This is a genomic window from Streptomyces sp. NPDC034103, from assembly GCF_055575395.1.
On sequence record NZ_JBVISS010000015.1, the window covers coordinates 1 to 57,671 of the forward strand.

Here is a 57,671-nt window from a genome sequence, read left to right on the forward strand (position 1 = left end):
TTCGGTCTTGCGTTTCCGACTCTATCAGACCGTTTCCGGTTCCGATTTCCTCGGTGCTTTCCAGGTTCCCGCTCTCGCGTTTCCCTTTCCGGCGGCTCCGACTTTATCAGAAGTTCTGAGTCGGAATTCCCGCCCCCTTCGGGGACTGGTTCCGGCGCACGAGGCGGCCGGGTTCCCGTTCAGGCGGAGCCGTAAACGTACTGGAGCGGGCCGCCCCGATGCAAATCGAGGCGGCCCGCTCCAGGTTCACGCGTACGGAGTCCGACAGGTCGTCAGACCTCCACCACCACCGGGAGGATCATCGGCCTGCGGCGATAGTTGTCGGAGACCCACTTGCCGAGGACGCGTCGCACCAGCTGCTGGAGCTGGTGGGGCTCGACCACGCCGTCCTGAGCCGAGCGCTCCAAGACCTCCGTGATCTTCGGGACCACGTCGCTGAACGCGGAGTCCTCGATGCCCGAGCCGCGCGCCTGGACGTGCGGGCCACCCGTGATCTTGCCGGTCGACGCGTCGATGACCACGAAGACCGAGATGATGCCCTCGTCGCCGAGGATCCGCCGGTCCTTGAGGGCCGGCTCGCCCACATCGCCGACGGAGAGGCCGTCGACGTACACGTAACCCGCCTTGACCTTGCCGGAGATCTTGGCCTTGCCTTCGACCAGGTCGACGACGACGCCGTCCTCGGCGATGACGATCCGGTCGTGCGGGACGCCCGTCATCGCGCCGAGTTCGGCGTTGGCGCGCAGGTGGCGCCATTCGCCGTGGACCGGCATCAGGTTCTTCGGGCGGCAGATGTTGTAGAAGTACAGCAGCTCGCCGGCCGAGGCGTGTCCCGAGACGTGGACCTTGGCGTTGCCCTTGTGGACGACGTGGGCGCCCCAGCGGGTCAGGCCGTTGATGACGCGGTAGACCGCGTTCTCGTTGCCGGGGATCAGGGACGACGCCAGGATCACCGTGTCGCCGTTGACGATGCGGATCTGGTGGTCGCGGTTGGCCATCCGGGACAGGGCGGCCATCGGTTCGCCCTGGGAGCCCGTGCAGACCAGGACCACCTCGCGGTCGGGGAGGTCGTCGAGCGTCTTGACGTCGACCACCAGCCCCGGCGGGACCTTCAGGTAGCCCAGGTCCCGCGCGATGCCCATGTTGCGGACCATCGAGCGGCCGACGAAGGCGACCCTGCGGCCGTACTCGTTGGCCGCGTCCAGGATCTGCTGGATGCGGTGGATGTGGCTGGCGAAGCTCGCCACGATGATCCGCTTGCGGGCGTTGCCGAAGACCTGGTGCAGGACGTTGGAGATGTCCCGCTCGGGCGGGACGAACCCGGGTACCTCGGCGTTCGTGGAGTCGGAGAGAAGGAGGTCGATGCCCTCCTCGCTCAGACGGGCGAACGCGTGCAGGTCCGTGAGGCGGTTGTCCAGCGGGAGCTGGTCCATCTTGAAGTCGCCGGTGTGGACGACCATGCCCGCGGGGGTGCGGATGGCGACCGCCAGGGCGTCCGGGATGGAGTGGTTGACCGCGATGAACTCGCAGTCGAAGGGGCCGATGCGCTCGCGGTTCCCTTCCACCACCTCGAGGGTGTACGGGCGGATGCGGTGCTCCTGGAGCTTCGCCTCGATGAGGGCGAGGGTCAGCTTGGAGCCGATCAGCGGGATGTCCGGCTTCTCGCGGAGCAGGAACGGGACGGCACCGATGTGGTCCTCGTGGCCGTGCGTGAGCACGATGCCCTCGATGTCGTCGAGCCGATCCCTGATGGACGAGAAGTCCGGCAGGATCAGGTCGATCCCGGGCTGCTCCTCCTCGGGGAAGAGCACGCCGCAGTCGACGATCAGCAGGCGGCCGCCGTACTCGAAGACCGTCATGTTCCGGCCGATCTCGCCGAGACCGCCGAGTGGGGTGACCCGCAGGCCGCCTTCGGGGAGCGGCGGCGGCGGACCGAGTTCAGGATGCGGATGACTCAAAAGACTCTCCTCACCACACGCGCCACGTACCGGTGGGGCACGTGGCGCGCATGACGTTCGTGCGTGTAGCAGTTGTCGTTGTGGGTGCGGGCCCGGTGGCCTGCTTATTCAGTTGTGAAGTCTGGCGCGCGCCGGGGCGCGCGAAGTCTGTTGTCAGAGCTGTACCCCGCCGGCGGCAAGATCGATCTTGAGCTGCTGGACCTCTTCGGGCGCGAGTTCCACCATGGGGGCGCGCAGCGGTCCGGCCGGCAGGCCCTGGAGGGCGAGCGCGGCCTTGGTCGTCATGACGCCCTGGGTGCGGAACATGCCCGTGTAGACCGGGAGCAGCTTCTGGTGGATCTCGGTCGCCTTCTGGACGTCACCGGAGGTGTAGGCGTCGACCAGGGCGCGCAGCTCGGGCGTGACCACATGGCCGACGACCGAGACGAATCCGACCGCGCCCACGGAGAGCAGCGGCAGGTTCAGCATGTCGTCGCCGGAGTACCAGGCGAGGCCGGAGCGGGCGATGGCCCAGCTGGCGCGGCCGAGGTCGCCCTTGGCGTCCTTGTTGGCGACGATGCGCGGGTGCTCGGCGAGTCGGACCAGCGTCTCGGTGTTGATCGGGACGCCGCTGCGGCCGGGGATGTCGTAGAGCATGACCGGCAGTCCGGTGGCGTCGGCGAGGGCTGTGAAGTGCCGGTACAGGCCCTCCTGCGGGGGCTTGTTGTAGTACGGCGTGACGACCAGGAGGCCGTGGGCGCCGACCTGCTCGGCCCGGCGGGCGAGTTCCAGGCTGTGGTGGGTGTCGTTGGTGCCGACGCCCGCGATCACGTGGGCGCGGTCGCCGACCGCCTCCAGCACGGCTCGTACGAGGTCCGATTTCTCCGCGTCGCTGGTGGTGGGGGACTCACCGGTGGTGCCGTTGATGATCAGGCCGTCGTTGCCTGCGTCCACCAGGTGGGTAGCGAGCCGCTGCGCGCCGTCGAGGTCGAGTGCGCCGTCCGCCGTGAAGGGCGTGACCATGGCGGTGAGGACCCGCCCGAAGGGGGTCTGCGGAGTCGAGGTCGGAGCCATGGGGAATACGCTACTCGCTGCTCAGGGCCGGGTCTGCCCTCGGGGGGCGGGAAAAGTCATGACAAAGACGGAGCCCGGCACTGCCTGCTCGGGGGTTCAAGCAGTGCCGGGTCCGTTTGATCAGGCTAGATGAACTTCTCCAAATGCCGCAATACGGACACTTCGCGAGGCTGACCCGCACATCTGTGCCCGGTCGGAGAACTCGGGTGCGCTACGGCGCCACACGGCCGTTCGCATTGAAGGCGGCGTAGGTGAGGGGCATCAGCCTGGCCCACTCGGCCTCCATCTTCTCGCCGACCATCTCGATCTCCCGCTGCGGGAAGGACGGGACCTTCGCGAGTTCGTGCTGGGTGCGCAGGCCGAGGAAGTGCATCAGCGAGCGGGCGTTGCACGTGGCGTACATCGAGGAGAACAGGCCGACGGGCAGGACGGCTCGGGCCACCTCGCGGGCGACGCCGGCGGCGAGCATCTCCTGGTAGCGCTCGTATGCCTGGATGTACGACTCCTGCATCGAGCGTTCCATGATCTCTTGCTGGGCTTCGGTTCCCGGCACGAACTCGTACTTGCCGGGGCGACCCTGCTGGACCAGCTTGCGATCCTCGCCAGGTACGTAGAAGACCGGCTGCAGTTCCCGGTATCGGCCGGACTCCTCGTTGTACGAGTTGTGTACGACGATTCCGTTCGCCAGGAAGTTGTGCCAGGGGCCCTCCACCGAGAGGTCGTACGTCATCTCCTCGCCATCCGCCTCGATGGCCACGACGGGGTCCGGAACCGCTTTGGCGATCTTGCCGTCGCGCTGAGCCAGTGCTTGTTCCCCGCCACTCTTGGCGGTGTGGCAGGGCTCGCACGCCGGAGCGAGGTTCTTCTCGTCGAGGGCGCGGGTGAGGTCACCGGCCACCGGGACAACGTGGTCCAGGGCCAGCTGTTCGCGCGTGAAGTCCTGCCCGCACAGGTGGCAGGTGTCCGTGTCCTTGATCAACCGCTGGCGCTGCATGGAGGTCCACACGCCGATCCCTCGGCTCAGGCTGGGCGGGACCGGCGCCTGGGAGGGCGTGGGGACGGTTCCTGCGGCCATGACGGCGTCACCCACGGCGAGTTCGCCCGCTTTGACCCAGCCGTCAGGTGTGAAAACCGCATGGTCGACCGTGCAGCGCAGAGTCTTCCCGGAGGCAGTCGTGATCTTGATCAGCGGCTTGATGCCCGACTCGATCACGTCGACGATCCTGGCCCGCTGGGCGAGCAGGGTCTCTTCGTCGTAGCAACGGACGTGGTTACGCCGTACCGATTCGAGCTTCCGCAGGCGCGTGCTCGGGTGCTGTTCACGGAACTCGGCGACGGCCGACTCGGCCGCCTCCCTGTTGTCGTACAGCCCGAGGTAGTTGTCGGTCTCGCCGCGGCGTACCTGAGCCATCCACTTGCCTGCCCGGCTGTGCCAGGTGACGCCGCCCGCGGAGTGAGGGAGGCGGTCCTCCACACCCAGCTGCCAGAGCTGGTGGAGTTCGGCGATGGTGCGTCGACGGAGGTTGCCCGCCTCGCTCTCCAGCGTGATCTCGGTGTCACCCGCGATGCACCAGCCCACGCGGTGCCGCATGAACTCGCGGAAGACGAAGATGGGGGCGCTGATGAAGAAGGTCATCGAGTTGTGCTCGAAGGGGCTGCCGTGCCGGTCCCGCATCAGGTAGTTGATGAGGCCCTTGGAACGCTCGGGGTCCTTCTGGAGCTCCTCGAGGGACTGCTCGCCGGCGGTGGAGACGCGCGCGGCCCACAGCACGTCGGAGTCGGCCGCGGTGTGCTTGACCAGCTCGACGGTCACATCGCTGCGGAAGCTGGGCTTGAGGTCGTCGGCGGGGGTGTCGGTCACGGCTCGGAGGGTCCTTCCATCACGTCTCTCGGGCGGCGCCCACTCTACGGCCCGGCACTGACATCAGGGCGTTCGGTGCCGGGACGCGACATCTTCGGTGAAGTTCCATGAATTCGGGGCATCAGGGCACCTTTTGTGGCACTCGTGCGTCTGTACCAACAACAGTGATGCATTCGAGCCCCGAAAGGAGCGTCACCTCGATGTTCCACCGGCGTGAGCCCGTCCCATTCGCCTTCGTCGCCGAGGCCGACAGGTTCCGCAGCAATATCGCTCCCCCTCCCCCGGAGAAGGCCTCGGTCGGGCAGATAGCCGGGCGTTGGCTCCTCGGGGTCACCATCATCGCCGCGCTGATCGGGTCCCTGGTGATCGGGACGCCGGCGCTGACGCTGGACCACTCGGCCACGGGCACCCAGGAGTCACAGGCCTCCCAGGGGCGCTGACTCTCCCCCACTGCCCCAAATGGCGTGGGAGGGACCCCCATGGGCCCCCAAGGGTGGCTCCTGAAGACACCGGCGGATAGCCTCACCGGGCACAGCCCACGTATGGATCGAGTGAGGACCAGCCGTGCCCCTGCCCTTCCTGACGGCCGACCGCGCATTCGAGACAGCCGACGACGTCGCGCTGCCCTTCGACGACCGTGAGCACTGGCGGCGCCCCTACCGGCCCGGGCCCTATCGGGTGGGCGCGGCCGCGCTGGTGCTGCTCCTCGCGTCGTACGTGCTCTTCGCGGCGGTCATCATCGCCCTCACCGGTTCCGTGACCGAGGGCGGTGCGGTCATCGGGATCGCGGTCGCCATGATCGCGGTGGCGCTGCGGCTGCTGCGCGTGGGGGTCTGGGTGAGCGCTCGCGGCATCCGGCATGTCGCGTTCCTCCGCACGCGTACCGTGCGCTGGGACAAGGTCGCCGCCGTGCGGACGGTGCAGCAGCCGGTGCGTTGGCTGGGGCTGCCCCGCACCGTGCAGGGCCAGGCGCTGACCGTCGTACGCAGCGATCGGCGGGCCGAGGGGCCGGTGCCGTTGCTGACCACGCACAACGCGGACTTCCTGGCGCGGCCCGAGGCGTTCGACCGGGCGGCGGACTCGGTGGAGGCGTGGGGCGCGGAGTACCAGCGGGGGTGACTCGCCGGTGAAGACGTCGAAGGGGCCGGTCCGCGGGAGGTGCGGGCCGGCCCCTTTCGTGTGCGGTGCCTCAGGCCTGGACGGGTTTGCCGTCGTGCAGGGCGATCGCGCGCTGCATGGCCTTGCGGGCGCGCGGGGTGTCACGGGCGTCCTGGTAGGCGACGGCGAGGCGGAACCAGGTGCGCCAGTCGTGGGGCGCGTCCTCGGTCTCGGCCTTGCGCCTGGCGAAGACCTCGTCGGCCGAGTCGCGGTCGATCCGGCCGCTGGGGGTGCGCTTGAGCTCGTCGACGGGCAGGCCGCCCTCGGCGTCGAGTTCGGCGGCGAGGGCGTTGGCCCGGCGGACGAACTGGGTGTTCTTCCACAGGAACCACAGGCCGATGACCGGCAGGATCAGCACCGCCACGCCGAAGGTGACGGTGAGGAGCGTGCCGGACTGGATGAGCATCACACCGCGGCTGCCGACCAGGACGAAGTAGAAGACCAGGACGGCGGCCGTCACGGCGTAGGAGAGCTTGGCGCGCATGGTGTCGTCAGCCCAGGTCCAGGAAGTTTTCCAGGCCGAAGGTGACGCCCGGGGTGGTGACCACGCGGCGGGCGCCCAGCAGGATGCCCGGCATGAAGCTGCTGTGGTGGAGCGAGTCGTGGCGGATGGACAGCGTCTCGCCCTCACCGCCGAGCAGGACCTCCTGGTGGGCCAGCAGACCGCGCAGCCGCACGGAGTGGACCGGGACACCGTCGACGTCCGCGCCGCGCGCGCCGTCCAGGCCCGTCTCCGTGGCGTCCGGCGCCGGTGCCGTGCCCGCCTCGGCGCGGGCCGCGGCGATGAGCTGGGCGGTGCGCGTGGCGGTGCCCGAGGGGGCGTCGACCTTCTTCGGGTGGTGGAGTTCGACGACCTCGACCGACTCGAACCAGGGCGCGGCGATCTGCGCGAACTTCATGGTGAGGACGGCCCCGATGGAGAAGTTGGGCGCGATGAGGACACCCGTCCCCGGGGAGGCGGCCAGCCAGCCGTCCAGCTGCGCGAGGCGTTCGTCGGTCCAGCCCGTCGTACCGACGACGGCGTGGATGCCGTGGCCGACGCAGTACTCGAGGTTGGCCATCACCGAGTCCGGTGTGGTCAGTTCGACGGCGACCTGGGCGCCCGTCTCCGCCAGGGTCTCCAGCTTGTCGCCCCGGCCGAGGGCGGCGACCAGCTCCATGTCCTCGGCGGCCTCCACGGCCCTGACCGCCTCGGAGCCGATCCGGCCCTTGGCACCGAGGACCGCCACGCGCAGCTTGCTCATCACTTGCTTCCTTAAAGACGCTTCCGAAAGACAGACGGAGGGTTAGGCCACGGCGTCGTGCAGTCGGGCCGCCTGCTTGTCCTTGAGCGGGCCGATGACCGACAGCGAGGGCCGCTGTCCCAGGATGTCGCGGGCGACCGCGCGGACCTCGTCCGGGGTGACCGAGGCGATCCGGGTCAGCATGTCGTCGACGGACATCTGCTCGCCCCAGCACAGCTCGCTCTTGCCGATGCGGTTCATGAGCGCGCCGGTGTCCTCGAGGCCGAGGACGGTGGAGCCGCGGAGCTGGCCGATGGCACGGGAGATCTCGTCGTCGGTCAGGCCGTGCTGGGCGACGTGGTCGAGCTCGTCGCGGCAGATCTTCAGCACGTCGTGGACCTGCGAGGGCCGGCAGCCGGCGTAGACGCCGAAGAGGCCGCAGTCGGCGAAGCCGGAGGTGTACGAGTACACGCTGTAGGCCAGGCCGCGCTTCTCGCGGACCTCCTGGAACAGGCGGGAGGACATCCCGCCGCCCAGGGCCGTGTTCAGCACGCCGAGGGCCCAGCGGCGCTCGTCCGTGCGGGCCAGGCCGGGCATGCCGAGGACGACGTGGGCCTGCTCGGTCTTGCGGCCGATCAGCTCCACGCGGCCCGCGGTGCGCAGGGCCCGCCTGCCGTCGCGCGGGGCGATGGGCGTGGCGGTGGTGTTCTTGAGGGCGCCCGCCTTCTCGAAGGCCGCGCGGACCTGTCGTACGACCTTGGTGTGGTCGATGTTGCCGGCAGCCGCCACGACCAGGTGGGTCGGGTCGTAGTGCTTCTTGTAGAAGCGGCGGATGCGGTCGGCGGTGAGGGCGTTGACGGTGTCGACCGTGCCGAGGACCGGGCGGCCGAGGGGGTTGTCGCCGAACATGGTCTGCGCGAACAGGTCGTGCACGCCGTCGCCCGGGTCGTCCTCGGTCATGGCGATCTCTTCGAGGATCGCGCCCCGCTCGACGTTGACGTCCTCCTCGAGGATCAGGGAGCCCGTGAGCATGTCACAGACGACGTCGATGGCGAGCGGCAGGTCGGTGTCGAGCACGCGCGCGTAGTAGCACGTGTACTCCTTGGCGGTGAAGGCGTTCATCTCGCCGCCGACCGCGTCGATGGCGGAGGAGATGTCCAGCGCCGACCTGCGGGTGGTGCCCTTGAAGAGCAGGTGCTCCAGGTAGTGCGTGGCGCCGTTCAGGGACGGCGTCTCGTCCCGGGAGCCGACGTGGGCCCAGATGCCGAAGGTCGCTGAGCGGACCGAGGGCAGGGTCTCGGTGACGATGCGCAGGCCGCCCGGGAGGGTGGTCTTGCGGACCGTGCCGATGCCGTTCTCGCCCTTGATCAGGGTTTGGGTACGGGCGACGGCCCGCGCCTCCGAGGAGGTGCGGGCCGTCGTCGTAGAGCTGTTCGACGTCACTTGTCGGTGTCGTCCTTCTGCTCGTCAGAGGCGTTGTCCTCGCCCTCGATCACGGGGATCAGGGAGAGCTTGCCGCGGGAGTCGATCTCGGCGATCTCGACCTGGACCTTCGCGCCCACGCCGAGGACGTCCTCGACGTTCTCCACGCGCTTGCCGCCGGCGAGCTTGCGGATCTGCGAGATGTGCAGCAGACCGTCCTTGCCCGGGAGCAGCGAGACGAACGCGCCGAAGGTGGTCGTCTTCACGACCGTGCCCAGGTAGCGCTCGCCGACCTCCGGCATGGTCGGGTTGGCGATCTGGTTGATCGTGGCGCGGGCGGCCTCGGCGGACGGTCCGTCGACCGCGCCGATGTAGATCGTGCCGTCGTCCTCGATCGTGATGTCGGCGCCGGTGTCCTCCTGGATCTGGTTGATCATCTTGCCCTTGGGGCCGATGACCTCACCGATCTTGTCCACGGGGATCTTGACGGTGATGATCCGCGGGGCGTTCGGGGACATCTCGTCCGGCGTGTCGATCGCTTCCATCATCACGTCGAGGATGTGGAGGCGGGCGTCACGGGCCTGCTTGAGGGCCGCGGCCAGGACGGAGGCCGGGATGCCGTCCAGCTTGGTGTCGAGCTGGAGGGCGGTCACGAACTCCTTGGTGCCGGCGACCTTGAAGTCCATGTCGCCGAAGGCGTCCTCCGCACCGAGGATGTCGGTGAGGGTGACGTAGTGCGTCTCGCCGTCGATCTCCTGGGAGATCAGACCCATGGCGATACCGGCGACCGGGGCCTTCAGCGGCACACCGGCGTTCAGCAGCGACATGGTGGAGGCGCAGACCGAGCCCATGGACGTCGAGCCGTTGGAGCTCAGCGCCTCGGAGACCTGGCGGATCGCGTAGGGGAACTCCTCGCGCGTCGGCAGGACCGGGACCAGGGCGCGCTCGGCGAGCGCGCCGTGGCCGATCTCGCGGCGCTTGGGGGAGCCGACGCGGCCGGTCTCGCCGGTGGAGTACGGCGGGAAGTTGTAGTTGTGCATGTAGCGCTTGCGGGTCACCGGGGAGAGGGTGTCCAGCTGCTGCTCCATACGGAGCATGTTGAGGGTGGTGACGCCCAGGATCTGGGTCTCGCCACGCTCGAACACCGCCGAGCCGTGCACGCGCGGGATGGCCTCGACCTCGGCGGCGAGCGTACGGATGTCCGTGACGCCACGGCCGTCGATGCGCTTCTTCTCCTTGATCACGCGCTCGCGGACGAGCTGCTTGGTCAGGGAGCGGTACGCGGCGGAGATCTCCTTCTCGCGGCCCTCGAACTCCGGCAGGAGCTTCTCGGCGGCGAGCGCCTTGACGCGGTCCAGCTCGGCCTCGCGCTCCTGCTTGCCGGCGATGGTCAGCGCGGAGGCGAGCTCCGGGCGGACGGCGGCGGAGAGCGCCTCCAGGATGTCGTCCTGGTAGTCGAGGAAGATCGGGAACTCGCCGGTCGGCTTGGCGGCCTTGGAGGCGAGGTCGGCCTGGGCGCGGCAGAGCACCTTGATGAAGGGCTTGGCGGCTTCCAGACCGGCGGCGACGACCTCCTCGGTCGGGGCCTCGGCGCCGCCCTTGACCAGCTGGATGGTCTTCTCGGTGGCCTCGGCCTCGACCATCATGATCGCGACGTCGCCGTCCTCGAGGGTGCGGCCCGCGACGACCATGTCGAAGACGGCGTCCTCGAGCTCGGTGTGCGTCGGGAAGGCCACCCACTGGCCGTTGATCAGCGCGACGCGGACGCCGCCGATCGGGCCGGAGAAGGGCAGACCGGCCAGCTGCGTGGACGCGGACGCGGCGTTGATCGCGACGACGTCGTACAGGTGGTCGGGGTTGAGCGCCATGATCGTGGCGACGACCTGGATCTCGTTGCGCAGGCCCTTCTTGAAGGACGGGCGCAGCGGGCGGTCGATGAGGCGGCAGGTGAGGATCGCGTCCTCGCTCGGCCGGCCCTCACGGCGGAAGAAGCTGCCGGGGATCTTGCCGGCGGCGTACATCCGCTCCTCGACGTCCACCGTCAGGGGGAAGAAGTCGAGCTGGTCCTTGGGGTTCTTGGAGGCGGTGGTGGCCGACAGCACCATGGTGTCGTCGTCCAGGTACGCCACGGCGGAGCCGGCGGCCTGCTTGGCCAGACGGCCCGTCTCGAAGCGGATCGTGCGGGTACCGAAGGAGCCGTTGTCGATGACGGCCTCGGCGTAGTGGGTCTCGTTCTCCACTAGTGTTTTCTCCTCGTCCTCGTCCCTCACGCCCGTGTGGCGAGGGGACGGTTGCGGAGAAGCGCTCCGTTCAGTGCGGGCCGGTCTTCGATCGAAGCACCCGGGACTCACTTCCCCCGGGGGCCACTACCGAGGACCGGCGGCGGCGAGGTGCGCTTCTCCTCGTTCGTCTTGTTCTCGTGATGTCGCCTACCCCTGTGGGTAGGGCATATCACTCTGTGTCGTACGTATTGCGTTGTGCTACCACACTACAAAGAGGCGGTGACACTCCGCACGTACAGCAAAGGGAGCGGCTCCCGAACAAGTGGGAACCGCTCCCTCCACGGCGTCTTACTTGGCGCCCGCCGCACCGCGGCGGATGCCGAGGCGGTCGACCAGCGCACGGAAGCGCTGGATGTCCTTCTTCGCCAGGTACTGGAGAAGGCGGCGACGCTGACCCACCAGGATCAGCAGACCACGACGGGAGTGGTGGTCGTGCTTGTGCGTCTTGAGGTGCTCGGTCAGGTCCGAGATCCGGCGCGAGAGCATGGCGACCTGGACCTCGGGGGAGCCGGTGTCGCCCTCCTTCTGACCGAACTCGCTGATGATCTGCTTCTTCGTAGCGGCGTCGAGCGGCACGCGTACTCCTCGTAGTCTTGGTATGGCCACCGAGTGCCCCCGGTCTGTGTCTCGGGGGAGCTTCCGTTACTCGGGAGGCGGGGATCCGCTGGGCGCGACCATCAGAGCGGTGAGCTCCGGGGGTGCGTACACAAACGGCCGTCACTCAGGGTACCAGGCAAAGGTGGGGGCCTTGACCCCGGTCCCGGAACCCGCCGAACGGCACGGACCGGGCCACTAGGGTGACCGCACAGATCGTACGCACGTCGGAAGGGGTCGCCGGTCATGGCGGAGACGGCAGAGGAGATCAAGGCGCGCAAGGAGCGGGAGCGGGACGAGCTCTACGCGCTCGACATCTCCGGCGTCGAGTGGCAGTGCGCGCCGGGCACCGAGGAGCACGAGGAGCGGGTCGAGATCGCGTACCTGCCCGAGGGCGCCGTGGCCATGCGGTCCTCGTTGGATCCGGACACCGTGCTGCGGTACACGGAGGCGGAATGGCGGGCCTTCGTGCTGGGTGCGCGGGACGGCGAGTTCGACATCGAGCCGGCGGAGCAAGACGCGGGGTGACGGCGGCGCGCGGAGCGGAGTGACGGTGACGCGCGAGGCGGAGTGACGGTGAAGGGCGGCACGCGCGCGTGCCGCCCCTCAGCGCTCCGTCAGTGCTTCAGCCCGGCGTTCCCCACGGCCAGGGCCATCAGCACCCCGTCGGTCGGGTACTTGTCGTCGGCGACCAGTTCCCGCCTGCCGAAGAAGATCCGGCCCTGCTGGAAGAGGATGTCCGACTGCTCCGGGTCGCTGAGCTTGCCGTCCTCGTCGTCCGGGAGCGTGAAGAGCAGGAGCGGGGTCTCCTTGTCGGTCCTCGGGTTCCAGCGCACCACGGCCGCGGGCGCGACGGTGCCCGCACCGCGCCGGTAGATCAGGAGGTCGTCGCCGCTCATCCGCAGCGGATGGACCCGCTGCAGCTCGCGTCCGTCGAACTTGCCGGTCGTCTTTCCCGTCGCCAGGTCGAACGCCACGATCCAGTTCGAGGGCTGACCGGCGGCGATGTTCTCCTGGCTGTTGACGAAGGCCTGGGTGGGTCCGACGACGAGACCGTCGCAGTTCTCGTACTCGCCGAAGAGCGACAGCCCGAAGTAGCGCTCACCGCACTTCGCCTCGTAACCGTTGAGCGCGATGGTCGCCCGGTGCTTGCCCTGGCTGTTGAGCGAGATCAGGTCGGTCACCGCGCTGTCGCCCGCCGCGACCGCGAGCACCGGAGGGTCGGACGAGGGCAGGTAGACGGTCTGGACGCCGTCGGAGACCTTGTACGTCCACTGCGGCTCGCCCGTGCGCGGGTCCAGCCGCTGCACCCGGAAGGTGACATCGGGCGGCGATCCGCAGCTGAGCAGGGACAGCAGCGCGCGGCCGCCGGCGAAGGCCTTGTCCTCGCACTCCGAGCCGAGGGTGCTGTTCCACAGCTGCTTGCCGGACCTCATGTCGTACGCCACGGAGCCCGAGCCCCACGCGACGGCGACGACGCCCTTGGTCAGGGTGAGGTTGGTGTTGGTGACGAAGGCGGTGCCGGCCGCGGGCATCTTCTTCTGCCACAGCTTCTTGCCGGTGTCCAGGTCGAAGAACACCACCTGGTCGCAGACGCCGTCCTTCTCGGATCCCTTGGGCTGCGGGGGCTGGATGACGACGGCGGTACGGCCGTCCGCGGTGACGTGCCGGCTCGTGGCGCATATGTGGCCGTCGAGCTTGAGGGACCAGGCCTTCTCGGTGGCGTCGAGGGCGATGTTGTAGCCCTCGAGACGGTTCGCGACGCCCTTGACCATGACCCTGTCGGTGGCCCAGGTGCCGGGCGCGTAACGGGGGCTGGCGTCGTTGGCCTTGGGGAGGTTCTCCTCGTCGTGCTCGACCATCAGCCGGCCCTCGGGCGAGGCGGGGACCCGCTCGGTCGTCTCCCTGATGTCGTCCGGGCTCTGCGCGACGGTCCGCCGGGCGCCGGTGGGTTCGCTGTCGTTGCCGGACGCGAGGAGCCAGCCGCCTCCGCCGAGCGCGACGGCCACGGCTACCGCCAGCGCGGCCAGCAGTTTCGTACGGCGGCGCTTGCGGGCGGTGTCAGCCGTGCGTGCGGACTGGGTGTAGATCGAGGGAGGTGGACCGAAGCTCACGCTCGGGGGCCCTTTCGTGCTCGGTCGGCGGGGTGTGGGCGTGGATGTGGCGGGGCGGGGTGAGGGCGTGGGTGCGGTGGGGTGTGGGCGTGGGTGCGGTGGGGTGTGGGCGCGGATGCGGCGGGGTGAGGGCGCGGATGCGGCGGGGTGAGGGCGTGGGTGCGATGGGGTGAGGGCGCGGATGCGGCAGGGCGTGGCGTGGACGCGGCGGGTGTGGGCGTGGGTGTGGCGTGGACGCGGCGGGTGTGGGCGTGGGTGCGGCGGGGTGAGGGCGTGGGTGCGGCGGGTGTGGGCCGTGGGTGCGGCGGGGTCAGCTCGTCATCGAGCGGACCGTCGCGTACACGTCGAAGACGGCCAGCGCGAGTGGCACCAGCGTCAGCAGGACAAAGCCCTCGGCGAGTTCCAGGAAGCGCCCCCAGAACGGGGTGAGGCCGCTGCGCGGGACGATCAGGCCGACCGCGGTGACGAGCAGGGCCGCGCCCGCGATCGCCGCGACCAGCCAGATCGTACGGATGTCGAGGGCCGTGCGGTCGCCCTCGATGGCGTCACGGACCAACGGGTGCGGTGGGTTGAGGGCCAGGCCGAGACCGAGCAGCACAAGAGCCGCGAGACCGGCGACCAGGAGGGGGGCGACCTGGGCGGTGTAGCGGAAGAGGTGCGCACGCATCAGCAGAGCGATACCGGTCGCGAAGGCGAGCAGCTGTGCCCAGGCGTCGTCGGAGAAGCCGAGCACCGCCGAGGCCCCGACCGCGACGATCGCACAGCCGCCGACCAGACCGACCAGCAGTTCGTGGCCGCGGCGGGCCTGGGCCGCGACCCGCTCGGCGTCGACGGGTTCCTGGGGTGCGGGATCGGCGCCATAGGCGCGGCGCGGGGCCGTGCTCGGCTGGTCGAAGCCGATCGGCAGGCGGGCGAACCGCATCGACAGGCCCGGCAGAAAGGCCAGGGCCCCCACGGCCAGCGGGGTGCACAGCGCCGCGATCTCGGCGGGCGTCCAGTGCGCGAGGATCGCGGTGAACAGCACGATCACACCGATGGCGGACGCGAAGACGAACGCGACGAACGGCCCGTCCCCGCTCGGGGAGCACAGGGTGAGCACGACCGAGGCCAGCAGTACCGCGGCGCAGGCGAGCAGGAACTGCAACTTGCCGATGCCCTGGCCGTCGGCGAGGGGCAGGAGTCCGGAGCCCGCGACCCCGATGTTGGGCAGCGCGCCGAGTCCCAGGGCGACGGCCGAGGCCCTGTCGTCGTAGATCCGGGCCCGTGCGCAGGCGAACACGACCAGGAGCACGCCGACCACCCCGGTGAGGATGCCGGGCAGGCTGTACATGTCGTGGCGCGGGTCGGCCGTCCAGGCCACGAAGGCGAGCAGGGCGGGCAGGACTCCGCCGCCGACGAGGCCCGCGGCGCGTGTGAGGTCGCCGCTCCACAGGGTGTGCTCGCGCGTCACGGCGGAGGCGACCGCGTCGGACACGTCGTCGAAGACGGCCGGCGGCAGCGACTCGGAGAAGGGGCGCAGGCTGAGCAGTTCGCCGTCGAGGATGCGCTGGGCCGCGAAGGAGCGGGAGCTGTCGAGGACGGTGCCGTCCCGGCGGACGAGGTGGTAACCGACAGGGGCGCCTTCGGCGGGGCTCTGCCGGGAGAGCCTGAGGATCTCCGGGTAGAGGTCGGCGACGGGGATGTCGTCGGGCAGCGCCACGTCGATCCGGCTGTCGGGGGCGACGATGGTCACCCGGCAGAATCCGAGCCCTGCGCCCGTCCCGGCGGGGACTCCCGTGCCGGCTCCTCCCCCGGTGGCTGCCGTGGAGGCCGTCATGCTCACCTGCTGCTCCCCCTCAGTGATGGTGGTGTGTGCTGGTCGTGCGTGCGTGCTGGTCGTGTGTGCTGGTCGCGCGTGGGTGCCGGTCGTATGTGCTGGTTCTGCGTGCTGGTCGTGCGTATTGGCTCTGCTTGCCGGTCGTGCGTGCTGGCTCTGCCTGCTGGTCGTGCGTGCTGGTCGTGCGTGCTGGTCGTGCGTCAACCGCGTGAAAATCCTGGGGGTTTCCCGGCCCGGTGTGCCGAGCGGGACGGTGAGGCGGGTTCCGTCGCGCCGTCCGCGGAGCTCCGTACCGCCTCGTACCGCTCCGGATCGCGCGAAATGCGCCGCTTTCGTCCAGCTCAACTCACGTGTGCTCACGCGAACATCCGGCACCCTACCTCCCCCTCGTCACTTGTGGTGTCAGTAGGATCACGCCGCGGGCACGCGTCCGCCCGACACGGGGCGGCGGACGAACACTCGGGCCCGGCAAGGGAATTGGTGAGCAGTGAGCCACATCGTCGTGAAGCGCCCGCCGCGGGCGCTGCCGTCCGAGGTGCCCACGGGCGAGATCGTTCTGCAACCTCCGCCCGAACTGCCGCGGGGGCACCAGGAAAGCGTGCTGATGCAGTTGCTGCCGACGCTCGGCATGGGCGGCTCGGTGGTGTTCTTCTTCACGAACGGGCAACCGTTCATGAAGATCATGGGAATGGTCATGATCGCCTCGACCGTGGCCATGTCCATCGCGATGGTGGTCCGTTTCCGCCGTGGTTCCCAGGGGCAGTTGGCGGACCTGCGCCGCGACTACCTGAGCTATCTGGCACAGACCCGGCACACCGCGCTCGACGCCGCGAGGGCGCAGCGCGACGCGCAGTACTACCTCCACCCCTCCCCCGAGCAGCTGTGGGCCCTGGTCGCCGAAGGCAGCCGGGTGTGGGAACGCCGCCCGGGCGACGAGGACTTCGCCCATGTGCGCATCGGCCTGGGCCCGCAGGCGCTCGCCACTCCGCTCGTCGCCCCCGAGACCGGCCCGGTCGAGCAACTGGAACCGCTGACGGCGGGGGCGATGCAGCGCTTCCTCTCCGCCCACAGCACCCTGGACGACCTGCCGTTGGCGGTATCTCTGCGCGCCTTCTCCTACGTCACGATCAGCGGAGACCCACAGTCCGTACGGTCGTCCGCCCGGGCCATGGCCGGCTCGCTGGCCGCGCTGCACTCACCAGAGGACCTGATGCTCGTGGTGGCGGCGGGCCGGGACGCCCTGCCCGACTGGGAGTGGGCCAAGTGGCTGCCGCACGCCCAGGCGCCGGGTGCGATGGACGGGGCGGGCAGCCGCCGGCTGATCGACAGTGACACCCGCGAGCTGGAGAACCTGCTCTCCTCCCGGTTGACCGGCCGCCCGCGCTTCCACCCGAACGCGGCGCCCCTCCCGGAGGAGCCGCACATCGTCGTCGTACTGGACGGTGTCTCGCTGCCGCCGGACTCGGTCCTGGCCAACCCCGAAGGACTCCAGGGCGTCACCGTCATCGAGGTCGTCGCAGGCGAACTTATGGGTGGCGGAGGCGAGTTGTCGGTCATCGTGCGCCCCGAGGAACTGCGGCTGGAATCCGGGCACGGAGTCGTCTACGAAGGGACGCCGGACGTCCTCTCGTACGAGTCCGCCGAGGCCCTCGCCCGGCAACTGGCCCCCCTGCGGGTGGCATCCGGAGGGGACGACGACGAACCGCTGCTCGCCAACCTGGAGTTCACCGACCTGCTGAACCTGGGGGACGCGGCATCCGTCGACACCAGGCGTACCTGGCGGCCGCGTTCGCTGGCCGAGCGCCTGCGGGTGCCGATCGGCGTGGGCGAGGACGGGCGCCCGGTGATGCTGGACCTCAAGGAGGCCGCGCAGGAGGGCATGGGTCCGCACGGACTGTGCGTGGGTGCCACCGGTTCCGGCAAGTCGGAGCTGCTGCGCACGCTGGTGCTGGGCCTCGCGGTCACGCACTCCTCGGAGACCCTGAACTTCGTCCTCGCGGACTTCAAGGGCGGCGCGACGTTCGCGGGCATGGCCCAGATGCCCCATGTGGCCGCGGTGATCACGAACTTGGCGGACGATCTGACGCTGGTCGACCGCATGGGCGACTCCATCCGCGGCGAGCTCAACCGCCGTCAGGAGATGCTGCGCGACGCGGGCAACTACGCCAACATCCACGACTACGAGAAGGCACGCGCGGCCGGCGCTCCCCTGCGGCCGATTCCCTCCCTGGTGCTGGTGATCGACGAGTTCAGCGAACTGCTCACGGCGAAGCCTGACTTCATCGACATGTTCGTGCAGATCGGCCGGATCGGCCGGTCGCTCGGCGTGCATCTGCTGCTGGCGTCGCAGCGCCTGGAGGAGGGCCGGCTGCGGGGCCTGGAGACGTATCTGTCGTACCGGATCGGCCTCAGGACCTTCTCGGCCGCGGAGTCACGCGCGGCGCTGGGCGTGCCCGACGCGTACGAGCTTCCGAACGTCCCGGGATCGGGGTTCCTGAAGTTCGGCACCAACGAGATGGTGCGGTTCAAGGCGGCGTACGTCTCCGGGGTGTACCGCTCGGGTTCGGAGCGGGCGGCGCTCGGGGGCGGGCAACTGCCGGTGGACCGCCGACCGGTGCTGTTCACCGCGGCGCAGGTCCCTGTGCAGTACGCGCAGGTGCCGCAGCGGCGTTCGCCGGAGGGTGCTGCGGGCGGTCCGGAGGTCGATGACGCCCTCGCGGCCACCGTGCTGGATGTGATCGTGCGCCGGCTGGAGGCGCAGGGCCCGGCGGCACACCAGGTGTGGCTGCCCCCGCTGGACAGTCCGCCCTCGCTGGACGGGCTCCTGCCCGGACTCACGGCGGTCCCGGGACGCGGGCTCACTCAGCCCGAGTACGAGGGCGCCGGCCGCCTGATCGTGCCGGTGGGTCTGGTGGACAAGCCCTACGAGCAGCGCCGGGACCCGCTGTGGCTCGACTTCTCGGGCGCGGCAGGCCATATGCAGATCCTGGGCGGCCCGCAGTCCGGCAAGTCGACGCTGCTGCGCGCCCTGATCTCGTCGTTCGCGCTCACGCACACGCCGTACGAAGTCCAGTTCTACGGACTCGACTTCGGTGGTGGCGGCATGGCGGCGGTGGCCGGACTGCCGCATGTGGGCGGGGTGGCCTCACGCCTGGACCCTGAGCGGGTGCGACGCACGGTGGCCGAGGTCTACGGCGTGCTGACGCGCCGCGAGGAGTACTTCCGGTCGGCGGGCATCGCGTCCATCGCCGACTTCCGGGCCCGGCGGGCGCGGGGCGACATCGCGGTCACCGACCAACCGTGGGGCGATGTCTTCCTGGTCATCGACGGATGGGGCAACTTCCGCGCGGACTACGAGGCGATGGACCAGATCATCCACGAGATCGCGGCACGGGGGCTCGGCTACGGCATCCACCTGATCCTTACGGCGTCGAGGTCGATGGAGGTCCGGGCGGCCCTCAAGGACCACCTGATGAACCGTCTGGAGCTGCGGCTCGGCGACACCATGGACTCGGAGCTGGACCGCAAGGTCGCAGCGAACGTCCCTGTGGGCGTACCGGGCCGTGGCCAGTCACCGCAGAAGCAGCACTTCATGGCTGCGGTGCCGCGCATCGACGGTCTGACGTCGGACACGGATCTGGCGGAGGCCACCGCGGCCCTGGCGACGGAGGTCTCCCGGCACTGGCAGGCGCCCGGGGCGCCCGAAGTACGGTTGCTGCCGCGTGAGTTCGCCGCTGACCATCTGCCGCCCGGGGACCGCTTCCCCCGGCGGGGTGTGGCGTTCGGGCTCGACGAGGACAACCTTGAGCCGGTCTTCGTCGACTTCGATCAGGATCCGTTCTTCCTCGTGTTCGGTGAGAGCGAGTCCGGCAAGTCGAACCTGCTGCGGTTGCTGATCAAACAGGTGACGGAGCGGTATTCCGGCGACGAGTGCAAGTTGTTCGTGGTCGACAACCGGCGGTCGCTGCTGGACGTGACCCCGGCCTCCCATCTCGCCGAGTACATCCCGATGTCCAACGCCATGGACCATCACATGTCCGCCCTCGCGGAACTGATGAAACGCCGCACACCCACGGCCGAGGTGACGGCCCAGCAGCTACGGGACCGGAGTTGGTGGCGGGGACCGACGGTGTTCGTCGTCATCGACGACTACGACCTCGTAGCCACATCGAGCGGCAATCCGCTGGCTGGGCTGACGGAGTTGCTGCCCTTCGCTCGGGATGTGGGCGTGCGGTTCATCATCGCGCGGTCCACGGCCGGCGCGGGGCGCGCGTCTTACGAGGCGTTCATGCAGCGCATCAAGGAACTGGGCGCGCAGGGAGTCGTCCTTGCCGGTGACCCGGGTGAGGGTGATCTGTTGGGTGGGGTCCGGCCTCGGCCTATGCCCGCGGGGCGGGGGGTCTTCGTGTCTCGACGGCGGGGGAAGCCGTTGGTGCAGGTGGGGTTGGTGGAGGAGCGGGGGTATTGAGGTGGGGTCCGTGGCTTTTGCGGGGGTGTACTGAGGTGGGCTTCTCGGCGGTGGGGCTAGACAGGGCTGGCGCTGGAGCGGGGGCCTTGTGGCGGCGTGGTGGAGCCGTACGGCATTGAATTGTGGAAAACAGGGTGAGATTTCTGGACTCGGGTGAAGTGAGTTCACTTTTCTGGCCTGTTGATGGCTTGGCGCAATGTCCTGTCTGTTGTTGGGCGGGCTTAACGGGGAAACGAGGAAGGGTTTCACATGGCGTGGGATGAGTGGGAGCAGCTGAAGTCTGAGGCGGCCGATCAACAATCCACGCGGATGCAGCTCAATCAGTATCCGGCCGACCAGGGCGGGGATGGCACTCAAGGAGACCTCGTAGCGGGTCATCAAGATCTTGAGGCGGTGGGCAAGGCCGCCCATGACCTGTTCGAGGACTTCACGACCTTCAGCGGGCACGCACGCGTGGCCTCGGAGGCTGCCGCAGGCGGACTCAAGGGAGAAGGGTTCGCTCTCGGGGGCGCGCTGGAGCACGTGACCGAACGCTGGAGCAAGCAGACCAAGACCCTGCTGGACGCCTGCGCCCACATCTCCAACCACCTCCGGTTCACCAAGAACCAGCACGCCGCGGACGACTCGCACATCTCCGGCGCTGTCAGCAGTATCGCCCTGCTGGACGAAGGCTTCGACGACCGGAAGGGCCACTGACGCCGATGGACCTCGACGCACTGCGCTACGGCGATTTCTCCAAACTCGGTGAAGCGGTCACCGACTGGGAACAGATGACGAAGAAGCTCGCGGACCTACAGAAGGACGCCGAGGAAAAACTCAAGGCCAAGGCAGACAAGGCCAAGTGGGCGGGCGTCAACGCCACCGTCACGCGCGAGTTCATCGCCAAGACCGCCGTGGAGTTCGCTGACGCGCATACTCAGGCTGACTCCATCACCAATATCCTCAGAGACACCCGCGGTGAGCTCATCAACTACCGCACTCAATTGAACAATGCGATCTCGCGTGACGAATATCGGAACCTGACCGTGATCGACACCGGAGAGGGCACGTTCACCGTCACCGGGAACACGAGGCCCGACTGGGCTTCCGACCCCAGTGGAAAGACAGGAGCGACGGATCAGAAGGTCGTGGACGGCCTTCGCAACGAGATCCAGGAGATCCTGGCCAAGGCCACGGAGAGCGACACTATTGCGGCCAAGGTGCTCAAGCTCCTCGTTGATCAGGTGAAGTACGGCTTCGCCGACGCGTCGTACGCCAATCGGGACTCTGCGGCCAAGGCCGTTGCAGCGGCTGAGAAACTGGCGAAGATGGCCAAGAACCCGGCCGACATGTCTCTCGACGACATTGCCGCCTTTAACCGAACCATGGAGCTGTACAACGACGACCCCCTGTTCGCGGAGCAGTTCGCAACGCGGTTGGGTCCCAAGGGGACGCTTCAGTTCTGGACCGAGATGGCCTCCGCGCACGCCGGTGCCAGTGGCTCAGAAATCGACACGATGAAGGACCTTCAGAAGAACTTGAGCCTGACCCTGGCCACGGCATCCTTCTCGGACTCGGACGCCATGCAGGACTGGAAAAAGGACCTCGTCGCCGAGCGCAACACGAACTTCCGCGCCGCGAACTCCACGAGCCCGATCGGCGCCCTCGGCGCTCAGGTCATCAGCAGCCTCATACGGGAAGGCCAGTACGACACCGAGTTCCTCGACGATTATCGGGAGAAGATTTTCAAGGCAGACAAGGGGGCGGGAGACTCAAGTACCGACGACCTGTGGGTCAGGGGCTACGACGGCCTCGACCTCGTCTTCGGTGACGGCACCGGTCGGGACCCTCTGGAGGGACTGTTCGAGGGCCTCTCTCACAACCCCGAGGCGGCAACGCACGCGTTCGAGTCCAAGTCGGATCTGAACCACATGCTGGGCACGACCATGTATACGGAACGAGGAGAGTCCCTCGGGCATGCTCTGGAGGCCGCGGTCACCGGGGTCGCCGCCGGTGACTCGACGTCGCCAGCTCCTCCCCACAGCAACGCGCAGGTGGAAATCATGGCCAACATCATGAATGCGGTGGCACAGCCTGGCGGAGGCGCGGACCTGGTCAGCAGGGGCCTGGCCGACAGTTTCGGGAACATGGCAGCTTCTTATATGCCGGAAATCAGTCGCGCTTTCGCCGGCCCCAATGCAGAGGTTTTCCTCACCAACAGCGATGATCCGAATGGGCTTGAAACTGCGGACGTGACCAGATTCCTTTCAGCAGTCTCCTTGGATCCCGAGGGAAGAGCCGGAATCATCGTCGGAGAAAGTGTTTACACCAGCGGCCTCCTTGATGCCCACCTTTCGGACCCGAACCTGTTCGATGGCCCCCGAGATCAAGTCCTCGAAGATGTAGGCAGGAACGCAGGCGTAATCGAAGGAATTATCGGACATTCCATGGCGGACGAAGACGTTCAAGATGCCATGGATGCGGAAGAGGACTACAACGACGCCCTTCAAAAGAAGGGTGATTTCGTCAAGACATGGATCGCAACCGGTTTGGGGTATGGGTCCGTCTCTCTATTCCCTGGCGGCCAGGCGGCGGCCGGTGCTGCAGTTGGAGGCTTCGCCGGAGGAGTCATCGGTTTGGCCGTTGATCGCCTGCTTGAGGGGCAACAGCTGGAGGGAGCAAAGGATGCAGCCCTGTATGAGAGCGCCAAAGACCTCTACAGCATGCGGGATTCAGTTAACCAGCAGACACAATGGTCGGCCTTGGATTCCCTCAAGCAGCATCATGTGGATATCCCCGAGGGCGGGGCCAGCCGCACCGTCGGCGTGGCTGTCAATCAAGGCTGGGATGACGCAAGCGAGTTCCTGACAAATTCCAAGGATCGTCCCCATGGCTGAGAATACCCATACCAAGGAAATGGCTGCGACCAAGGCGAGCACGAAAGGGTTTGTCACCTGCCTAACGGTCCTCTGCCTTGGTGGCGCAGCCGCCTGGTTCGGGTTGACCACGGGGCTCGAACGCCTACCCTCGAAGGTTTGCGACGGGGCCGTCCAACGCGACGTGGTGGTACGGACACTCCCACGTACGCGAACGGCAGAGGAGGGCGCTAGCCAACGGCACTCAGGGGAAGATCTCATGTTCTCGTGCCACATCTACACCAGCGCGGGTTCGATTCTCTCCGGCATGGCGCGAGTCCAAGACACCTCCGTGCAGCAATGGGCCGACCACTACGGGGCCGGTACGGACAGCGATGCCATACGCATCTCCGTCGACGGGATCGAGGCTTTGGCCGATCCCGGCTCGGAGAGCGGCAGCTCGTCCGTCTATGTCCCGTGCGTCCCCCGCGGAGTCCGGGCCGAGGACGCGAGCAAGTCTTACGCAATCGTCACCGAGGCAAGCGTAATCGGGGACGGCAGGATCTCAGGAACCGCACTGCGCCAAGCAGTGACAGACTTTGCCTACCAAGTCATCAAGCACGCCTACAAACTGGCTGAGTGCCAGAACCCCCGCACGTTCCCCGAAGAACTGCCCCGTTATGAGGACAACTGATGACAGACGAGGAAATCATCAGGCACTTCGACGGACGCGGCCGCGTTCACCTGCAATTTCCCCACACGACGAGTGCTGAGCGGTGTCGCAGCATGATGGCAATCGCCCACGCACTCGGCTACAAGCCGCTGTTCACCGATACTCTCGGCCGCCGAGAGTTCCCCCGCTTCTACGAACGTGACGACGCGCCTCACGCCCGCCGTCGCGCCGAGCAGACCATTGAGCGGATGCGGGCTGGCGGCCCGGTGCTGTCACCGATCGAGGAGACACCTCCGCCGCCGCCGGCTCCACCCGCTGGGCCACGGCCCTCGCCTCGCCAGCGATTCCAGCCGCCCCAGGGGCCGCCCCCGCCGCCCTCCACTGCGGCACCGGCCCAGCCCCGGCTCCCGCCCCAACCGCTCATGCCGCCCCTTCCGCCACCGCCGCCGCCCCTCACGCAGGCCTCGTCCTCAGACGACTGAACCTGTCCTGCCTCCGAGCTATCGCACCGGAACGTAGCTGGCCTTGCTGTTCAGTTCGAAACCTCGACGTGCGGAGCCACCTGCATCAGCCCAAGGGGCGTTACACATGCGGGAATCGGCGGTGTCAGAGGAGGTGGTCCGCCTTGCCCTCCTTGATGTCGAGGATCATCGTGCGGAGCGCTTCGCGGGTGTCGGTGAGGTAGGCCTCCTCGGCGCCGGCTATGGCGATGTAGGCGTTGCCTTCATGGTCGGTGCCGAGTCGGAAGCAGGCCGAGCCCTCGGCGCAGAATGGGTCTTCCCACATGATGTCTTGCACGACTGTCTCCTCATAGCTGGGCGGCGATGCCCTGGATGAAGGTGTATGAGTCGGCAGGCGGCAGGGCGTGCTGCTCCATCCAGGCGAGCTGGGCTCGGTACTTGGACAACTGTGCGTCCTCGTTCAGGAATTCCGGCCCATGGGCGCTGTCGATCTGCACGGTGTCGAGCCGCGGCACGGGGCCCTCCATGTACACGACGGTCTGGCCAGCCCCGGGGAAAGACCCCGCGTCGAACGGAATGACGCGCAGCGACACGTTGGGCCGTTCAGTCATGGCGAGGATGTGTTCCAGTTGCGCTCGTGCAACCTTGCGTCCGCCGAACTGCATGCGCAGAGCCGACTCGTGGAGTATCCCGACGTACTCGGTGGGGTTGTCGCGCTCCAGCACGCACTGGCGCTGCAGGCGGTGAGCAAGTCGCAGGGCGATCTCGTGCTCGGGCAACGGCGGTAGCGCGGCCTTGAAGACGGCCTGGGCGCAGTCGCCGGTCTGAAGGAGTCCGGGCATGTGGATCAGGTGCACGGTACGCAGACGTACCGCGTGGTGCTCTAGCTCGGCAATGTCGAGGAGCCCGGCCGGGAGGCTTCCTCGGTATCTCTCCCACCAGCCCCGCTCCGCGGGTTGGGCCATCTCGGCCAGGGCATCGAAGTAGGCCTCGTCATCACAGTCACAGTTGCAGGCCAGCGTGCGAAGCCTCTCGGCGCTGATGGCACGCGTACCCGACTCGATGTTGGAGATCTTGCCTCGATCCACACCGAGCAACCCGGCGGCGCGTTCACCCGTCATACCGGCGGCTGTGCGCAGCTTTCGTACGCCGCGCACCAGGGAGGCGAGCCACCGACTGCTACCGCAGGACCGTCCACGCATCCGTACACCGGCATAGGAGCCGACGTGTCCGTCTCTCTCTGCCCGCTGGCCCCCACCTACCCAGCCGACCCCACCACCCCCACCCCCGAAACCCTCGCCTACAGCTTCACCCTCCCTGCCGCCTTGGCCAGCCCAGCACTGGCGAGAGCAGCGACACGCGAGGTTCTCAAGGCCCACGGCCTGTACGACATGCTGGACCCGGCGCTCCAAGCGGTGGGCGAACTCACGGCAATCGCCGCACAGTTCACGGAGGCCTCAGACTTCTACCTGTCCCTCCGCTACCGAGCCGGGACCCTCCGGGTGATCGTCTACGACTGTCACCCTCGCCATACCCAACCCCACCTCGCCGCAGCCTGCGACACCCGCCGCCGCGCGGCCCTTCGCGTCCTCGCCTGCGTCTGCCGTGCCTGCGACGGTGCCTGGGGGTTCGGCGAGTCCCGCGAACCGGGCGGCGGGACGCGTATGTGGGCGAGACTGCCGAGGGCGAATGCGGCGGCGTACGGCGCGGGAGCCCCGTAGGGGTACAGCACAGGGTGGGCACCTCCCGTGCGTGCCCACCCTGGTTCTGTGAAGTGCGGATTCCTACTGGAAGTAACTCGCGCCCTTCAGGTCGCCGCCCCGGTAGTCACCGCCGGCTGCGTGGACCTTCTGGGAGATCTGGACCAGCGCCTGGTGGATGGCTGAGGCGTGGGTGTCCCACTCCTTGGCCTTCTTGGCGAACTCGGCGTGGGCCTCGCCGGCCCAGCCGCCGGAGACGTCGAGGACGGCCTTCTTCAGGGCTTCGAGGTCCTCCTCGAGCTTCTTGGCCTGGTTGCCGAGTTCCGTGGCGAGCGCGTCCATGACGCCGTAGGTGACGGCAAGATCGCCGTAGTGGACTCCGGACATGCTTCCCTCATTTCATTGACGATTTCGACCGGACTGCTCAGCCCGGAAGCAGTGCGGCTCAATGCCGCGTACGGCTTCAGTAGCTGTTGAGTGCCGAGGTCTTGCCGCCGAGGTCCTCGACCGAGATCTTGGTGATGTCGGCGTGGATCTGGTCCTCGAGGATGTTCTTGTCCCTGGCGTTCAGCTTCACGCCTTCGAGGAAGCCGTCGAGCATCCGGCCGATCGCGGCCATGTGCGTGTTGATTTCCGTCTGCTTCGCGTTGAAGGCGTTGGCGCCTCCACCGGTCCACGCCTTTTCGATCATGTCGATCGTTCCCTGCAACTGCGCCAGCGTGTTCCTCACCGAGTCGTATCGATCGATGATCGCGGTCTGAAGGACTTGGGCGTGATCGTCACTGAACTTGCGGTCTACGGCCATTTCAACACTCCTTTTCGTGAGATCTGTGATTCGTTCTGGGCGTCATCGACTGGGGCATGCTCAGTCGGCGCCCGAACGGGTGTGCGTGACTAGTCAGTCGGTCGAGCGAGGGCTAGGCACCTCGCCGTGAGCGGATCACCGCGAAGGCGCCGCCTCCGATTACCAGGACGGCCGCTACGGCTCCGAGGGCCACCCACATCGTGGTGTTGTCGGAGAGGTCCGAAGCAGGTGCGGACGCTGAAGTGCCCCCGTTTGACGTGTTCTTGGGGGCTTGCGGTGAGGTTGATGCGGAAGGCGCGGGCGCTACGTCTGTGACACCCGCTGCATTCTCCTTGGCCAGCGGGTCGGTATTCGCCGGGCCGGGGTTGAAGTCGCTGTTCTCCAGCACCTTGCGGGGGCGGATGAGGCCGTAGCCGAGGTATGTGCTCGGGTCGTCCTTCGCCCAGTCGCGGCCGGCGGTGTCGATCAGACTGGCGAGCACCTGGTTGGCCGTCCAGTTGGGGTGGGCGGACCAGATTAGGGCAGCGGAGGCGGAGGCGATGGCTGTGGCTTGGCTGGTGCCCTGACCATTGCAATAGGAACGGAAAGTGTTGTCGCACCAGGTGGGAGCATCCAGACCGGGGGAGGCCAAGTCGACATAGTTCCCGTAGTTCGAGAACTTGCCGACCGTTCCAGATTTGTCTGCTGCGGCTACGCCCACCACGTACGGGTAGGAGGCCGGGTACCCGATGACGTTCTTTCCTTCGGCCTCGTTACCCGTGGCGGCAAGCATCAACTTACCTTTGGAGTGGGCATACTTGACCGCCGCTCTCACATCGGGAAAGTCGATGGCGCCGCCGAATGACATACTAATGATCTTCGCATCGCTGTCAGCGACGGCCCTGATCACGTTCCCCAGGGTCGGAGCATTCTTCTGCTCTGCCTTGCTCAAGCCTGTCAAAGCAATACGGTAAGGAACGATCTTCGCACCTGGAGCAAGGCCCTTCAGCCCATCGCCAGTGCCCGTGCCTGCGATGAGTTCAGCCATGCTCGTCCCGTGGCCCTTGTAGTCCTCGGTCGCCTTGTAACCAACGGCTTCAGGAACCTCGCCTGCGAGTACCTGGCCCTTGAGAGACGGGGTGTTGGGGTTGACTCCCGTATCGACAACGGCCACCTTGACGCCTTTGCCGGTGCTCACCTTCCACATCTCGTCGGCCTTCATCGCCGAGAGGTACCACTGCTGGGAGTGGACATCCGCGGCTGTAGCACTCGGAGCCAGACCTGCCGACAGGACGGCCAAGGCGCCAAGCGCTGAGCAGACGAGGGAAACCCGCCTTCCGTTCCGTCCCGCGAAAGGCGCGCTCCACCCGCCACGTCGGCTGATCCCTGACACCATGCCTCTGCCTGTCCTCACTCTTGTCCCGTCAGTCGTTGGTCGACGGCCCGTCACGCCGCTCGTCGCGGCGCGAACGAGTCTTGGCGGAACGCTGATTGTCCGCAGGGCCACGAGGCACGCCAGCAGCGCCAGGCGCGCGCCCGCCGTCTCTGGGCCCACGATCGCGCCCCTTCGGCGTTCCGATGACGCCGTCGGGACTGCCGACGGGGCGGCGAGACGTCTGGCCTGTGCCTACCGCCGCGTTCGAGGCTCCGATCACCCCACGCTGGCCGGGCTTCTCCCCCGTGGCACGTGACGTGGGTACGCCCTCGCCTCCGATGACCGCGCCACGCGGAACCCTGGAACCGTTAGCGCCAGGGGTGGCCCCGGTGACAGGCTTGCCGCCGACAACTCCATTGGTGGTGCGCCCCACGCCCGTGCGACCGGGATTCGCTGAGCCCATGCCATTGACAGGGCCCCGGGGTACACCACCGGTCTGTTTGGCCGCCGGTCCCCCGGTCCTCGGTACGCCTCCGACCACGCCTCGTCCCATGGGGCCGGCCGTACGGCTGGCCGCCTGCCCGGGCGCAACAGCTCGTCCCGTCGACCCCATAGGGCCGGATCCCGTACTCCCTGCTGGGGTACGTCCCGTCGCACCACCGGCTCGACCCTGCGCCGAAGCAGGCGCCCTGGTTCCGGGGGCACCGCCGAACCCGGAGGTACGCCCGGCCGGCCCACGCACGGCAGGAGGTCCCGCAACGGGGGCAAAGGGAGGGGGTGCTCCCACTGGGGTTGTATTGGGGCCCACCGTCGACGGCGGTGTGACGTGCGTCGGCTTCATAGTCTCCTGCGGCGGCAGCGTACCGACGCTGTCGATCTCTGTACCGACGTGCGGTTCCGGTGACGTGGCAGATGCACCCGCATTCTTGTGGGACAGCGACTGATCACCGGGATACGCCCCTCCCACCCCGGTGTCCAGCGTGCTCTTGTGCGCGCTGCCTGAATTGCTCAGGGCCGAGATAGATTCCTGTCCAGGCGTCGGCGTCCTCGGGTCGCCAAACTCCGGCGGCGGCTGAGGCACCCCCACATCCGGCATCGGAGGAAACACAGGCTCCTCAGCCCCCCGCATAACCCCCGCAGAGACCGAATAGAACGACGCCAACCGGTACATCTGGTTGATCGCCTCCTGGCGGTCCCCCTCCGCCTTCACGGCCGCCGTGTACTCGGCGTTCCCGTCGACCCGTTTGGCCTCGGGGATGTCCTCGACCTTCTTTGGGTCCGACCGGCCGTCGCGCGGTGGCATTGCCTTGCGTACGGAGGCGAGGCCGGAACTCGCGGCCATCACCTGCGTCCCCACCGTGTCGGCGTACCCGGCGAGATCGAGGGCCGTGGTGACCAGGGCCATGCCCCACTTGTGGAACGCGCCGTGTGCCTCGCCCTCCCAGTCGACGTGGCCCAGGTTGCGACTCAGTTCGTCGGCGGCTTTGGTGATGGCGTCCCGGGCGTCGATGAGGGCCGTTCCGGCGCTCTCGATGAGCTCCGGGCTCGCGGACTCGACGATGTCGATCATCTGGTTGAGGTCGTGGCCCTCGAAGCTGGTCCTGCCGAAGTGCATGCCCCCGCTGGACCCGAAGGGGTTGATCTTGGTCATATCCATGACCGCGTCAAGCGTGCCGTTCTGGTGCGCGGCGTCCTGGCGCTCCGGCCGGTAGTGACCAGGCCCCTTCTCGTCCCCGCTCATCAGTACCCCGCGTCCGTGTGGTCGGCGTCGTTGCCGCGCTTGATCCGCTCGTCCAGCATCGCCTCGCGCCCCTGGTTGACCTCGGTCCGGATCTCGTGGAACCGGTAGCGAAGCTCCTCTTCGAGGTTGTCGAAGCTGACGTCCACGCCGTGCACGGCGATCTGCATCGCCTCCAACTGGAGCCCCAGGGACTTGGAGAGCGACGTGATGCGCTCGTGGACGCGTTCGTACTCCAGGTGGAGCGCCTTGGCCTCCGGGAAGTTCCCCATGCCGAACGCGGCCTGCGACAGGCCGTTCGCCGCGACCTTCGACGCGCCACCGGCCGAGCCCTCGAAGGCGGCGAGCAGGTCGTCCACGCGCTTCTTGAACGTCGAGAGGGCCATCAGGCCACGGCGTACGTCGGCGGCACCTCCGCCCATGTCTGCAGGAAGCACGAAGCGTTCCCTCCCCGTTCCCCGTTTGTGAAGTCTGTGAGTCTGCGTGTCTGTGAATCTGCGAGTTTTTGTGAGTCTGTGAGTGATCGTCAGACGGTGACGGACTTCGTTGAGTGATGCACTCGTCCATCACTGTAGTCATTGTGTAAATCGTGGCCAACTGAGCTCTGCGTGAGGTCAGTTGCGAGATGGCCGAGACCCGTCCGGTTGTCCGCCCGCAGAGCAGCCAAATCGCCCTGAACGAGGGCGAGATGCCCGCGGCTCGATCGCTGAGCCCGTCTTCGGAGGCTCGTCCGCGCGGGTGAACTTCAGGCCAGAATCAGCCTTTGCTGTGCGAAATCCAGCGGTTGACAACCTTCACCGCCCCCACCCGGACCGCCGTCACGCATGCCATGCCCACCAGCGCGACGCCCAGCACGTTCCTCGGTTCGGTCAGCGCGTCCGCGCGTCGCCCGCCCCCAGTCTGCGTTTCCTGCGCCGCGCGTCCCGCACCGCGACCCCCGCACCGCCGAGCCCCGCGGCCAGCACCGCCGTCGCCACCGCGACGTACGTGGCGAGTCGGGCGTTGCGCTCGTCGGGGGTCTCGCCGACCTGGAACTCGGCAGCCGCGGGCGCCTCGGCCTCCACCAGGCCCTCCTGCGGGTCGGGGGACTCGATCGGGTGGTCGTCCTCGGTCAACGCGCGCACCGGGTCCACCACCCCCCAGCCGACCCGGCCGTCGTGCCCCGCGATCGTCCGCTCCGCGGTCTGCTCGATCTGGGCGACGATCTCGCGCGCGGTCCACGTCGGATGCTCGGCCTTGATCAGCGCCACTGTGCCCGCGACGTACGGCGCCGAGAAGCTCGTACCGCTGTCGGAGCAGTGGCCGCCCTCGGGGACCGTGGAGATCATGTCGACGCCGGGGGCGGCCACGTCGACGAAGTCGCCGGACTGGGAGAAGGCGGCGCGTTCGTTGTTGCGGTCGGAGGCCGCTACGGCGAGGACGCCCTCGTACGACGCCGGGTAGGTCTTCTTGGTCGCGCCGCCGAGGCCGTCGTTGCCCGCCGATGCCACGACCACGATGTTCCGGGCCAGGGCCGCGTCGACGGCCTGCTCCAGGGCGTCGGTCGGTTTCACCGCGTTGGACGTGTCCTGGGAGATGTTGATGACGCCGGCCCCGGCGGAGACGGCGTAGCGGATCGCCTCGGCCAGGCTCTCGGCCGTGCCGTGGCCTTCCGCGTCGTTCTGCTGGACCGGGATGATCGTCGCCTCGGGGGCGAGGCCCACGAAGCCGGTGCCGTCGGCGGGGCGGGCCGCGATGATGCCGGCGACCTTGGTGCCGTGGCCGACGGTGTCGGTCGTGCCGTTCTCGTTGCCCCGCTCGACGGGGTCGCCGTTGTCGTCCTTCAGGCCCCTGGGCAGGAAGTTGCGGCCGCTGCCCGTGTCCACCGCGTCGGTGAGTTGTGGGTTCTTCACGTCCACGCCGGTGTCGATCACCGCCACGCGGACGCCTTTGCCCTTCGAGCGGCTCCACAGTTCGTCCAGGAGGACGCGCTGTAGGGACCAAGGGCGCCCGGGGTAGAGGCCGTTGGGGAACTGGCACTGGTCTGAGTAGGGCGGTCGGTCCACGGCCGCTGCCGGGGGTGCGAGGACCGTGGTCGCGGTCAGCAGGGTCGCGGCTGACACCAGCGCCGATCGGAACAGCATCGAACGGAACAGCGTCGAACGGATCAGCATCGATCGGTACAGCGTCGATCGGAACATCGTGGATCGGAACAGCACCGTCGTCCTCCCGCTCACGATCCCTGCGGCTGGCGTGCCGCCGACGTCGACAGACGGGGTCCCGTGGGCAGGAACTTCGACCATGCGGCGGGGATCGGCGTCGGGTCCACGTCGGCGTAACCCAGCCGTGTCTGGGCCTGCTTGGCCTCCTGCTGGAGCTGTTCGCGCTCCTCGGCCGTCGTATCGATGACCGCGTCGTCCGTGGCGTTGTCCCCGTTCGACTGCAGTACGTAGCGCAGGCCCGTGTCGGTGACGAGGAAGACGGGGCCGTCCTTGGTCGCCCTGCCCTGGAACTGGCGGTAGAGCTGGCCGGAGCCGGGGGTGACGTAGGCACTGGAGGAGCCGGTGGGGAGCTTGACCGGGAAGTCCGTGCCCGCCCAGGTGTACAGGGTGGTGGTGCCCGAGTCGGCGTCCACGCCGCGCAGGACGTTGCAGACTGTGCTGCGGCCGCCGCTCTTGCCCGTCGCCTCGTTGACGGGCTCGGGGTCCTCGGTCGGCCATCGGTGCTCGGTGCCGAACGCCTTGCCCGGGACGATGGCGCCGGGGCTCATCTCCTTGGCGCCCGCCTGCCCCAAGGGCGCCAAGTCTTCGCTGAAGAGGAGAAGTTGGGCGACGAAAGGCGAGACGGGGGCGACCCGGCCGGGCAGTACGACGTAGTACTGGTCCGTGTTGAGGTCGGTCGCCTTGAGGACCATGCCCACCTTGTCGGTGGACGCGTCGAGCTGACCGGGGGCACCGGCCGCCGTGTTGACCTGGCCGGTGATCTCCGGGAAGTCGATGGCGTCGCCCCGGTGCAGGGTCGCCAGCCACGCGTCGGAGACCTTCTGGGGTGCGCGGCCCGATCCCACGACGGCACGCAGCAGCAGTTCGTCGCTCCTGCCGATGGGGTACGCCGTCCCGTTCGCGTCCACGACATAGCGGTCGCCGTCCCGGGCCTCGACGTAGAGCAGTTGACCGCCCGCCAGCTTCTGCCCCTTGCCCTCGGTCGCCTTCATGTCGCGGTCCGCGAGGACCAGGGCGGCCTTCTGGATCGATCCCCCGCCCGCGCTCGGGCGTTCACAGACGGCCCAGCGCTTCGTGCTCGCCGCCTCGGACGCGGAGGGCAGGCGGTCGGGGGCGTACGGGATGCCGATGGTGACGCCGTGCGGGATCCTGCCGCTGTCGAGGACCGACTCGGCGACGGTCACGACCTCGCCCTGGTTCGCCTCCAGGAGCAGCTTGGCGGAGGCCATGTTGAGGACCGGGTGCAGCTGGACCTGTCCGTCGGTCTTGAGGACGACGTACCGCGTGGTCGACTTGCTGGCGACGATCACCTTGGCATTGGGGGTGTCCCAGCCCTTGGGTGCGGCGGGTTTGAACATGCCCCAGGCCCCGAACACGGCCATCACGATCACGCCCACGATGACGCCGGGCAGCACCGCGCGCAGCGGCCGGGGTGCCCCCTCCTCGGAGCCGTCCGGCGACGACTGGAGGAAGGCCGCGAGCATTCGTCGCTTCGCGAAGGTGTAGGCGTTGAGCTGGTCCCGCCGAGATGCCATCTGTGACTGTCTCTCCCCGTGTGTCCCCTGGTCCGCGCACGTGCCCGGCGTGGTTCCCTGCCACCGTTGTCAGACCGGCCCCCTACTATGCCTGGTATCCACTGGGTCTTGTGGGACAGGTAGGGTGCCTGGGCCTTCAAAGGCCGTCTGTGGTGCCGAAGTTCCAGCGAGTTGTGAGCAGTACGGGGGGATGCAGTGGTGGCTTCCGGAACGCGTGCCCGGCCCCGCGGCCGGACGCGGTCGCAGGGCTCCTCGGCGCCCCGGCCGGGACCGGCTCAGCAGGCTCCGGAGCCGAGCACGCCGCATTTCAGGGCGCGTTCGGGTCAGGGCGGAGCGTTCCGGTTGCAACGACTGGTGCTCGTGGAGGTCGCCTTCGCCGTCCTGCTGGTCGGCTGGGCCATCGGCCCGGTGGCCCTGGTGCCCGCGGCCGTCGTCGCCGTCTGCCTGGTGCTGCTCTCGTTCGTACGTCGCCGAGGGCGCTCCCTGCCCGAATGGCTGGCCACCGCGCGGGCGTTGCGGGCACGGCAGCGACGGGCCGCGAGTACGCAGGTGCCGCCGGGCACCGAACCGGGGTTCGCACCGGCCCTGGAGTGCGATCCGAGCCTGCGGACGTACACCTACGGGAGCCGGGACCGGCGTCCCGTGGGCATGGTCGGGGACGGCACGTTCGTCACCGCCGTCCTGCAGGTGGAGGCCGGTGTCACCGCGCTGCGGGCCGAGCGGAGCCGGCACCCGTTGCCGCTCGCGCTGGTGCACGACGCCCTCGAAGTGGACGGAATCCGGCTGGAGTCGGCGCAGATCGTGCTGCACACCCAGCCTGCGCCCGCGATCCATCTGCCCCAGCAGTCCGTGGCGGTCACCAACTACGCACCCCTGCACGAGCAGACGGGGGCGCCGGCGGTGCGGATCACATGGATCGCGTTGAAGCTCGACCCGGAGCTGTGCCCGGAGGCCGTGGCCGCGCGCGGCGGTGGCCTCGTCGGGGCGCAGAAGTGTGTGCTGCGGGCGGCCGATCACCTCGCGAGTCGGCTGACGGGTGCCGGGTTCCGTACGAGCGTCCTCGACGAGGAGGAGCTGATCTCCGCCCTCGCCACGTCGGCGTGCGCCAACCCGCTGGTGACGGCGGAGGCCGGTCGGACGGAGGCGCGGGAGAGACGGACCGAGGAGTCGGGCCGGAGCTGGCGCTGCGACAACCGCAGGCACACCACGTACTGGATCCGCCGGTGGCCCGCCCTGGGCGGCGAGCGAGCCCCGTCGTTGCCGCAGTTCCTCGCACTGGTCACCGCCGTCCCGGCGCTCGCCACCACGTTCAGCCTCACCCTCGCGCGCGGGGAGCGTCAGGAGGCGTCCGTCAGTGGGCACTTGCGGGTGACCGGGCGCAGCGACGACGAACTCGTGGCCGCCCGCCGCGCGTTGCAGGCCGCCGCCCGGCACACGGGCGCGGGGCTCGCACGTCTCGACCGGGAGCAACTGCCCGGCATGCTCGCCACCTTGCCGCTCGGAGGTACCCGATGACGACGGCCACCACACGCCCCGGACCGGCGGCCGACGATCGCGGAGAGCCGCAACCCGCCGCCCGGCAGCGGGTTCGTGAACTGCTGCGCACCGGCCTCGGGCTGGTCGGTCCGCGGCACGCACGGCACTCCGTGCCCGTGGAGCAACTGGCCGCCCTCGCGCTGCCCATCGGCGACGACGGCGTAGTCATAGGTGTCGACGGTGACGGGCAGCCCGCCGTCCTCGGGGTCAATCGGCCGACCCCCTACGACATCCTCCTCATCGGGGGCCTGTGGACCGCGCAGGTCATGGCCCTCAGAGCGGCGGCCACCGGTGCGCGAGTCGCCGTGGAGACAGGACGACCCGAGGCCTGGCTGCAGATGGTGCATGCCATGGGCGGGGGACAGAACGGGCTGGCGGTGTACGAGGTCGGCCGGGTGCCTCCGCAGGGGGCCTCGGCCGGTACGCCGGTGCTCGTGGTGCGGGACTGCGGTATGCGGCCGCCTCGGGGACGGGTGGTGTCCGGGCCCTGGCAGTCGGTGCTGACTCTGCTGCCCTATCTCAGCCCCGTCGCCCCGCGGCTGATCCGGCAGGCCAGGCTCGTCGGTGTGCAGCGGATCTCACCGGACGAGGCCGTGGAGCTGGGCCGCACGATGGCACTGCCCCGGACCGAGGTGGAGGCGCTGCCCACCCTCGCCGACGGTGTCACGCTGTGGTGTGCCGACCGTGACCGGCGGTATGTGATGACGCGGCCGACCGACACCGAGATCGGATTGTTGGGCACGCCACGACGAATGGACTGAACCCGACTGAACCCGCGTACAACCGGCCGGTATTGAGCGGTTATCACCGTTTCACCCCTCTCTTTGCGTGGACCCGTGCACGCTTTCCTCGCCTCTATGTACCGATTTGACGGTCGGCATGCCGAACGCGCGTACCGATTTCGGGCGGCGTGTGACGCATTGGACGGACGCGGAGGGGTGGACGGGCCTGCCGGGGCGGGGCCCCTGGTGATTAGGCTGGTACCGGGTGCGACGCCAGACCCGTGGACCAGGCGTCGGCGATCCCAGGGGGAGAGCCGGTGGATCGGACGACCTCGAACGACTCAGACGACAAGTAACGGTCGCCCCGGCACGGCATGACGGTGCTCGACCAACCAGGAGGAATTGTGAGCAGCGATCGGGACGGGACCCGCGGGGGCTGGGCCACACCCGGCGACGACCAGCCCGATGAGGAGTCCGCCGTCGAGGTGACGGGCGAGTTCACCATCGACTACGCCCCGCCTGCCTGGTACACCCAGAACGCGACGCGGAGTTCGGGCGACGCGGAGAGTTCGCGTGGCTCGGCCGCGTCGTCGGCTGGGGCTGATTCGTCCGGTACGACGGACTCGGCCGCCCCCGGTTCGCCGACGCCCGCGGCGACACCCGCTCCCGTGGACTGGTCCACCTCCTCGCTGCCGGGTCTGACTCCTCCGCCGCACGTGCGTCCCCAGGGTTCCACCACGGGGCCCGGCGCGCCGTTCACGCCGCCGGCACCTGGTCCGGGGGCGCCTTTCACTCCACCCGCGCCGCCCTCCCCCTATCCCGGCGCCACCTTCCCGCCGCCGGCACCGGCACCGGGTACGCCGTTTCAGCCACCGGCTCCGGCTCCGGCTCCGGCGAGCGAGGGGCCGGGTGCGCTGCCCAGGCTTCCGATGGGGAGCGGGTTCGAGCCGCAGGCGCCGCAACCGCCGCAGCCCGAGGTGTCGGCCGGGGGCACCGCGTCGCCGACGGGCGTGCCCGGCGTCCCGGGCTCCCAGTCCCCGTGGGGCGCCCCGACGGCGCCGCCGGCGTCGTCACCGTCGAGCTTCACGCCGCCCGCGCCCGCGACCCCGCCGACCGCCGCGACATCGGACTCCGACTCCACCCCGGCATCACCGCCGGCGGCCCCTCCGACGAGCTTCACCCTGCCCGCGGCCACGCCGGTACCTGAGGCAGCCGCGTCCCAGCCCGAGACGTCGGCTTCCGCGACCCCGCCGGCCGAGGAGGCGGAGTCAGGAGACGGTGACCTGGAGAGCGGCGCCACCATGCGGTTCTCTTCGGTCGCCCTCAAGCGCGAGATGGCGGAGCGCGCGGCGGAGGCAGAGGCCGAGCCGACGTCGGTGGACGAGGAGGACGGATCGGTCGCCGACCCTGCCGGTGAGGAGACCGAGGGCACCGTCGCCGAGCCCGCCGAGCCCGAGCCCGTTGCCGGAGACGGCCAGGCGGACGCGGAGACGGTCGACGTGAACGAGGCCGAGACCCTCGGCGCGAACGGGGCCGACGAATCGGTCGTCGCCCCCGACACCCACGCCGACTCCGACACCCACGCCGACTCCGACTCCGACTCCGACTCCGACTCCGACTCCGACGAGACGGATGCCGCGCCGCTGCTGGACGCCGCAGACGACGCCGAGACTTCCCATGCGGAGGCTTCCGACGCCGACGCGGACGGCCACGCGGAGGGCGAAGGTACGGCTGACGAGGCCTCCCCCGCCGAGGACACCGGCCTCGACGCGGATGCCTTCAGCGACGTCCCGTTTGCCGAGGACGCCGACTTGGAGAGCGTGAAGCCGTCGGCGAGGGAACCGGAAGACGCGGAACTGCCGGACGCCGAGCCTGTCGCCGCGGAGCCGCTGGACGCCGTATCCGCCGACGCCGAGCCCGCGGACGCTCCCCCTGCCGACGCCACGCCCGAGGACAACACACCGCAGGACAACGCCCCGCAGGTCAGCACCCCTCAGGACGCCACCCCTCAGGACGCCGCCCCGCAGGACACGCCCCCCGCCTGGACTCCCCCGCCCGCCCCGCAGGCGGAGATGCCGCCGCTGCCCCCGTCGTACCAGCCCGCCGCTCCCGCCCCGGCGGCACAGTGGCCGGTGCAACCCCAGCCCGAGCCCCAGCGGCCGGACCCGGCAACACCCGCACCGCAGCCGACGGCCGCCCAGCCTCACCCGCCGGTACCGCAGCAGCAGCCCCCCGTGCAGCCGCAGGCCCCGCAGCCCGCGCCCGCCGCCTGGAACCAGCCGCCCGCGCCCCCGGCCCCCGCGCCTGTCGCACCGCAGCCCGGCGCTCCCGCTCCGGCGGCCCAGCAGCCGACCACCGCGCCCGGTCCGCAGGACGGCTATGGCTTCCCGCACCCCGGCGCCGCCCAGCCCACCCCTCCGCAGCCCCCGGCCCCCAACTCCCAAGGCGGCTACGGCTTCCCCCAGCAGGGACAGCCCCAGCCCGCGCCGACCCCCGGCACCCCGCAGCCCCCGGCCCCTCACGCAGAGGCCGGCCCCGCCTTCCCGCACCCCGGCGCAGCCCCCACACCCCACCCGCAAGCCGGCTACGGCTTCCCGCAGCCCGGCGTGCCCAACACCCCGCAAGCCGGCTACGGCTTCCCCCAGCCCGGCGTACCCAACACCCCGCAGGCCGGCTACGGCTTCCCGCAACCGGCCGCCGCCCAGCCCGCGCCCGCCCAGCCCGCGCCCACCCCCGGCACCCCCCAACCCCCTGCCCCCAACTCCCAAGCCGGTTACGGCTTCCCGCACCCCGGCGCCCCCAACTCCCCCCAGGCCCCCGCCCCCAGCGGCTACGGCTTCCCCCAGCCGGGCGTACCGCAAGTCCAGCCCCAGCCCCATCCCGAAGGCCGGCCCCCGACGACACCCCCGCAGGGTGCCGCGCCGCAGGGTGCCGCCCCGCAGGGCTTCCCCCCGCAAGCCCCCCAGGCACACCAGCCGCCCCAGGCACCCCCGGCACACCAGCCGCCCCAGGCACCCGCCCCCGCCCCCGCCCAACCCCCCGTCGACCCCCGCACCGGCACCGCCTGGCCGCAGCCCATCCGGCACGACCAGCGGCAGATGACCAACCCCGGTGCGGCGCCGCTCGGTTACACCGCCGCGGTGGAGCTGTCGTCGGACCGGCTGCTGAACAACAAGAAGCAGAAGGCGAAGAGCGGCCGTCCCGCCGCGCAGCCCTCGCGGTTCAAGATCGGTGGGAAGAAGGAGGAGGCCGAGCGGCAGCGGAAGCTCGAACTCATCCGTACGCCCGTGCTGTCCTGCTACCGCATCGCGGTGATCAGCCTCAAGGGCGGGGTCGGCAAGACGACCACGACCACCGCGCTCGGCTCCACGCTCGCCACCGAGCGGCAGGACAAGATCCTCGCCATCGACGCCAACCCCGACGCCGGTACCCTCGGGCGGCGCGTGCGGCGCGAGACGGGGGCCACCATCCGTGACCTCGTCCAGGCGATCCCGTACCTCAACTCGTACATGGACATCCGCCGGTTCACCTCACAGGCGCCCTCCGGCCTGGAGATCATCGCCAACGACGTCGACCCGGCCGTGTCCACGACGTTCAACGACGAGGACTACCGGCGCGCGATCGACGTGCTGGGCAAGCAGTACCCGGTCATCCTGACCGACTCCGGCACCGGTCTGCTCTACAGCGCCATGCGCGGGGTGCTCGACCTGGCCGACCAGCTGATCATCATCTCGACGCCGTCCGTGGACGGTGCGAGCAGTGCCAGTACGACGCTGGACTGGCTGTCGGCGCACGGGTACGCGGATCTCGTCTCGCGGTCCCTCACCGTCATCTCCGGTGTCCGCGAGACCGGGAAGATGATCAAGGTCGACGACATCGTCAGCCACTTCGAGACGCGCTGCCGCGGGGTCGTGGTCGTGCCCTTCGACGAGCATCTCGCCGCCGGTGCCGAGGTCGACCTCGACATGATGCGGCCGAAGGTGCGGGAGGCGTACTTCAACCTCGCGGCGATGGTCGCCGAGGACTTCGTACGCCACCAGCAGATGCACGGCCTGTGGACCAGCGACGGCAACCCGCCCCCGGTGGCGGCCCCGCCGCTGCCCGGCCAGCCGATGCCGGGCCAGCCCTACCCGCAGCAGGGCTACCCGCAACAGCCCCAGCAGCCGGGGCAGCCGTACGTCCCCCAGCCGGGACAGCCGTACCCGCAGCAGGGCCAGCAGCAGCCTGCCCAGCCCCACCCGCAGCAGCCCGGCCACCCCCAGCAGCCCGGCCAGCCGTACCCTCCCCAGCCGGGACAGCCGTATGCTCCGCAGCCGGGACAGCCGGGACAGCCCTATCCGCCCGCACCCCCGCAGCAGTAGCCCACACGACGAAGGGCGGCCGGTGCTCGCGAGCACCGGCCGCCCTTCGTCGTCACAGGACCGACCGCGTCAGCCCGGGTCCGCCGGGCCCGAGGCGGCTACTCCGCCGCGGCCACCAACTCCCGGCAGCGCTTGACGTCCTCGGCCATCTGCTCCAGCAGGGCCTCCAGCGACTCGAACTTCGCCTGGCCGCGCACATACGCGAGGAAGTCCACGGCCACGTGCAGGCCGTAGAGGTCGAGGCCGACGCGGTCGATGGCGTAGGCCTCCACCGTGCGCTCGGTGCCGTCGAACTGGGGGTTGGTGCCGACCGAGATCGCGGCGGGCATGGCCTCGCCCTGGGCGTGCAGCCAACCGGCGTAGACGCCGTCGGCGGGGACGGCGGTGTGCGGGAGGGTCTCCACGTTGGCCGTCGGGAAGCCGAGTTCGCGGCCGCGCTGCGCGCCCCGGACGACCACGCCCTCGACGCGGTGCGGGCGGCCCAGGATCTCGTGGGCGCCCTCGAGGTCGCCCGCGGCGACCAGGCGGCGGGTGAGGGTGGAGGAGAACGGCTCGCCGCCGCCCGCCTCGCCCGACACGAACAGGTCGATGACCTCGACCTCGAAGTCGTAGACCTTGCCCTGTTCGGCGAGGAACTCCACGTTGCCGGCGGCCTTGTGGCCGAAGCGGAAGTTGGGGCCCTCGACGACCGCCTTGGCGTGCAGCTTGTCGACCAGGACCTTGACGACGAACTCGGCCGGCGAGAGCTTCGAGAACTCGGTGGTGAAGGGGAGGATGAGGATCGCGTCCACACCCAGGTCCGCCATCAGCTCGGCGCGGCGATGGTGCGGGGCCAGCAGCGGCGGGTGGCTGCCGGGGCGCACGACCTCGCTGGGGTGCGGGTCGAAGGTGACGACGACGGCGGGAACGCCCAGCTCACGGGCGCGGTCCACGGCGTGCCGGATGATCAGCTGGTGTCCGCGGTGGACCCCGTCGTAGGAGCCGATGGTGACGACGCTGCGTCCCCAGTCCTCGGGGATGTCCTCCAAGCCACGCCAGCGCTGCACTGTGACCGCTCCTCGCCGAACCCGTGTCCGTGTGTAGGGCTTATCTCTTACGCAGGTCTAAGGGTGCCATGCCGTGTCCTTCCCGCCCGCATCGGCATGGGCCCTGTGACCTGACGCACGCGGATCAGGCGGGGACGCGGACGCCTGCCAGGTTCTCGATCATCCGCCGGGTACTGGGGCCGACCACCGTCGACCACCGCTGCGGCGCGTCCGTGAGCCAGGTCGCCACCCGCGCGGCGAAGCCGGGGACCTGGCGACCGAGGTCGACGAGCGCGCGATCGAAGCGGGCGGCGCCGTCCGGGGTGCGGACGAGCAGCAGGCCGGTGCGGTGGACGAGATCGCACAGACCGTCCTCGGGATGGCGGGCGGCGGTCCGCAGGAGGGTGTCCAGGACGGCCGGGGCGTGCTCGTGGTCCAGCAGGAAGGCGAGCAGTTCACGGCGGAGTGGGCGGGAGGCGGGGCCGCCGGGAGGTGCCAGTACGGCGGCGAGAGCGGCCCGCACCTCCTCCGAACCGCCCTCCAGCAGGCCGGTGACCAGCGGAAGGAGCACGGCTCGCGCTGCCGGCCCCTGGTCGAGCCGCCGGTCGACGTACGCGGCCACGTCCGCCGCGGTCTCCGGACGCTGCTCCACCGCCTCCCGTACGAGGGCGGCGATCCGGCGGGCCGGCGTGGGCGTGGTGACGTCGGCGAGAGTGCGCAGCGCCTCTCCGGCACCGGGGCGGCGCAGCCGGGCGCGGAAGGCGTCGAGGACCGGCTCGGGGTGGGTGGCCAGGGCGGCGACCAGCGCGCTCGGCGGGAACTGCGGGTCGCCCGCCCTGAAGTGACCGAGGGCCTGCGGGAGATGACGGGCACGCGTGCGTGGGTCGCGGACGAGCAGGGCGAGCGCACCGCCGTGCAGGGTGCAGTCGGCGGGGCGGGCGAGCAGGGTGAGCGCGGCATAGCGCAGCAGCTCGCGGTCGGCCTCGGTGCGCACGTGCGGGGCGGCACGCAGGCCGTACGCCACCGCCGCGACCCGCCGGTCGGGGCGCTCGTCGTGTGCCCAGCGGTCCACCGCCCGGCACACCGCCGACGGCTCGTCCTCCGCGAGTACGGCGAGCAGTTCGTCGGCCCGCCGGTGCGCGCGGTCGACGAGCAGCTCCGTCAGGTCGTCGAGCGCCAGCCGCCGATGCGTGTGCAGCAACGCCTGCGCGGCCTTCGCGACGGTCGCGTGCGGGGTGGCGGGCAGCGGACGCTCGTCGTCGAACCAGCCGGTGAGATGCGGTGCCACGGCGGTGGGATCCGCGGCGAGCCGCCGGGACGCCGCGTCGAGGAAACGGGGGGCGGTGTCCTGCGCGGGGCCGTCGGCGAGCACGAGCCGGCGCAGCAGGTCGAAGAGGGTGACCGGGGGGAGCGGGAGGGCGAGCCAGAAGTCGGGGGCGAACCGGGCCGAGCGGGCGGGCACTCGGACGCCGTCCTGCCCGTCCTGGCCCGCCCTTGTCCGCCGCCGCCACTCCACCACCCGGTCGGCGAGCAGGCGCAGCACACCCGTGTACGGCGTCGCGTCGGGCACCCGGAGCAGGCACTCGGTGAGCAGCCGGGCCGCCCACCAGGAGTCCGGGTCGGCGTCCAGGGCGTGGATCAACTCCTCCAGAACGGCGGCGAGTCGGGGGGTGCCGTGCTGGCGGGACAGCAGGAGCAGGGCCTGGACGACCGGGCCGACGCGGTGGTGCGGGACCGGGTAGGGGTGCGGGCTGCGACGGTGGACCAGGGCGCGCAGGGCCTCGTCCAGGTCGAGGTGGGTGCCCTGGATCCAGTCGGCGAGCTCCTCGTGGGCGAAGCGGTAGCCGCTTCCGGCGGGGACCAGCAGGCCCTCGGTCAGGACGGCGGACGCCCAGCCCGTGCCGCCGCCGAGCCGTGCGGGGGCCGGGCCCCACGGGAACACCGCCTCGAACGACTCGCGGTCCAGCTCGCCCTGGCCCGGTCCGAGGCTGCGCCGGGCGGCCTCGTGCACCTGTCCGGAGACCTTCGCGGCGAGGCGCCGTACGGCGGTGCCGCGCAGGCCGTTCTCGGCGGCGAGGCGGACGGCGACGCGCAGGCACATCAGGTCGAGATGGGCGGCGAGGACGTCGTGACGGTCCAGGCGGGTGGGGGTGTCGTCGGCGTCGGGGAGCGCGGCGCGGACCTCGGACAGGAGGCGGAGGGTGAGGGGGTGGCGGGCGTCGGTGGCGGTGAGGGCGTGGTCGGGGATGCCGTAGCGGGTCCTCGCCTCGTGAGCCTCGTCCTCGTGCAGGTCGGTCAGGGGGACGCAGGGCATCTCGCCGCCCCTGCCCGTCCCGTCGCCCCCGGACCCGGATCCCTCTTCGGCCTGCGCCGCGTCGTCCTCGGACGCCGGACGCGCCGAAGGGCGGGGGCTGTGGAGCATCCCCGCCGGGAACCCCTCCCCCGCCCCCTCCCAGTACTCCCCCCGGCAGGCCACCACCAGCCGCGCCCCCGTCTCCCGCAGCCACGTCGCGGTCCCGTCGGTCCATTCGTCGAGGCGGTGGGCGAGGACCGGCGGCATCTCCTCGGGGCCGTCGAGGAGGAGCAGCAGGGCGCGGCCCTCGGCACGGGCCAGCCGGGCGAGGCGTTCGGGGGTCACGTCCCCCAGGTCGGTGACGTCCGCCGACCGGGACGCCGCGAGGATGCGTGCCGCCCGGTTCAGCGCCCGGCGCGCCGCGTCCGCGACCGAGGTGTCCTCGTCCCGCAGGTCGGCGCCGCGCAGCCACAGTGTGGGGGCGGGGCGGGAGCCTCGGTTGCGGCGGGCGGCGAGGGAGGCGAGTTCCGTCGTACGGCCGCTGCCGGGTGGGCCGACGAGGGCGAGGACGGCGGCGGGGCCGTCGGTGAAGGCGTCGAACTCCGCTGTCGTGGCCGCCCGTTCGACCGGGGCCACCGCTCCCGGGGTGCCGGTGGTCGCCCTGCCGACATGGCCCGCCAGCGCACCCGGCGGGCCGTCCTGTCCGACCGAGGTGGCCGTCAGTTCCAGTACGCCCGCGAGGTTGAGGTCGACGCCGTAGGCGGGCACGGTCGCCGCGTTCTCGGCGAGGAGGTCGGCGAGCGGGCCGGTGCGGGCCGGGAGCAGGGGCACGGCGAACCCGGCGTCCCGGCCGCCGCCCTGGAGCGCGGTACCGAGGACGGCGAGCACCGCGCCGGTCCCGGCGTCGAGAACCGGACCACCGGCCGCCCCGCCGCCGAGCCGCAGCGCGTCCCGCCCGGCGGTCCCGATGGCCAACTCCAGTACGCCGTCCAGGTGATGGAACCGGTCCGTGGCCATGTAGGTTGCCGGGGCCGCCCCCAGCACCCGTGCCTCGCGCCAGCACCCGGCGGCGATCCGCACATAGGCGCCGGTGTCGATCCGCTCCCGTACGGTGACCGGGAGCGGGTCGAGGCCGAGGCCGTGGGTGCGGACCAGGGCCAGGTTCAGCTCGGGCAGCGGGGTCACCGCGTCGGCGGTCACCACGCAGTGGCGGTCCTCAGCGGCGTACAGCAGAAGCGTGGGAAGGCCGTCGACGGTCTCATGGCTGGTGATCACGGTGCCGTGGTGGTCGGCGGCGAACCCGGTGCCGCGGGGGCGGCCGGCCAGGTCGTGGATGCGGACGAGCGCGGCGTCGCGCGCGTCTCCCGGACCGGGCGCCGCGCCGGAGGCGGCGCAGGGCCCGTCCTCACCCGCGCGCCGGCGGCTGCTCGCGCCCCGCGGGCTCCGTCCCGCCATGGTCGAACCTCCCGCCGTGCACCGTGCCTGTCTTCGACGGTAGGCACCGGATGATCGGCGGGACAGATCGCGCGGTGAACGCGCCCCCTTCCGCTCCCCTGGTTCACTCCGAGCGCCTGCCCGGTCGGGTGAATGGGCGGGGAGCGTTGGATACACCCTAGGGGTGGGGGAACCGAGGGGGGACCGTGGAGCGGCGGACGACTCCGTGACCGCCGCTCCACGGGCGGAGGACATCAGCCGGCGAAGCCGACGACGGCCTCAACCTCGACCGCAGACGCCTCAGTCGCGGACGCCTCAGCCTCGGCCTCCGGTCCACAGACCCCCGGCCGCCAGCCGCCTCAGTTGAAGACGGCGAGGCTCTTCGCCTTGCCCTTGTGGTCCTCGACCAGGGCGAGGAAACGGCCCTCGGGGTCGAAGACGGCGACCGCACCGCGGCCCGCGTACGCCTCGGGCATCTCCAGCCGTACCCCGTTGGTGAGCAGCCGGGCCCGCTTGGCGTCCACGTCCCAGCGCGGGAACGCGGCCGTGGCGGCCTCGGCGATCGGCATCACCGTCAGCTCCCGCTGGAGCTCCTCCAGGGTCTTCGCCGCGTCCAGCTTGTAGGGGCCGACGCGGGTGCGGCGCAGCGCCGTCAGATGGCCGCCCACTTCCAGATCGGCGCCCAGGTCCCGGGCGAGCGCCCGGATGTAGGTGCCGGAGGAGCAGACCACCGAGACGACCAGGTCCAGGACGGGGGTGCCGTCCTCGGCGACGGCGTCCCGGACGTCGTACACCGCGAACGACGAGATCCGCACCGGGCGGGCGGGGATCTCGAACTCCTCCCCGTCGCGCGCCCGCTTGTAGGAGCGCACGCCGTCGATCTTGATGGCGCTGACCTTGGACGGCACCTGCATGATGTCGCCGCTCAGTTTGGCGATCCCGGCGTCGACGGCGTCGCGGGTGACCTTCGAGGCGTCGACCGACCCCGTGATCTCGCCCTCGGCGTCGTCGGTCAGGGTCGTCTGGCCCAGGCGGATCGTGCCCAGGTACTCCTTCTCGGTCAGCGCGAGGTGGCCGAGCAGCTTGGTCGCCTTCTCGACGCCGAGGACGAGCACGCCCGTCGCCATGGGGTCGAGGGTGCCGGCGTGGCCGACGCGGCGGGTCCTGGCGATCCCGCGCATCTTGGCGACCACGTCGTGCGAAGTGAAGCCCGACGGCTTGTCGACGATGACAAGCCCGTCGGGCGTCTGGTTCTTCTGCGTCATTCGGCGGAGTCGTCCTCGTCCTCGCCCGGCTTCTTGTACGGGTCGGCGTCACCGGCGTAGGCCGCGCCGGCCGAGACCTCGCGCACCTTCTCGTCGGACTGGCGGGCCTTGTCGAGGAGGTCGTCGATGGTCTTGGCGGTGTCGGGCAGCGCGTCGGCCACGAAGGTCAGCGTCGGGGTGAACTTCACCCCGGCCGCCGCGCCGACCGCGGAGCGGAGCACGCCCTTGGCGCTCTCCAGTCCGGCGGCCGCGGCCGCCCGCTCCTCGTCACCGCCGTACACCGTGTAGAAGACGGTCGCCTCCCGGAGGTCACCCGTGACCCGGGTGTCCGTGATGGTGACGTGTGAGCCGAGCCGCGGGTCCTTGATCCCGCGCAGCAGCTTCTGGGCCACCACCTCTCGGATGAGGTCCGCCAGCCTCTTGGCGCGCGCGTTGTCGGCCACTGGTCCGTCTCCTTAAAGTACTTGCTTCTTGCTTCAGTCTTCGTCGCTGTGGAGCCTGCGTCGAACCGAGAGCAGTTCCACCTCGGGCCGCCCGGCGACCAGCCGCTCGCAGCGGTCCAGTACGTCGGTGAGGTGTCCCGTGTCCCCGGACACCATCGCCAGCCCGATCTCGGCCCTGCGATGGAGGTCCTGGTTGCCCGTCTCCGCCGCGCTCACCGCGTACTTGCGCTGGAGTTCGGCCACGATCGGGCGGACGAGAGAGCGTTTCTCCTTCAGCGAGTGAACGTCGCCGAGGAGCAGATCGAAGGACAGAGTCCCCACATACATGTGTGTGTCCGGATGTCCCGCCGGTTCGGGGTATGGGCGTCGCGTCGACGCCGATACAGGAACCGTACACGCAACGGCCGGGGCCGATCGACGGATATTACGTCCGCCGACCGGCCCCGATCGCGTGCTATGACAATCAGCCGCGCGGCTTCTCGCGCATCTCGTACGTCGCGATGACGTCGTCGACCTTGATGTCGTTGAAGTTGCCGAGGTTGATACCGCCCTCGAACCCTTCGCGGATCTCGGTGACGTCGTCCTTGAAGCGACGCAGACCGGAGATGTTGAGGTTCTCCGCGATGACCTTGCCGTCGCGGACGAGTCGAGCCTTCGTGTTGCGCTTGACCTCGCCCGAGCGGACCAGGACACCGGCGATGTTGCCCAGCTTGGACGACTTGAAGACCTCGCGGATCTCCGCCGTGCCGAGCTCGACCTCCTCGTACTCCGGCTTGAGCATGCCCTTGAGGGCCGCCTCGATCTCCTCGATGGCCTGGTAGATCACCGAGTAGTACCGGACGTCGACGCCCTCGCGCTCCGCCATCTGCTGCGCACGGCCGGCTGCCCGGACGTTGAAGCCGATGACGATGGCGTCGGAGCCGGTCGCCAGGTTGATGTCGGACTCTGTGACCGCACCCACACCGCGGTGCAGGACGCGGATGTCGACCTCGTCGCCGACGTCGAGCTGGAGCAGCGAGGACTCGAGAGCCTCCACCGAACCGGACGCGTCGCCCTTGATGATGAGGTTGAGTTCCTGCACCAGACCGGCCTTGAGGGCCTCGTCCAGGTTCTCCAGGGAGAACCGGACACCCCGGCGGGCGAAGTTGGCGTTGCGCTCACGCGCCGCGCGCTTCTCGGCGATCTGGCGGGCCGTGCGGTCCTCGTCGACGACGAGGAAGTTGTCGCCGGCGCCCGGGACGTTGGTGAGACCCAGGACCAGGACGGGGGTCGACGGACCCGCTTCCTCGACGTTGTTGCCGTTGTCGTCGAGCATGGCCCGGACTCGGCCGTACGCGTCGCCGACCACCATGGTGTCGCCGATGCGCAGCGTGCCTCGCTGGACGAGGACGGTCGAGACCGCACCGCGACCGCGGTCGAGGTGGGACTCGATCGCGATGCCCTGCGCGTCCTGCTCCGGGTTGGCCCGCAGGTCGAGCGAGGCGTCCGCGGTCAGGACCACGGCCTCGAGCAGCTGGTCGATGTTCAGACCCTGCTTGGCGGAGATGTCGACGAACATGGTGTCGCCGCCGTACTCCTCGGCCACCAGGCCGTACTCGGTCAGCTGACCGCGCACCTTGGTCGGGTCCGCGCCCTCGACGTCGATCTTGTTGACCGCGACGACGATCGGCACGTCGGCCGCCTTGGCGTGGTTGAGCGCCTCGACCGTCTGCGGCATGACGCCGTCGTTGGCCGCGACGACCAGGATCGCGATGTCGGTCGACTTCGCACCACGGGCACGCATGGCGGTGAACGCCTCGTGACCCGGGGTGTCGATGAAGGTGATCTTGCGCTCTTCGTCGTTGACCTGGGTGGCGACCTGGTAGGCACCGATGTGCTGGGTGATGCCGCCGGCCTCGCCCGCGACGACGTTCGTCTTGCGGATGGTGTCCAGCAGTCGGGTCTTGCCGTGGTCGACGTGACCCATGACGGTCACGACCGGCGGACGGACCACCAGGTCTTCCTCGTCGCCCTCGTCCTCGCCGAACTCGATGTCGAAGGACTCGAGCAGCTCGCGGTCCTCCTCCTCCGGGCTGACGATCTCGAGGATGTAGTTCATCTCATCCGCGAGGAGCTTCAGCGTCTCGTCGGAGACGGACTGCGTGGCGGTGACCATCTCGCCGAGGTTCATCATCACGGCGACGAGCGACGCCGGGTTGGCGTTGATCTTCTCCGCGAAGTCGGTGAGGGACGCACCGCGCGACAGGCGGACGGACTGTCCGTTGCCGCGAGGCAGCATCACGCCGCCGACCGACGGGGCCTGCATGGCCTCGTACTCCTGGCGCCTCTGCCGCTTCGACTTGCGACCGCGACGCGCGGGACCGCCGGGACGACCGAAGGCACCCTGCGTGCCACCACGGCCACCGGGACCACCGGGACGACCGCCGAAGCCGGGACGACCGCCGCCGCCACCGGGACCACCCGGACGGCCGGCGAAACCGCCGCCACCGCCACCGGGACCACCGGGACGACCGGCGAAACCGCCGCCACCGCCACCGGGACCGGCCGGACGGCCGGCGAAGCCGCCGCCACCGGGACGACCGCCGCCGCCACCGCCCGGACGACCAGCGCCGCCGGGACCGCGGCCACCGGGACCACCGCCGCCGGGACGCGGGCCGGCAGCCGGACGCTGCGGCATCATGCCGGGGTTGGGACGGGCGCCGCCGGGGCCGCCGCCGGGACGGGGACCGCCCTGCGGACGGGGCATGCCGCCCGGGCTCGGACGGGCGCCACCGGGAGACTGCGGACGGGGACCGCCCGCCGCGCCCTGGGGACGGGGGCCGCCCTGGCCCTGGCCCTGCGGACGCGGGGCGCCGCCGGGAGCGCCACCGGGGCCACCCTGGCCGCCGGGACGCGGGGCACCGCCCGGACGGGGCGCCTGCGGGCGCGCCATGCCGGTGGAGCCACCAGAGGTGAAGGGGTTGTTGCCCGGACGGGGACCGGCCGGACGAGCGCCGGGACGGGCACCCTGGCCACCCGGACGCGGGGCGCCGGGACGGTCGCCGCGGTCACCACGACCCTGACCGCCCTGACCGGGGCCGGCGGCGGGACGGGGGGCACCCGGGCGCGGGGCCTGCTGGCCGGCCGGACGCGGGGCGCCCGGACGCGGAGCGGAGCCCTGAGCGGGCGCGGAGCCCTGGGCGGGCGCGGCGGGAGCCGCCGGCGGTGCCGTGAACTCGGGCGTGGTCGGAGCCGGGGACGCCGGCGCGGGGCGCGGCGCGGGCTTCGGGCCCGGGGTGGGACGGGGGCCGGGAGCGGCCGGCGCGGCGGGAGCCGCGGGCGTCTCGGCTGCGGCCGGCTTGGGGGCCGGCGGGCGCGGGGCGGCCGGACGGGCAGCCTGCGCCGGAGAGGGGGCGCCCGGCTTGGCCGGGGCAGCCTTGCGTGCGGGGGCGGGCTTGCCGCCTCCGCTGCCCTGCTGGAGGGCGTCCGTCAACTTGCGGACAACGGGCGCTTCGATGGTCGAAGACGCCGAACGGACGAATTCACCGAGTTCCTGGAGCTTGGCCATGACGACCTTGCTCTCAACTCCGAACTCCTTGGCGAGTTCGTATACCCGGACCTTAGCCACTTCGCTCCTTTTAGGTCCGGGTTGCGTCCGGACCGTCGCTACTTCATGGGCGTACTCATCGCGTGCTCATCGAGTGCTCATCGCAATCTCGACCTACTTCCAACTCGCGGGGTACCAGGGCCGCACGGGGGTTCCGCGCGACGCTTCTTACGGTGTTGCCTGCTCAGCAACTGTCTGTCTGCTCGACGTATTGGCGCAACGCCTTTACGTCGAGCGCTCCCGGGGCGCGAAGCGCCCGCGTGAACGCCCGGCGGCGTACCGCCTGGTCCAGACAGACCAGGGCGGGGTGCACGTACGCACCCCGGCCGGGCAGCGTACCGCGTGGATCAGGAACGCACGCGTCCTTGATCGCCACGGTACGCAGCAGATCGGTCTTGGCCGCTCGCTGCCTGCACCCCAGACAGGTGCGTTCAGGGCATGCGCGGGCTCGCGTCCGGCCAGACACTACTAAGTCTACCTCCCCGTACCGACCTCACCCCTTTGGGGCAGGAATCGAACGGTTGTTGTCGTGATCTAAGCCAACTGCGGCTTGGATCTATTCCCCGATCGTGACCCAGGCCCGACCGGGAGGCTATTCGGCCGGCTGCTCGGTGTCCGGACGGATGTCGATCCGCCAGCCGGTCAGCCGGGCGGCGAGGCGGGCGTTCTGCCCCTCCTTGCCGATCGCCAGCGACAGCTGGTAGTCCGGCACCGTCACGCGCGCGGAGCGGGCCGCGAGGTCGACGACCTCCACCTTGGAGACCCGGGCCGGCGAGAGCGCGTTCGCCACCATCTCAGCCGGGTCGTCCGACCAGTCGACGATGTCGATCTTCTCACCGTTGAGCTCGCCCATGACATTGCGCACCCGGCCGCCCATGGGGCCGATGCAGGCACCCTTGGCGTTCAGACCGGAGCGGGTGGACCGGACCGCGATCTTGGTGCGGTGGCCGGCCTCACGGGCGATGGCGGCGATCTCGACGGAACCGTCGGCGATCTCCGGCACCTCCAGGGCGAAGAGCTTCTTCACCAGGTTGGGGTGCGTCCGGGACAGGGTCACGGACGGACCGCGCACGCCGCGCGCCACCCGGACGACGTACGACCGCAGCCGCATGCCGTGCTGGTAGCTCTCGCCCGGGACCTGCTCCTGCACCGGCAGGATGGCCTCGAGCTTGCCGATGTCCACGAGCACGTTCTTCGGGTCGCGGCCCTGCTGGACCATGCCCATGACGATGTCGCCCTCGCGCCCGGCGTACTCGCCGAGCGTCGCGTCGTCCTCGGCGTCGCGCAGCCGCTGCAGGATGACCTGCTTGGCGGTGGTGGCGGCGATACGGCCGAAACCGGACGGGGTGTCGTCGAACTCGCGGGCCTCCTGGCCCTCCTCGAGGTCCTCGGGGTCCTCCTTCGCCCACACCGTCACGTGGCCGGTCTCCCGGTTGAGCTCCACGCGCGCGTGGCGGCGGCTTCCCTCGGTGCGGTGGTAGGCGATGAGGAGGGCCGACTCGATCGCCTCGACCAGCAGGTCGAAGGAGATCTCCTTCTCCCGTACCAAGCCCCGTAGGGCGCTCATGTCGATGTCCACGGCTACGCCTCCTCTTCCTTCTTGTCCTTGCGGTTGAACTCGACCTGGACGCGCGCCTTGTCGATCTCGGAAAAGGCCAGTCTGCGGCTCGTCGCCTTGCGGCCCTTCACTCCCGGCACCTCGAGGTCCAGTCCGTCGTCGTCGACGTTCAGGATCCGTGCGACCACCTCGTCGCCCTCGGCCAGCTGGAACCTCACCAGCCGGTCGATGGCGCGTACGTAGTGCCGGTGCTCCTTGAGGAGGCGCTCAGCGCCCGGGGTGCCGACCTCGAGGGTGTACTCGCCCTCGCCCATCGCGTTCGTCTCGTCGAGCTTCGCCGAGAGCGCGCGGCTCACATCGGCGATCTGGTCCAGGTCCGCCCCGGTGTCGGAGTCGACGACGACGCTCAGCACCCGCTTGCGTCCTACGGAGTCCACTGAGATCTCCTCGAGATCCAGTCCCTGGGAGCTGACGAGCGGTTCCAGGAGCTCTCGCAGCCTTTCGCTCTGGGTGGTGCTCATCCGGGTGACTCCTCGGCCGCGTGTGCTGTTGTGGGTAGGTCGCGTGTCTGGTCAAAGGGTATCGGGTCCCGAGAGGTGATGCCGTCCACGTGCGCTCCGGGGCGGGCCCGGGCGTCGAGCCGGTGACGCGACCCGGCGGGTGGCGCGGGTACCGTGATCACGGCGGGACCGCCGTTCCCGCCCGTGTGTTCGTACGAGCCCTCCGAGGACGACTGCCGTGCCGTACTCCCCACCGTCGCGCACCCCCTCGGGGCCGCGTCGAAGAACCCTCCTCGCCACCGCCGCCGGGGCCGCCCTGCTGGCCGGCTGCTCCTCCGGGGCCGACGACGCCGAGGAGGGCACCGGAGGCAGCCCCTCGATCGCGGAGCGGGCACGCACGCGTGCGGCGCGGGACAGCCGGGGCATCGTCGAGCGGTACGACGCGGTGATCGCCGCGTATCCCGGGCTCGCCGAGCGGCTGACGGTGCTGCGGGCGGAGGCCGTGCGGCACGTCCGGGCGTTCGGGGGGACGACGGTCGGCACGACGTCCTCCGCCACCCCCGGCTCCCCCGCGCCCTCCGTCGTACCGGGCACCGAGAAGGACGCCCTCGCCGGGCTCGCCACCGCCGAACGGTCGCTCGCGGACGCGCGGGCCAAGGCGCTGCTGGAGGTGCCGGGCGAGCTGGCCCGGCTGCTGGCCTCGGTGGCGGCGGCCGGCGCCACGCACGCGTACCTGCTGACGGAGGCGGCCAAGTGAGTGACGAGCGGGACGAGCGGGAGCTGACCGCGCTCCAGGCGGCACTGGCCGCCGAGCACGCGGCCGTGTACGGGTACGGGGTCGTCGGCGGGCAGATCCGCGAGGGCCGTCGTACGGAGGCGAGGTCGGCCTACGACGCCCATCGCGCCCGGCGCGACACCCTCGCCCGCGAGGTGCGGGACCTGGGCGGCAAGCCGGTGGCGGCGGCTGCCGGGTACGCACTGCCCTTCCCGGTGCCGGACTCGGACGCGGCCGTACGGCTGGCCGCCGTCCTGGAGGACCGGATCGCCGGGGTGTACTCCGACCTGGTACGGGCAACCGTGGACGGGCGGCGTTCCATGGCCGCCGAGGCGCTGCGGGAGGCGGCGGTGCGCGCGGTGCGCTGGCGCGGCGAGAGCGTAGCCTTCCCTGGTCTCGCCGAACGGGCGGCGACCAAGTCGGCTCCGTCGTCCTCGCCGGCCTCGGCGACGCCCACGGCGTAAGCACGGGAAGGGAACGACTCGCGTATGGCTTTCGAACCGCCGCGGCGTCTGGTGAGGGCGCTCGGTGAGACGGCACCGGACGGTGACGGCTGGTTGGAGAAGCTGCCCGAGGCGGCTCAGCAGGCCGTCGCGCTACGCGAGTTGACCGTGGAGCGGGTGCAGGAGCCGGGAGGCCGCAGCAGCCTGGTGATGCTGGTCCGACGCGCCGACGGCACCCCGGCCGTGCTCAAGCTGGCCCCGCCGCGGTCCCGGCCCGCGGCCGAGCGGGCGGCGCTGGCGCACTGGGGCGGGCGGGGCGCCGTACAGGTGCTCGACGACGAGCCCGTCACCGAGGGTGTGCTGCTGCTGGAGCGGCTGCACCCCGATGTGTCCGTGCGGTCGTTGCCGGAGGCGAAGGCGCTGCTGGAGGCGGCGGGGACGCTGCGGCGGCTGTGGGTGGAGCCGCCGGGTGGGCATGACTTCGAGACGGTGGCCGAGCGGACCGGGCGGCAGGCCGAGGCGATGCGGGCGACCGGGGGCGCGGAGGTGGCCGAGCTCGTGACCGCGGCTCTCACCGCCCGTGAGGAGCTGCTCGTGGCGCCGCCGGAGTCGCGGCTCCTGCACGGGACGTTCCGGCAGAGCAAGGTGCTGGCGGGTGAGCGGTCCCCTTGGCTGGCGGTCGGGCCGGACCCGGTCGTCGGTGAGTGCGCCTTCGATCTGGCTCGGCTGGTGCGGGACCGGGTGGAGGATCTGATCGCGCAGCCGTCGGGCGCGGCGACCACACGGCGGCGGATCAAACGGCTGGCCGAGTCGTTGGACGTCGATCAGGAGCGGCTGCGGGGGTGGACGCTCTTCCGGGCCGTGGAGTCGGGGGTGCGGGCTCTTCGGGTGGGGCGCGCGAAGGACTCCGAGCTGCTGCTGGAGTTCGCCGGCTGGCTCTGAGCGGTGTGCCGGGGCGGCGTGCGCCCGCGGGGTGCCGGGGGCGGCGTGCGCCTGCGGGGCGCCGGTCAGGAAGCCCACGCATGCCGCCGTGCGCCGCGTTCACGGGTTCGACGTCCCCAAGGAGGTCCCAAGAGGCCCCAGGGGCCCCGGGGAACGTCTCCGAGCCCTGGAGTCGGCTCAGAGACGTTCCTGAGGTCTATCCCTACGCGCTGAGGCGGGCGATCGCCTCGTCGACGGTCAGCTCCTCGCGCTCGCCGCTCCTGCGGTCCTTGAGCTCCAGGACGCCCTCGGCGGAGCGGCGGCCCGCGACGAGGATCTTCGGGACGCCGATCAGCTCGGCGTCCGTGAACTTCACGCCCGGCGAGACCCCGGCCCGGTCGTCGACCAGGACGCGCAGGCCGGCCGCGCGGAGCTTCTCGGAGACCTCCAGGGCCAGCTCGGTCTGGAGGGCCTTGCCGGCGGCGACGACGTGCACGTCGGCCGGGGCGACCTCGGCCGGCCAGCACAGGCCCTGCTCGTCGGCGGTCTGCTCGGCGAGGGCGGCCACGGCCCGGGAGACGCCGATGCCGTAGGAGCCCATGGTGACGCGGACCGGCTTGCCGTTCTGGCCGAGGACGTCGAGCTTGAGGGCGTCGGCGTACTTGCGGCCGAGCTGGAAGATGTGGCCGATCTCGATGGCGCGGTCCAGCTTGAGGCCGGTCCCGCAGTTCGGGCAGGGGTCGCCCTCCTGCACGACGACGACGTCGACGTACTCGCCGACCTCGAAGTCGCGGCCCGCGACCACGTTCTTGGCGTGCGTGTCCGCCTTGTTGGCGCCCGTGATCCACGCGGTGCCCGGCGCCACCCGCGGGTCGGCGATGTACCTGACCTTCTCGCCCAGCCCCTGCGGACCGACGTAGCCGCGCACCAGGTCCGGACGGCCCGCGAAGTCGGCCTCGGTGACCATCTCGACGGTCGCCGGGGCGAAGTGCGCCTCGACCTTGTCCATGTCGACCTCGCGGTCGCCGGGGACGCCGACGGCGACGATCTCGCCGTCGACCTTGACGAGGAGGTTCTTCAGGGTGGCGGAGGCCTCGACGCCGAGCTGGGCGGCGAGGGTCTCGATGGTGGGGGTGTCCGGGGTCGGGATGTCCTCGGCGGCGGGCACGTCGGTGGCGTCCACCGGCTTGAGCTCGTACGAGATCGCCTCGGTGTTCGCCGCGAAGTCGCAGGCGGGGCAGTCGGCGAAGGTGTCCTCGCCGGCGCCGGCCGGGGCCAGGAACTCCTCCGACTTCGAACCGCCCATCGCGCCCGCGGTCGCGGCGCAGATGCGGTAGTCGAGGCCGAGGCGCTCGAAGACGCGCTGGTAGGCCTGGCGGTGCAGGGCGTAGGACCGGGCCAGGCCCTCGTCCTCGGTGTCGAAGGAGTAGGAGTCCTTCATCAGGAACTCGCGGCCGCGCAGGATGCCGGCCCGCGGACGGGCCTCGTCCCGGTACTTGTTCTGGATCTGGTAGAGGATGACCGGCAGGTCCTTGTAGGAGGACGCCTGGTCCTTCACCAGCAGGGTGAAGATCTCCTCGTGGGTGGGGCCGAGGAGGTAGTCGCCGCCCTTGCGGTCCTGGAGGCGGAACAGCTCGGGGCCGTACTCCTCCCAGCGGCCGGTCGCCTCGTAGGGCTCCCGCGGCAGGATGGCGGGGAGCAGCACCTCCTGGGCGCCGATCGCGTCCATCTCCTCACGGACGACCCGCTCCACGTTGCGCAGGACCCGCATGCCGAGCGGCAGCCAGCTCCAGATGCCGGCCGCGGTCCGGCGGACGTAGCCGGCGCGGACGAGGAGCTTGTGGCTGAGGACCTCGGCGTCGGCCGGGTCGTCGCGCAGCGTCTTCGCCATCAACTGGGACATGCGCTGGACCGGTACGTTGGCCATGGTTCTCGTACTCCTGCCGGGTAAGGGTGGTGGCTGGGGATGCCTGACACATTCCCGCCGTCCGCCCGCAGGGCGGGCCCGGCGGCGTCTGGTTCGTGCGATCGCAAGGCGCCGGAGCGCTCGCGTGGCGGAGCCACGTGGGCGGTTCGGCAACGCGGCGAGCGTGCGGGCCGGGCGTCGCCAGGCAGGCGGGAACGTGTCAGGCACCCCCAGGGAGGTTAGCCGGGGGGCCGGTTCCGGTGGAAATCGGTTAACGGCGGCGCAGGGGCAGCGGGGCGCCCATCACCGCGTACGGCTTCGGGGCGCTCGGGAAGAGGACCTGGCGGGCGAGGTCCTGGTACCCGAGGGAGTGGTAGAGGCCGCGGGCCGGGCTGTCGATGTCGATCGCGGAGAGGATCGAGCGGGGTTCGTCGGCGCTGTCCGTGATCGTGGTGATCAGCGAGCGGCCGATGCCGCGGTTCTGGTAGCCCGGGTGGACGTGGAGCTCGGTGATGACGAAGGAGTCGTCCAGCCAGATGTCGTGGTCCTGGGCGCGCAGATACGGCTCCACGACCGTGGACCACCAGTGGGTGCGGTCGTTGGGCATGCCGTAGACGAACCCCACGAGGCGCTCGGCCGTGGTGGCGCCGAGGGCTCTGGCGCCGGGGTAGGTCATATGGCGCAGGACGATCTGGCGGCGGACCGCCACCTCGTCGGATCCCAGCCCGAAGGCGACGGCCTGGACGGCGAGGGCTTCGTCCACCCTTGCGGCGAGGTCCAGCGGGCCGATCACGATGTCGTCGGGGTGGCGGCGGTGTCCGTGACCGGGAAAGCGCATGTGGGGAGCGTACAGGGGGGCGCGCGTTGTGTGTCGGGTGCGAGTGAGACGGGTCCGGCCCCGCGGCCCTTCGGGGCGGGTCTCAGAACAGGACGCTCATGAACGCGCCGACCTCCTGGAAGCCGACCCTCGTGTACGTCCTTCGCGCCGCCGTGTTGAAGTCGTTGACGTAGAGGCTGACCACCGGGGCCACGTCCGCGAGGGCGTAGCGCAGGACCGCGGCCATGCCCGGGGCCGCCAGGCCCCTCCCCCGGTACTCCGGGGCCACCCACACGCCCTGGATCTGGCAGGCGTGGGTCGTGGCCGCGCCGATCTCGGCCTTGAAGACGACCTTGCCGTCGCCGTCGAGGCGGGCGAACGAGCGGCCGGCGCCGACGAGTTCGGCGACGCGGGCCTGGTAGAGGAGGCCGCCGTCGCCGGCGAGGGGTGAGACCCCTACCTCCTCGGTGAACATCGCCACGCACGCCGGCATGATCGTCTCTATCTCGTCCTTGCGGATGCGGCGAAGGCAGGGATCCGGGGCGACGTCGGCGGGCATGCGGTCGGTGACCATGAGGGGCTGGCGGGGGCGGACGTCTCGTGCCGGGCCCCAGCTGGGTTCGAGCAGGCGCCAGAGTTCGGCGGTGGGTTCGGCCGGGCCGACGATCGAGGAGCAGCGGCGGCCGGCCCTGCGGGCGCGGTCGGCGAAGGCGCGTACGGCCCGGGGGGTGGCGCAGATCGGGACCAGGTTGGCGCCGGCGTAGCAGAGGGAGGTGAGCATGCCGTCCTCGTACCAGCCCCACATCTCGCCGCCGAGGCGCCAGGGGTCGAGGCCG

At 70.3% G+C, this 57,671-nt stretch carries 45 protein-coding genes and 4 pseudogenes (1 of these 49 running past the window's edge); 15 read left to right on the forward strand and 34 right to left on the reverse strand.

What is annotated here, in order from left to right; all coding sequences use genetic code 11:
• Window positions 1-272: 272 nt before the first annotated feature.
• From ACZ56U_RS30740 to ACZ56U_RS30760, 5 genes and pseudogenes are all read right to left on the reverse strand, one after another.
• Window positions 273-1,958, reverse strand: a complete 1,686-nt coding sequence (locus ACZ56U_RS30740) for a ribonuclease J (protein ID WP_469087223.1) — start codon at window positions 1,956-1,958, stop codon at window positions 273-275.
• Between the two features lie 153 nt (window positions 1,959-2,111).
• A complete protein-coding gene (dapA, locus tag ACZ56U_RS30745) occupies window positions 2,112-3,011 on the reverse strand; it encodes a 4-hydroxy-tetrahydrodipicolinate synthase (protein WP_469087224.1) in 900 nt (299 codons plus the stop codon).
• A gap of 211 nt (window positions 3,012-3,222) precedes the next feature.
• Window positions 3,223-3,672: pseudogene (gene thyX, locus ACZ56U_RS30750) on the reverse strand (FAD-dependent thymidylate synthase); the annotation flags it as partial.
• 3 nt (window positions 3,673-3,675) lie between these two features.
• Window positions 3,676-4,602, reverse strand: a pseudogene (locus ACZ56U_RS30755) (HNH endonuclease); the annotation flags it as partial.
• Window positions 4,582-4,872: pseudogene (locus ACZ56U_RS30760) on the reverse strand (FAD-dependent thymidylate synthase); the annotation flags it as partial. The pseudogenes ACZ56U_RS30760 and ACZ56U_RS30755, both read right to left, overlap by 21 nt.
• A 200-nt stretch (window positions 4,873-5,072) precedes the next feature.
• On the opposite strand from ACZ56U_RS30760, the gene ACZ56U_RS30765 reads away from it, so the two are divergent.
• On the forward strand, window positions 5,073-5,312 hold the full coding sequence (locus ACZ56U_RS30765) for a hypothetical protein (RefSeq protein ID WP_469087225.1): 240 nt from the start codon (window positions 5,073-5,075) through the stop codon (window positions 5,310-5,312).
• A gap of 124 nt (window positions 5,313-5,436) precedes the next feature.
• Window positions 5,437-5,991, forward strand: coding sequence for a hypothetical protein (locus ACZ56U_RS30770; RefSeq protein ID WP_469087226.1), 555 nt, complete (start codon window positions 5,437-5,439; stop codon window positions 5,989-5,991).
• Between the two features lie 70 nt (window positions 5,992-6,061).
• On the opposite strand, the gene ACZ56U_RS30775 is transcribed toward ACZ56U_RS30770, so the two are convergent.
• The 5 genes from ACZ56U_RS30775 to rpsO form a co-directional block, all read right to left on the reverse strand.
• Entirely contained in the window at window positions 6,062-6,514 is a 453-nt protein-coding gene (locus ACZ56U_RS30775) for a hypothetical protein (RefSeq protein ID WP_469087227.1), read from the reverse strand.
• Between the two features lie 7 nt (window positions 6,515-6,521).
• Entirely contained in the window at window positions 6,522-7,274 is a 753-nt protein-coding gene (dapB, locus tag ACZ56U_RS30780; RefSeq protein WP_469087228.1) for a 4-hydroxy-tetrahydrodipicolinate reductase, read from the reverse strand.
• A gap of 42 nt (window positions 7,275-7,316) precedes the next feature.
• The gene (locus ACZ56U_RS30785) at window positions 7,317-8,696 is read right to left on the reverse strand and encodes a M16 family metallopeptidase (RefSeq protein ID WP_469087229.1); all 1,380 of its coding nucleotides are present in this window, start codon (window positions 8,694-8,696) and stop codon (window positions 7,317-7,319) included.
• On the reverse strand, window positions 8,693-10,915 hold the full coding sequence (locus ACZ56U_RS30790) for a polyribonucleotide nucleotidyltransferase (protein WP_469087230.1): 2,223 nt from the start codon (window positions 10,913-10,915) through the stop codon (window positions 8,693-8,695). Before ACZ56U_RS30790 ends, ACZ56U_RS30785 begins: the two co-directional genes overlap by 4 nt.
• A gap of 330 nt (window positions 10,916-11,245) precedes the next feature.
• A complete protein-coding gene (gene rpsO / locus ACZ56U_RS30795; RefSeq protein ID WP_015657483.1) occupies window positions 11,246-11,533 on the reverse strand; it encodes a 30S ribosomal protein S15 in 288 nt (95 codons plus the stop codon).
• 264 nt (window positions 11,534-11,797) lie between these two features.
• Between rpsO and ACZ56U_RS30800 the strand changes: the two genes are divergently transcribed.
• Window positions 11,798-12,079: a DUF397 domain-containing protein gene (locus ACZ56U_RS30800; protein WP_469087231.1), complete on the forward strand. Its 282-nt coding sequence runs from the start codon at window positions 11,798-11,800 to the stop codon at window positions 12,077-12,079.
• An 89-nt stretch (window positions 12,080-12,168) separates the two neighbouring features.
• Here the strand turns inward: ACZ56U_RS30800 and ACZ56U_RS30805 are convergent, their stop codons facing one another.
• Both ACZ56U_RS30805 and eccD read right to left on the reverse strand, forming a co-directional pair.
• Entirely contained in the window at window positions 12,169-13,665 is a 1,497-nt protein-coding gene (locus ACZ56U_RS30805) for an outer membrane protein assembly factor BamB family protein (RefSeq protein ID WP_469087232.1), read from the reverse strand.
• Between the two features lie 310 nt (window positions 13,666-13,975).
• Window positions 13,976-15,487 (reverse strand): type VII secretion integral membrane protein EccD, encoded by a 1,512-nt coding sequence (eccD, locus tag ACZ56U_RS30810; protein ID WP_469087233.1) that lies wholly within the window; start codon window positions 15,485-15,487, stop codon window positions 13,976-13,978.
• Between the two features lie 481 nt (window positions 15,488-15,968).
• On the opposite strand from eccD, the gene eccCa reads away from it, so the two are divergent.
• The 4 genes from eccCa (at window position 15,969) to ACZ56U_RS30830 (ending at window position 23,477) form a co-directional block, all read left to right on the forward strand.
• Window positions 15,969-19,949 carry a type VII secretion protein EccCa gene (eccCa, locus tag ACZ56U_RS30815; protein WP_469087234.1) on the forward strand — a complete coding sequence of 1,327 codons (3,981 nt, stop codon included), beginning with the start codon at window positions 15,969-15,971 and terminating at the stop codon, window positions 19,947-19,949.
• Between the two features lie 249 nt (window positions 19,950-20,198).
• Complete coding sequence (locus ACZ56U_RS30820) at window positions 20,199-20,645, forward strand: hypothetical protein (protein WP_469087235.1); 447 nt, start codon at window positions 20,199-20,201, stop codon at window positions 20,643-20,645.
• A gap of 5 nt (window positions 20,646-20,650) precedes the next feature.
• On the forward strand, window positions 20,651-22,825 hold the full coding sequence (locus ACZ56U_RS30825; RefSeq protein ID WP_469087236.1) for a hypothetical protein: 2,175 nt from the start codon (window positions 20,651-20,653) through the stop codon (window positions 22,823-22,825).
• Complete coding sequence (locus ACZ56U_RS30830; RefSeq protein ID WP_469087237.1) at window positions 22,818-23,477, forward strand: hypothetical protein; 660 nt, start codon at window positions 22,818-22,820, stop codon at window positions 23,475-23,477. The genes ACZ56U_RS30825 and ACZ56U_RS30830 overlap by 8 nt, the downstream gene beginning before the upstream one ends.
• Window positions 23,478-24,062: 585 nt before the next feature.
• Here the strand turns inward: ACZ56U_RS30830 and ACZ56U_RS30835 are convergent.
• On the reverse strand, window positions 24,063-24,254 hold the full coding sequence (locus tag ACZ56U_RS30835) for a hypothetical protein (RefSeq protein WP_469087238.1): 192 nt from the start codon (window positions 24,252-24,254) through the stop codon (window positions 24,063-24,065).
• A gap of 10 nt (window positions 24,255-24,264) precedes the next feature.
• Entirely contained in the window at window positions 24,265-25,119 is an 855-nt protein-coding gene (locus tag ACZ56U_RS30840) for a helix-turn-helix domain-containing protein (protein WP_469087239.1), read from the reverse strand.
• Between the two features lie 24 nt (window positions 25,120-25,143).
• Between ACZ56U_RS30840 and ACZ56U_RS30845 the strand changes: the two genes are divergently transcribed.
• A complete protein-coding gene (locus tag ACZ56U_RS30845) occupies window positions 25,144-25,638 on the forward strand; it encodes an ATP-binding protein (RefSeq protein ID WP_469087240.1) in 495 nt (164 codons plus the stop codon).
• A gap of 63 nt (window positions 25,639-25,701) precedes the next feature.
• Here ACZ56U_RS30845 and ACZ56U_RS30850 read toward each other — a convergent pair whose 3' ends face one another.
• From ACZ56U_RS30850 to eccB, 6 genes are all read right to left on the reverse strand, one after another.
• Complete coding sequence (locus tag ACZ56U_RS30850; protein ID WP_469087241.1) at window positions 25,702-26,004, reverse strand: WXG100 family type VII secretion target; 303 nt, start codon at window positions 26,002-26,004, stop codon at window positions 25,702-25,704.
• A 76-nt stretch (window positions 26,005-26,080) separates the two neighbouring features.
• Window positions 26,081-26,422: a WXG100 family type VII secretion target gene (locus tag ACZ56U_RS30855; RefSeq protein WP_469087242.1), complete on the reverse strand. Its 342-nt coding sequence runs from the start codon at window positions 26,420-26,422 to the stop codon at window positions 26,081-26,083.
• Between the two features lie 112 nt (window positions 26,423-26,534).
• Window positions 26,535-27,623 carry a S8 family serine peptidase gene (locus ACZ56U_RS30860; RefSeq protein WP_469087243.1) on the reverse strand — a complete coding sequence of 363 codons (1,089 nt, stop codon included), beginning with the start codon at window positions 27,621-27,623 and terminating at the stop codon, window positions 26,535-26,537.
• A 1,893-nt stretch (window positions 27,624-29,516) separates the two neighbouring features.
• A complete protein-coding gene (locus ACZ56U_RS30865) occupies window positions 29,517-29,951 on the reverse strand; it encodes a hypothetical protein (RefSeq protein ID WP_469087244.1) in 435 nt (144 codons plus the stop codon).
• Between the two features lie 432 nt (window positions 29,952-30,383).
• Entirely contained in the window at window positions 30,384-31,667 is a 1,284-nt protein-coding gene (mycP, locus tag ACZ56U_RS30870) for a type VII secretion-associated serine protease mycosin (RefSeq protein WP_469087245.1), read from the reverse strand.
• 59 nt (window positions 31,668-31,726) lie between these two features.
• Window positions 31,727-33,250 carry a type VII secretion protein EccB gene (eccB, locus tag ACZ56U_RS30875; RefSeq protein ID WP_469087246.1) on the reverse strand — a complete coding sequence of 508 codons (1,524 nt, stop codon included), beginning with the start codon at window positions 33,248-33,250 and terminating at the stop codon, window positions 31,727-31,729.
• Window positions 33,251-33,448: 198 nt separating this feature from the next.
• Between eccB and eccE the strand changes: the two genes are divergently transcribed.
• The 3 genes and pseudogenes from eccE to ACZ56U_RS30890 form a co-directional block, all read left to right on the forward strand.
• A complete protein-coding gene (gene eccE, locus ACZ56U_RS30880; RefSeq protein ID WP_469087247.1) occupies window positions 33,449-34,765 on the forward strand; it encodes a type VII secretion protein EccE in 1,317 nt (438 codons plus the stop codon).
• Window positions 34,762-35,547, forward strand: coding sequence for a hypothetical protein (locus ACZ56U_RS30885; RefSeq protein WP_469087248.1), 786 nt, complete (start codon window positions 34,762-34,764; stop codon window positions 35,545-35,547). Before eccE ends, ACZ56U_RS30885 begins: the two co-directional genes overlap by 4 nt.
• Before the next feature lie 335 nt (window positions 35,548-35,882).
• Window positions 35,883-35,993 (forward strand): annotated as a pseudogene (locus ACZ56U_RS30890) (hypothetical protein); the annotation flags it as partial.
• Window positions 35,994-36,016: 23 nt separating this feature from the next.
• Here ACZ56U_RS30890 and ACZ56U_RS30895 read toward each other — a convergent pair.
• Window positions 36,017-36,190 (reverse strand): hypothetical protein, encoded by a 174-nt coding sequence (locus tag ACZ56U_RS30895; protein WP_469087368.1) that lies wholly within the window; start codon window positions 36,188-36,190, stop codon window positions 36,017-36,019.
• Window positions 36,191-36,373: 183 nt separating this feature from the next.
• Window positions 36,374-36,811, reverse strand: a complete 438-nt coding sequence (locus tag ACZ56U_RS30900; RefSeq protein ID WP_469087369.1) for a hypothetical protein — start codon at window positions 36,809-36,811, stop codon at window positions 36,374-36,376.
• On the opposite strand from ACZ56U_RS30900, the gene ACZ56U_RS30905 reads away from it, so the two are divergent.
• Complete coding sequence (locus ACZ56U_RS30905; RefSeq protein ID WP_469087363.1) at window positions 36,810-39,869, forward strand: nucleotide-binding protein; 3,060 nt, start codon at window positions 36,810-36,812, stop codon at window positions 39,867-39,869. The two genes, ACZ56U_RS30900 and ACZ56U_RS30905, sit on opposite strands and share 2 nt — an antisense overlap.
• Before the next feature lie 98 nt (window positions 39,870-39,967).
• On the opposite strand, the gene ACZ56U_RS30910 is transcribed toward ACZ56U_RS30905, so the two are convergent.
• The 9 genes from ACZ56U_RS30910 to rimP all read right to left on the reverse strand — a co-directional run bounded on the left by ACZ56U_RS30910 (window position 39,968) and on the right by rimP (window position 51,994).
• Window positions 39,968-40,915: a bifunctional riboflavin kinase/FAD synthetase gene (locus ACZ56U_RS30910; RefSeq protein ID WP_469087249.1), complete on the reverse strand. Its 948-nt coding sequence runs from the start codon at window positions 40,913-40,915 to the stop codon at window positions 39,968-39,970.
• A gap of 124 nt (window positions 40,916-41,039) precedes the next feature.
• Window positions 41,040-44,642: a serine protease gene (locus tag ACZ56U_RS30915; protein WP_469087250.1), complete on the reverse strand. Its 3,603-nt coding sequence runs from the start codon at window positions 44,640-44,642 to the stop codon at window positions 41,040-41,042.
• Window positions 44,643-44,980: 338 nt separating this feature from the next.
• On the reverse strand, window positions 44,981-45,886 hold the full coding sequence (truB, locus tag ACZ56U_RS30920; protein ID WP_469087251.1) for a tRNA pseudouridine(55) synthase TruB: 906 nt from the start codon (window positions 45,884-45,886) through the stop codon (window positions 44,981-44,983).
• On the reverse strand, window positions 45,883-46,329 hold the full coding sequence (gene rbfA / locus ACZ56U_RS30925; protein ID WP_391232396.1) for a 30S ribosome-binding factor RbfA: 447 nt from the start codon (window positions 46,327-46,329) through the stop codon (window positions 45,883-45,885). Before rbfA ends, truB begins: the two co-directional genes overlap by 4 nt.
• A 33-nt stretch (window positions 46,330-46,362) precedes the next feature.
• A complete protein-coding gene (locus ACZ56U_RS30930) occupies window positions 46,363-46,656 on the reverse strand; it encodes a DUF503 domain-containing protein (RefSeq protein ID WP_079313067.1) in 294 nt (97 codons plus the stop codon).
• 136 nt (window positions 46,657-46,792) lie between these two features.
• Complete coding sequence (gene infB, locus ACZ56U_RS30935; RefSeq protein ID WP_469087252.1) at window positions 46,793-49,936, reverse strand: translation initiation factor IF-2; 3,144 nt, start codon at window positions 49,934-49,936, stop codon at window positions 46,793-46,795.
• 163 nt (window positions 49,937-50,099) lie between these two features.
• Window positions 50,100-50,381 (reverse strand): YlxR family protein, encoded by a 282-nt coding sequence (locus ACZ56U_RS30940; RefSeq protein ID WP_469087253.1) that lies wholly within the window; start codon window positions 50,379-50,381, stop codon window positions 50,100-50,102.
• Window positions 50,382-50,507: 126 nt separating this feature from the next.
• Window positions 50,508-51,494 carry a transcription termination factor NusA gene (gene nusA, locus ACZ56U_RS30945; RefSeq protein ID WP_469087254.1) on the reverse strand — a complete coding sequence of 329 codons (987 nt, stop codon included), beginning with the start codon at window positions 51,492-51,494 and terminating at the stop codon, window positions 50,508-50,510.
• 2 nt (window positions 51,495-51,496) lie between these two features.
• Window positions 51,497-51,994 carry a ribosome maturation factor RimP gene (gene rimP / locus ACZ56U_RS30950; protein WP_469087255.1) on the reverse strand — a complete coding sequence of 166 codons (498 nt, stop codon included), beginning with the start codon at window positions 51,992-51,994 and terminating at the stop codon, window positions 51,497-51,499.
• 217 nt (window positions 51,995-52,211) lie between these two features.
• On the opposite strand from rimP, the gene ACZ56U_RS30955 reads away from it, so the two are divergent.
• From ACZ56U_RS30955 to ACZ56U_RS30965, 3 genes are read left to right on the forward strand one after another with little or no spacing between them, the layout of a single operon-like run.
• On the forward strand, window positions 52,212-52,730 hold the full coding sequence (locus ACZ56U_RS30955) for a hypothetical protein (RefSeq protein WP_469087256.1): 519 nt from the start codon (window positions 52,212-52,214) through the stop codon (window positions 52,728-52,730).
• Window positions 52,727-53,212 carry a ferritin-like domain-containing protein gene (locus ACZ56U_RS30960; RefSeq protein WP_469087257.1) on the forward strand — a complete coding sequence of 162 codons (486 nt, stop codon included), beginning with the start codon at window positions 52,727-52,729 and terminating at the stop codon, window positions 53,210-53,212. Before ACZ56U_RS30955 ends, ACZ56U_RS30960 begins: the two co-directional genes overlap by 4 nt.
• Before the next feature lie 24 nt (window positions 53,213-53,236).
• The gene (locus ACZ56U_RS30965; protein WP_469087258.1) at window positions 53,237-54,133 is read left to right on the forward strand and encodes an aminoglycoside phosphotransferase family protein; all 897 of its coding nucleotides are present in this window, start codon (window positions 53,237-53,239) and stop codon (window positions 54,131-54,133) included.
• A 202-nt stretch (window positions 54,134-54,335) separates the two neighbouring features.
• Here the strand turns inward: ACZ56U_RS30965 and ACZ56U_RS30970 are convergent, their stop codons facing one another.
• From ACZ56U_RS30970 to ACZ56U_RS30980, 3 genes are all read right to left on the reverse strand, one after another.
• Complete coding sequence (locus ACZ56U_RS30970) at window positions 54,336-56,039, reverse strand: proline--tRNA ligase (RefSeq protein WP_469087259.1); 1,704 nt, start codon at window positions 56,037-56,039, stop codon at window positions 54,336-54,338.
• Between the two features lie 250 nt (window positions 56,040-56,289).
• Window positions 56,290-56,856, reverse strand: coding sequence for a GNAT family N-acetyltransferase (locus tag ACZ56U_RS30975; RefSeq protein WP_469087260.1), 567 nt, complete (start codon window positions 56,854-56,856; stop codon window positions 56,290-56,292).
• 82 nt (window positions 56,857-56,938) lie between these two features.
• Window positions 56,939-57,671, reverse strand: the 3' portion of a protein-coding gene (locus ACZ56U_RS30980) for a GNAT family N-acetyltransferase (protein WP_469087261.1). Its footprint extends 116 nt past the window's final position; 733 of the gene's 849 nt are visible here — the last part of the coding sequence; the start codon falls outside the window, past its right edge; its stop codon occupies window positions 56,939-56,941.

Bases quoted from the DNA above. Each gene is read 5' to 3' on its own strand.
- ACZ56U_RS30825 (WP_469087236.1), top strand. From the start codon at position 20,651: ATGGACCTCGACGCACTGCGCTACGGCGATTTCTCCAAACTCGGTGAA.
- ACZ56U_RS30900 (WP_469087369.1), bottom strand. From the start codon at position 36,811: ATGGTGGCGCCGCTCTCCAGGTCACCGTCTCCTGACTCCGCCTCCTCG.
- ACZ56U_RS30905 (WP_469087363.1), top strand. From the start codon at position 36,810: ATGCGGTTCTCTTCGGTCGCCCTCAAGCGCGAGATGGCGGAGCGCGCG.
- ACZ56U_RS30850 (WP_469087241.1), bottom strand. From the start codon at position 26,004: ATGTCCGGAGTCCACTACGGCGATCTTGCCGTCACCTACGGCGTCATG.
- ACZ56U_RS30775 (WP_469087227.1), bottom strand. From the start codon at position 6,514: ATGCGCGCCAAGCTCTCCTACGCCGTGACGGCCGCCGTCCTGGTCTTC.
- ACZ56U_RS30840 (WP_469087239.1), bottom strand. From the start codon at position 25,119: ATGCGTGGACGGTCCTGCGGTAGCAGTCGGTGGCTCGCCTCCCTGGTG.
- ACZ56U_RS30930 (WP_079313067.1), bottom strand. From the start codon at position 46,656: ATGTATGTGGGGACTCTGTCCTTCGATCTGCTCCTCGGCGACGTTCAC.
- ACZ56U_RS30800 (WP_469087231.1), top strand. From the start codon at position 11,798: ATGGCGGAGACGGCAGAGGAGATCAAGGCGCGCAAGGAGCGGGAGCGG.
- ACZ56U_RS30860 (WP_469087243.1), bottom strand. From the start codon at position 27,623: ATGAAGGCCGACGAGATGTGGAAGGTGAGCACCGGCAAAGGCGTCAAG.
- ACZ56U_RS30915 (WP_469087250.1), bottom strand. From the start codon at position 44,642: ATGGCGGGACGGAGCCCGCGGGGCGCGAGCAGCCGCCGGCGCGCGGGT.
- eccB (WP_469087246.1), bottom strand. From the start codon at position 33,250: ATGGCATCTCGGCGGGACCAGCTCAACGCCTACACCTTCGCGAAGCGA.
- rimP (WP_469087255.1), bottom strand. From the start codon at position 51,994: ATGAGCACCACCCAGAGCGAAAGGCTGCGAGAGCTCCTGGAACCGCTC.
- ACZ56U_RS30885 (WP_469087248.1), top strand. From the start codon at position 34,762: ATGACGACGGCCACCACACGCCCCGGACCGGCGGCCGACGATCGCGGA.
- mycP (WP_469087245.1), bottom strand. From the start codon at position 31,667: ATGCTGATCCGTTCGACGCTGTTCCGTTCGATGCTGTTCCGATCGGCG.
- ACZ56U_RS30975 (WP_469087260.1), bottom strand. From the start codon at position 56,856: ATGCGCTTTCCCGGTCACGGACACCGCCGCCACCCCGACGACATCGTG.
- ACZ56U_RS30820 (WP_469087235.1), top strand. From the start codon at position 20,199: ATGGCGTGGGATGAGTGGGAGCAGCTGAAGTCTGAGGCGGCCGATCAA.
- ACZ56U_RS30855 (WP_469087242.1), bottom strand. From the start codon at position 26,422: ATGGCCGTAGACCGCAAGTTCAGTGACGATCACGCCCAAGTCCTTCAG.
- ACZ56U_RS30965 (WP_469087258.1), top strand. From the start codon at position 53,237: ATGGCTTTCGAACCGCCGCGGCGTCTGGTGAGGGCGCTCGGTGAGACG.
- truB (WP_469087251.1), bottom strand. From the start codon at position 45,886: ATGACGCAGAAGAACCAGACGCCCGACGGGCTTGTCATCGTCGACAAG.
- ACZ56U_RS30970 (WP_469087259.1), bottom strand. From the start codon at position 56,039: ATGGCCAACGTACCGGTCCAGCGCATGTCCCAGTTGATGGCGAAGACG.
- ACZ56U_RS30765 (WP_469087225.1), top strand. From the start codon at position 5,073: ATGTTCCACCGGCGTGAGCCCGTCCCATTCGCCTTCGTCGCCGAGGCC.
- dapA (WP_469087224.1), bottom strand. From the start codon at position 3,011: ATGGCTCCGACCTCGACTCCGCAGACCCCCTTCGGGCGGGTCCTCACC.
- ACZ56U_RS30830 (WP_469087237.1), top strand. From the start codon at position 22,818: ATGGCTGAGAATACCCATACCAAGGAAATGGCTGCGACCAAGGCGAGC.
- dapB (WP_469087228.1), bottom strand. From the start codon at position 7,274: ATGAGCAAGCTGCGCGTGGCGGTCCTCGGTGCCAAGGGCCGGATCGGC.